Annotated in this window: 43 protein-coding genes and 2 tRNA genes; 21 read left to right on the top strand and 24 right to left on the bottom strand. The window is 39.5% G+C overall.

Annotation, left to right across the window (positions count from 1 at the left end):
• Nucleotides 1-143 precede the first annotated feature (143 nt).
• Nucleotides 144-854: a fatty acid metabolism transcriptional regulator FadR gene (fadR, locus tag QZ562_RS02595; RefSeq protein ID WP_293756518.1), complete on the bottom strand. Its 711-nt coding sequence runs from the start codon at nucleotides 852-854 to the stop codon at nucleotides 144-146.
• Nucleotides 855-1,079: 225 nt separating this feature from the next.
• On the opposite strand from fadR, the gene nhaB reads away from it, so the two are divergent.
• Nucleotides 1,080-2,663: a sodium/proton antiporter NhaB gene (gene nhaB / locus QZ562_RS02590; RefSeq protein WP_293756514.1), complete on the top strand. Its 1,584-nt coding sequence runs from the start codon at nucleotides 1,080-1,082 to the stop codon at nucleotides 2,661-2,663.
• A gap of 14 nt (nucleotides 2,664-2,677) precedes the next feature.
• A complete protein-coding gene (gene dsbB / locus QZ562_RS02585) occupies nucleotides 2,678-3,196 on the top strand; it encodes a disulfide bond formation protein DsbB (protein WP_293756511.1) in 519 nt (172 codons plus the stop codon).
• Nucleotides 3,197-3,648: 452 nt separating this feature from the next.
• On the opposite strand, the gene QZ562_RS02580 is transcribed toward dsbB, so the two are convergent.
• Nucleotides 3,649-4,545 (bottom strand): sulfite exporter TauE/SafE family protein, encoded by an 897-nt coding sequence (locus QZ562_RS02580; protein WP_293756508.1) that lies wholly within the window; start codon nucleotides 4,543-4,545, stop codon nucleotides 3,649-3,651.
• An 81-nt stretch (nucleotides 4,546-4,626) separates the two neighbouring features.
• Between QZ562_RS02580 and QZ562_RS02575 the strand changes: the two genes are divergently transcribed.
• A complete protein-coding gene (locus tag QZ562_RS02575; protein ID WP_293756506.1) occupies nucleotides 4,627-5,127 on the top strand; it encodes a DUF2244 domain-containing protein in 501 nt (166 codons plus the stop codon).
• A 275-nt stretch (nucleotides 5,128-5,402) separates the two neighbouring features.
• On the opposite strand, the gene QZ562_RS02570 is transcribed toward QZ562_RS02575, so the two are convergent.
• A complete protein-coding gene (locus tag QZ562_RS02570) occupies nucleotides 5,403-6,035 on the bottom strand; it encodes a hypothetical protein (protein ID WP_293756503.1) in 633 nt (210 codons plus the stop codon).
• A 305-nt stretch (nucleotides 6,036-6,340) separates the two neighbouring features.
• On the opposite strand from QZ562_RS02570, the gene QZ562_RS02565 reads away from it, so the two are divergent.
• Nucleotides 6,341-6,823 (top strand): DUF4920 domain-containing protein, encoded by a 483-nt coding sequence (locus tag QZ562_RS02565; RefSeq protein ID WP_293756501.1) that lies wholly within the window; start codon nucleotides 6,341-6,343, stop codon nucleotides 6,821-6,823.
• Nucleotides 6,824-6,919: 96 nt separating this feature from the next.
• On the opposite strand, the gene QZ562_RS02560 is transcribed toward QZ562_RS02565, so the two are convergent.
• The gene (locus tag QZ562_RS02560; RefSeq protein WP_293756499.1) at nucleotides 6,920-8,032 is read right to left on the bottom strand and encodes a DUF2855 family protein; all 1,113 of its coding nucleotides are present in this window, start codon (nucleotides 8,030-8,032) and stop codon (nucleotides 6,920-6,922) included.
• Between the two features lie 138 nt (nucleotides 8,033-8,170).
• Between QZ562_RS02560 and QZ562_RS02555 the strand changes: the two genes are divergently transcribed.
• Together QZ562_RS02555 and QZ562_RS02550 are read left to right on the top strand one after the other, a co-directional pair.
• A complete protein-coding gene (locus QZ562_RS02555; RefSeq protein WP_293756496.1) occupies nucleotides 8,171-9,409 on the top strand; it encodes a saccharopine dehydrogenase NADP-binding domain-containing protein in 1,239 nt (412 codons plus the stop codon).
• A gap of 1,089 nt (nucleotides 9,410-10,498) precedes the next feature.
• Nucleotides 10,499-10,642: a hypothetical protein gene (locus QZ562_RS02550; protein WP_293756493.1), complete on the top strand. Its 144-nt coding sequence runs from the start codon at nucleotides 10,499-10,501 to the stop codon at nucleotides 10,640-10,642.
• Nucleotides 10,643-11,051: 409 nt separating this feature from the next.
• Here QZ562_RS02550 and QZ562_RS02545 read toward each other — a convergent pair whose 3' ends face one another.
• Together QZ562_RS02545 and QZ562_RS02540 are read right to left on the bottom strand one after the other, a co-directional pair.
• Nucleotides 11,052-12,065, bottom strand: a complete 1,014-nt coding sequence (locus QZ562_RS02545; RefSeq protein WP_293756490.1) for a glycosyl hydrolase family 17 — start codon at nucleotides 12,063-12,065, stop codon at nucleotides 11,052-11,054.
• Between the two features lie 574 nt (nucleotides 12,066-12,639).
• Nucleotides 12,640-13,389 carry a GntR family transcriptional regulator gene (locus QZ562_RS02540; RefSeq protein ID WP_293756488.1) on the bottom strand — a complete coding sequence of 250 codons (750 nt, stop codon included), beginning with the start codon at nucleotides 13,387-13,389 and terminating at the stop codon, nucleotides 12,640-12,642.
• Nucleotides 13,390-13,721: 332 nt separating this feature from the next.
• Between QZ562_RS02540 and QZ562_RS02535 the strand changes: the two genes are divergently transcribed.
• From QZ562_RS02535 to QZ562_RS02515, 5 genes are all read left to right on the top strand, one after another.
• On the top strand, nucleotides 13,722-15,851 hold the full coding sequence (locus tag QZ562_RS02535) for an alpha-xylosidase (protein WP_293756486.1): 2,130 nt from the start codon (nucleotides 13,722-13,724) through the stop codon (nucleotides 15,849-15,851).
• Nucleotides 15,848-16,390, top strand: coding sequence for a TRAP transporter small permease (locus QZ562_RS02530; RefSeq protein WP_293756484.1), 543 nt, complete (start codon nucleotides 15,848-15,850; stop codon nucleotides 16,388-16,390). Before QZ562_RS02535 ends, QZ562_RS02530 begins: the two co-directional genes overlap by 4 nt.
• A gap of 1 nt (nucleotide 16,391) precedes the next feature.
• Nucleotides 16,392-17,678 (top strand): TRAP transporter large permease, encoded by a 1,287-nt coding sequence (locus QZ562_RS02525; RefSeq protein WP_293756482.1) that lies wholly within the window; start codon nucleotides 16,392-16,394, stop codon nucleotides 17,676-17,678.
• 1 nt (nucleotide 17,679) lies between these two features.
• Complete coding sequence (gene dctP, locus QZ562_RS02520) at nucleotides 17,680-18,720, top strand: TRAP transporter substrate-binding protein DctP (RefSeq protein WP_293756479.1); 1,041 nt, start codon at nucleotides 17,680-17,682, stop codon at nucleotides 18,718-18,720.
• Between the two features lie 275 nt (nucleotides 18,721-18,995).
• Nucleotides 18,996-21,386: a TonB-dependent receptor gene (locus tag QZ562_RS02515; RefSeq protein ID WP_293756477.1), complete on the top strand. Its 2,391-nt coding sequence runs from the start codon at nucleotides 18,996-18,998 to the stop codon at nucleotides 21,384-21,386.
• A 313-nt stretch (nucleotides 21,387-21,699) separates the two neighbouring features.
• Here the strand turns inward: QZ562_RS02515 and QZ562_RS02510 are convergent, their stop codons facing one another.
• From QZ562_RS02510 to QZ562_RS02465, 10 genes are all read right to left on the bottom strand, one after another.
• On the bottom strand, nucleotides 21,700-22,935 hold the full coding sequence (locus tag QZ562_RS02510; RefSeq protein WP_293756475.1) for an NAD-binding protein: 1,236 nt from the start codon (nucleotides 22,933-22,935) through the stop codon (nucleotides 21,700-21,702).
• A 280-nt stretch (nucleotides 22,936-23,215) separates the two neighbouring features.
• Nucleotides 23,216-23,581, bottom strand: a complete 366-nt coding sequence (locus QZ562_RS02505; protein WP_293756472.1) for a hypothetical protein — start codon at nucleotides 23,579-23,581, stop codon at nucleotides 23,216-23,218.
• 1 nt (nucleotide 23,582) lies between these two features.
• Nucleotides 23,583-24,890, bottom strand: coding sequence for a sulfite oxidase (locus QZ562_RS02500; protein WP_293756470.1), 1,308 nt, complete (start codon nucleotides 24,888-24,890; stop codon nucleotides 23,583-23,585).
• A 15-nt stretch (nucleotides 24,891-24,905) separates the two neighbouring features.
• Nucleotides 24,906-25,883 carry a putative sulfate exporter family transporter gene (locus QZ562_RS02495; protein WP_293756468.1) on the bottom strand — a complete coding sequence of 326 codons (978 nt, stop codon included), beginning with the start codon at nucleotides 25,881-25,883 and terminating at the stop codon, nucleotides 24,906-24,908.
• Between the two features lie 53 nt (nucleotides 25,884-25,936).
• Nucleotides 25,937-26,920, bottom strand: coding sequence for a TauD/TfdA family dioxygenase (locus tag QZ562_RS02490; protein ID WP_293756465.1), 984 nt, complete (start codon nucleotides 26,918-26,920; stop codon nucleotides 25,937-25,939).
• 14 nt (nucleotides 26,921-26,934) lie between these two features.
• Nucleotides 26,935-27,894: an aldo/keto reductase gene (locus QZ562_RS02485; RefSeq protein ID WP_293756463.1), complete on the bottom strand. Its 960-nt coding sequence runs from the start codon at nucleotides 27,892-27,894 to the stop codon at nucleotides 26,935-26,937.
• 452 nt (nucleotides 27,895-28,346) lie between these two features.
• Nucleotides 28,347-28,838, bottom strand: coding sequence for a DUF1456 family protein (locus QZ562_RS02480; protein ID WP_293756461.1), 492 nt, complete (start codon nucleotides 28,836-28,838; stop codon nucleotides 28,347-28,349).
• 305 nt (nucleotides 28,839-29,143) lie between these two features.
• Entirely contained in the window at nucleotides 29,144-29,437 is a 294-nt protein-coding gene (locus QZ562_RS02475) for a hypothetical protein (RefSeq protein WP_293756459.1), read from the bottom strand.
• 96 nt (nucleotides 29,438-29,533) lie between these two features.
• Nucleotides 29,534-31,321: a carboxyl transferase domain-containing protein gene (locus QZ562_RS02470; RefSeq protein WP_293756456.1), complete on the bottom strand. Its 1,788-nt coding sequence runs from the start codon at nucleotides 31,319-31,321 to the stop codon at nucleotides 29,534-29,536.
• Between the two features lie 3 nt (nucleotides 31,322-31,324).
• Nucleotides 31,325-33,298, bottom strand: a complete 1,974-nt coding sequence (locus QZ562_RS02465; RefSeq protein WP_293756452.1) for a cation:proton antiporter — start codon at nucleotides 33,296-33,298, stop codon at nucleotides 31,325-31,327.
• 108 nt (nucleotides 33,299-33,406) lie between these two features.
• Here QZ562_RS02465 and QZ562_RS02460 point away from each other — a divergent pair, with 108 nt between their 5' ends.
• Nucleotides 33,407-34,321: a GGDEF domain-containing protein gene (locus tag QZ562_RS02460; RefSeq protein ID WP_293756449.1), complete on the top strand. Its 915-nt coding sequence runs from the start codon at nucleotides 33,407-33,409 to the stop codon at nucleotides 34,319-34,321.
• A 152-nt stretch (nucleotides 34,322-34,473) separates the two neighbouring features.
• Here the strand turns inward: QZ562_RS02460 and QZ562_RS02455 are convergent, their stop codons facing one another.
• Complete coding sequence (locus QZ562_RS02455) at nucleotides 34,474-35,667, bottom strand: ABC transporter permease (RefSeq protein WP_293756446.1); 1,194 nt, start codon at nucleotides 35,665-35,667, stop codon at nucleotides 34,474-34,476.
• A 62-nt stretch (nucleotides 35,668-35,729) separates the two neighbouring features.
• Nucleotides 35,730-36,515 (bottom strand): ATP-binding cassette domain-containing protein, encoded by a 786-nt coding sequence (locus QZ562_RS02450; RefSeq protein ID WP_293756443.1) that lies wholly within the window; start codon nucleotides 36,513-36,515, stop codon nucleotides 35,730-35,732.
• A gap of 163 nt (nucleotides 36,516-36,678) precedes the next feature.
• Here QZ562_RS02450 and QZ562_RS02445 point away from each other — a divergent pair, with 163 nt between their 5' ends.
• Complete coding sequence (locus tag QZ562_RS02445; RefSeq protein WP_293756439.1) at nucleotides 36,679-37,386, top strand: YIP1 family protein; 708 nt, start codon at nucleotides 36,679-36,681, stop codon at nucleotides 37,384-37,386.
• Here the strand turns inward: QZ562_RS02445 and QZ562_RS02440 are convergent.
• Complete coding sequence (locus tag QZ562_RS02440; protein WP_293756437.1) at nucleotides 37,369-38,211, bottom strand: DUF3025 domain-containing protein; 843 nt, start codon at nucleotides 38,209-38,211, stop codon at nucleotides 37,369-37,371. The genes QZ562_RS02445 and QZ562_RS02440 overlap by 18 nt on opposite strands.
• 78 nt (nucleotides 38,212-38,289) lie before the next feature.
• Between QZ562_RS02440 and QZ562_RS02435 the strand changes: the two genes are divergently transcribed.
• Both QZ562_RS02435 and asnB read left to right on the top strand, forming a co-directional pair.
• On the top strand, nucleotides 38,290-39,939 hold the full coding sequence (locus tag QZ562_RS02435; protein WP_293756434.1) for a M28 family metallopeptidase: 1,650 nt from the start codon (nucleotides 38,290-38,292) through the stop codon (nucleotides 39,937-39,939).
• Between the two features lie 255 nt (nucleotides 39,940-40,194).
• Nucleotides 40,195-41,862, top strand: coding sequence for an asparagine synthase B (gene asnB, locus QZ562_RS02430; RefSeq protein WP_293756431.1), 1,668 nt, complete (start codon nucleotides 40,195-40,197; stop codon nucleotides 41,860-41,862).
• A gap of 68 nt (nucleotides 41,863-41,930) precedes the next feature.
• On the opposite strand, the gene QZ562_RS02425 is transcribed toward asnB, so the two are convergent.
• Entirely contained in the window at nucleotides 41,931-42,800 is an 870-nt protein-coding gene (locus QZ562_RS02425; RefSeq protein WP_293756428.1) for an amino acid ABC transporter substrate-binding protein, read from the bottom strand.
• Nucleotides 42,801-43,140: 340 nt separating this feature from the next.
• Entirely contained in the window at nucleotides 43,141-43,815 is a 675-nt protein-coding gene (gene queE / locus QZ562_RS02420; protein ID WP_293756425.1) for a 7-carboxy-7-deazaguanine synthase QueE, read from the bottom strand.
• 113 nt (nucleotides 43,816-43,928) lie between these two features.
• Between queE and queC the strand changes: the two genes are divergently transcribed.
• Entirely contained in the window at nucleotides 43,929-44,588 is a 660-nt protein-coding gene (gene queC / locus QZ562_RS02415) for a 7-cyano-7-deazaguanine synthase QueC (RefSeq protein ID WP_293756423.1), read from the top strand.
• A gap of 240 nt (nucleotides 44,589-44,828) precedes the next feature.
• Here the strand turns inward: queC and QZ562_RS02410 are convergent, their stop codons facing one another.
• The 3 genes from QZ562_RS02410 to QZ562_RS02400 all read right to left on the bottom strand — a co-directional run bounded on the left by QZ562_RS02410 (nucleotide 44,829) and on the right by QZ562_RS02400 (nucleotide 49,514).
• Nucleotides 44,829-45,749, bottom strand: coding sequence for a LysR family transcriptional regulator (locus QZ562_RS02410; RefSeq protein ID WP_293756420.1), 921 nt, complete (start codon nucleotides 45,747-45,749; stop codon nucleotides 44,829-44,831).
• A 445-nt stretch (nucleotides 45,750-46,194) separates the two neighbouring features.
• Nucleotides 46,195-48,204, bottom strand: coding sequence for an excinuclease ABC subunit UvrB (uvrB, locus tag QZ562_RS02405; RefSeq protein ID WP_293756418.1), 2,010 nt, complete (start codon nucleotides 48,202-48,204; stop codon nucleotides 46,195-46,197).
• A gap of 5 nt (nucleotides 48,205-48,209) precedes the next feature.
• Complete coding sequence (locus QZ562_RS02400; protein ID WP_293756516.1) at nucleotides 48,210-49,514, bottom strand: MATE family efflux transporter; 1,305 nt, start codon at nucleotides 49,512-49,514, stop codon at nucleotides 48,210-48,212.
• Nucleotides 49,515-50,565: 1,051 nt separating this feature from the next.
• On the opposite strand from QZ562_RS02400, the gene QZ562_RS02395 reads away from it, so the two are divergent.
• The 5 genes from QZ562_RS02395 to rsxC all read left to right on the top strand — a co-directional run.
• A tRNA-Asn gene (locus tag QZ562_RS02395) sits at nucleotides 50,566-50,642 on the top strand.
• Nucleotides 50,643-50,696: 54 nt separating this feature from the next.
• Nucleotides 50,697-50,773: transfer RNA gene (locus QZ562_RS02390), tRNA-Asn, on the top strand.
• Nucleotides 50,774-50,922: 149 nt separating this feature from the next.
• Entirely contained in the window at nucleotides 50,923-51,504 is a 582-nt protein-coding gene (rsxA, locus tag QZ562_RS02385; protein WP_293756416.1) for an electron transport complex subunit RsxA, read from the top strand.
• Entirely contained in the window at nucleotides 51,504-52,070 is a 567-nt protein-coding gene (gene rsxB, locus QZ562_RS02380; RefSeq protein ID WP_293756414.1) for an electron transport complex subunit RsxB, read from the top strand. Before rsxA ends, rsxB begins: the two co-directional genes overlap by 1 nt.
• A 9-nt stretch (nucleotides 52,071-52,079) precedes the next feature.
• The coding region (gene rsxC / locus QZ562_RS02375) for an electron transport complex subunit RsxC (protein WP_293756413.1) at nucleotides 52,080-54,204 on the top strand (2,125 nt) is incomplete at its 3' end.

Below are 54,204 nucleotides of genomic sequence, written 5' to 3'. Positions count from 1 at the left end.
TGTCTGAACACATATGTAATGAATATGTAGGATTTTTGATTTTTTGAATTTTTGAATTTTTGAATTTTTGAATTTTTGAATTTTTGAATTTTTGAATAAAATAAGCTGACAATGATGTCAGCCTTCATTTAACTATTTAAAAACTAATCTGCTAGCCCTTTAGGCATATCAGCACGCAACTCTTGCCAAATTTTGCCACTTTCAATGCCATAGGTTCTTATCACCAAAGGGACACTTTCGTAGTCACCTTTCTCAGCGAGTTCTAATAATTGCTTGTAATAACCGCGGGTTAAATCTCTGGATTTTTGATTCGAAAAATAATAGCCACCAATACGTGAATACATCCCTCTAAAACCGTTCATCATTAATACATAAACTGGATTGCCAGATGCGAATGCCAAATCATGGTTGAGCTGATAATCGCATTGCGCAAAGGTTTTGCCATCATCAGGTATATCATTATGGCTATTTAATATTTCAATAGTTTTATCTTGCTGATTTCTGATAGCTCCACGAATAAATACAGCGCTGAGGTTAGTCCTTGCGGCGAGTAAATGGTCAACAAGTTCAGGAATACCATCTTCGTCGAGTCTGGCTAAAGTTTCTAATATATTAAGACCCGAAGTTTCCCAAAAATTATTAACCTTAGTTGGTTTACCATGTTTAATAGTTAACCAACCATCGCGAGCTAACCGCTGCAATACTTCACGCAGAGTTGTCCGTGTTACACCAATAAGTTCGGATAATTCACGTTCTGCTGGAAGAATGGTGCCAGGGGGAAAGCGTCCACTCCAGATAGATTCAACTATATATTCTTCAGCGAATCCTGCTGGGCTTTGTGCCTTGTATATCATCAAAAACTCACTTCGTTACATTGTTTTTTTAATTTTTATTGACTGATTGTACCAGAGGAATTTTACTGGTTACATCGAAACTTTGAATTGTTAACAAAGTATTGCTAAAAAGTAGTTCGAATTTATCTGCATTTCTGCTAACTGTGGGATTTTCAGATTGTTTTTGGGTACACTGAGCATACTGGTTGGTTCAATAATTATAATACTCAGCAAGGAATTTTGCATATGCAAATGTCCGTAACTCAAGCAGTAGCAGCCAACTTTTTGGGAAAAGCCCCAACTTGGTATAAACAAGCCATTGCCGCTTTTCTTATTATTAACCCAATATTATTTGTCATTAATCCTTATGTTGCTGGTTGGGCACTAGTCCTAGAATTCATATTCACTTTAGCAATGGCTTTAAAATGCTACCCATTACAGCCAGGGGGTCTGTTGTTAATGGAAGCGATGTTTATCGGCATGACAACACCCGAACATATGAAACATGAAATGGTTGTCAATATTGAAGTTATTTTACTCTTGATATTTATGGTGGCTGGCATCTACTTTATGAAAGGGTTGTTACTTTACCTTTTCACTAAACTGCTTATCAAACTTAAAAACAAGATTGTTTTATCAATAGCATTTGCAGCGGCTTGTGCAGTATTGTCAGCATTCTTAGATGCGTTGACCGTTGTAGCAGTCATTATTACCGTAGGGTTAGGATTTTACTCCATCTATCACAAGGTGGCATCAGGTAAGGACTTTCATTCTGAGCATGATCATTCCCACGATGATGAAGTGCTCAGCTTTAATCGAAATGATCTAGAAGACTTCCGAGCATTTTTACGCAATTTAATGATGCATGCAGGTGTTGGTACTGCACTGGGCGGTGTAATGACGATGGTTGGTGAACCACAAAACCTAATCATTGCTGATAAAGCGGGCTGGGACTTTATTGAATTTTCCATTCGTATGTCTCCTACTACTATCCCAGTTTTTTTTGCAGGGTTAGCGACTACTCTTTTAGTTGAGAAATTTTCATTGTTTAATTATGGCGCGCAGCTGCCGCAGAAAGTCAGACAAATTTTGACTGACTACGACAAGGATGTTGAAGCAAACCTAACCACACAAGATAAGGTTAAATTAGCCATTCAAGGATTAATTGCTGTTTGGTTAGTTGTAGGGTTGGCCGGTCATTTAGCAGCAGTTGGTTTAATTGGTCTCTCCATTATTGTGCTAACAACATCCATGGGCGGTGTAATTGACGAACACTCTATAGGTAAGGCTTTTGAAGAAGCATTACCTTTTACTGCATTATTATGCGTCTTTTTTGGAATTGTAGCAGTGATTATTGACCAAGGACTATTTAGTCCAGTGATTAATTGGGTGTTAACCTTTGAAGGAAAAACACAATTAGTCATGTTTTATTTAGCCAATGGTTTGTTATCGATGTTCAGTGACAACGTGTTTGTTGGCTCGGTATACATTACCGAAGTAACATCTGCACTCAACAGTGGTGTTATCACTCGTGACCAATTTGATTTATTGGCGGTTGCGATTAATACTGGTACTAATTTACCTAGCGTTGCCACACCAAATGGTCAAGCAGCGTTTTTATTCCTGCTAACGTCAGCTATTGCGCCACTGCTTAGATTATCTTATGGCACTATGGTGTATATGGCGTTACCTTACACAGTGGTTCTAACACTTGTTGGCTTAGCTGCAACTTATTTTGGATTGTATGACTTAACACAATGGTTGTACGACATTCACCTTATTGAACATCACTCAGGGTCGATACCCGGAAGCGATGTTCTACCCCATTAAACTAGGACTCACTATTGTTAAGCAATCTAGCATCACTATCAACTGACAGGCGCGCGTGGGGACTATTGTTTGTCTCTGCGCTGTGCTTAGAAATATTCGCCTTGTACTACCAACATGTTATGGATTTACGTCCTTGTATCATGTGTATCTATCAACGCACTGCTGTGTTTGGTGTCATGTTTGCAGCAATACCAGCGATGTTAATTAATAACTTTTTTACCCGGTTAGTTAGTTATACTGGCTGGGGTGTATCGGCTATTTGGGGGTTATTTATTGCCATCGAACATGTTGATATTCAAACTGCCCTTAATCCATTTTTTGCTACTTGTGAGTTTGAACCTAACTTCCCATCTTGGGCCCCCTTACACGAATGGCTACCGAATATCTTCGGTGCGACAGGTGATTGCGCAGATATTAACTGGTCATTCATGGATATGAGTATGCCACAATGGATGATAGTCATTTTCGCAATTTATGCGACGATTTGGTCTGTGATGTTGCTTTGCCGATTATTCGTAAGTCGCAATTTATAACATTGACTCCATAGCATTTTTTAATTTTATCCAAGCTCACACATGCGTGTTTGAATAAAAAATCAAATTCGGATGAAGGATTCGAGTGAAAAACGGCTTGTTTTACAAAGCCAATAGTCTTTTGTAGCAATTTTGACTGAATTGATAACCAAACTGTACAGTGCGCTCACATTAACAACATTGAATGTCTATGCTGGTCGCATTTTAATCGTCAAGGCTTAAACTTGTTCTTGAACTCAACACCTAATCACAATTCAGATGAGTGGTTGTTAGCAGCAATCAAACACCTAATGTGTCTTGTGTCACAGCGACGTATTCGCAGTCAATACGTTCAAGGTTTTATCACAATATTTATAGTAATGAATTTAGTTCAGCTAACCTCGTTTTATGGGATTCAAAAAAGACAATATAGAGGAACATTGCCGCTTTATTTACCATGTTAAATAAGTCAACTAAAATGGCAAAGATGTAAACCCTAATATAAGTATCCAACCTGCAAAAAAAAGCTTTAAATTTTTTGCCGAAAAATACAACACTAATTGTTTAGCTAAAATACCACCCGCTATAGCACCCGCTCCAGCAAATAGCACTACCGGCCAGTAGATGGCTTTAGAGATCACTAAATGAAAAATAACCCCACCCCATACCGTCATTGCACTCAATATAACGGCGGCAGCGATGGCAAGAGTTACATTAAATCGTCTTATAATTAAATACACTGCTACCAACTCCCCCACCCCTATGGATAACCAAGCAGTGACTCCACCGCCAACTAAAGCGACAGCTGGTAAAGCAATATAATCATACACACATAATTTCGTATTAAAATTTCCATTGTCTGACAAAAATACTGTAAAAAAAATGGCTATTGCCAACATTATAGAAAAAACACCAAAACCTGTATGTAGACTAGTGGGGTCACTAAAATGCGCAAAAAATTGTGGATTAGTCTGCACCATCCACAACCCTAAAATAGAGGGGGGTACTGTTAACACCAAAATTCTAACCAAGTGTTGCCACTGCGAAAATTCAAGCTCTCGTTTAGCTTTTTGCTGCTTGTAAAACATCCACCACGTTACGGCACCTGCGGTCATACCGCAGCACTGGATTGCAAAGCTAGTTGCAACAGATGTAACAACAGAGAATTCCAATTGATTAAAAAAGGGCACAAAAACAATACCACCGCCCGCACCGGTAGCATTAGCAAATATAGCACCCAAAAAACCTAAAAAAATAAAACTGCCAAATTCTTGAATAAGGCTTAAAGTTTGCGTTTGCCAAAATAGAATGTTTAACCAGAAAAAAAACAAAAATATACGAATATGCTTGGCTGATATTTTTAAAGACATAAAATTTGAGTAACCTATACTGAATATCATAGATAGACCTTGATAAACTAAAACAACTGAGACAAAGAAAAAGATCAAATAATGGTAAAACTCAAACATAAACATGAATCGGTTATCATAACCCTTCAACCCAATCGCTCCGCTAATTGGCAGCAAAATAAAATCATTATCATGGTGATGGCTGCTTTTGTAATGATCATTGCCATCGCTTGGAGCCTGGTCGGCGTTTGGATAATCCTCCCCTTTGCAGGTTTTGAAGTAGGATTGTTGGCTTATTTAATGTATCGCGTGTCCTATTCAACTTATCAAAAGCAGATTATCACTATCAATAACCATACGGTGACATTTGAATCGGGTATCTATTATCGTAAGCAATGTTTACATTTTGAAAAAGACAAAATTTCAGTTGTAACAATACAAGCACAAACCGACTATGAACAAACTCATATCACCCTTAAAGATAATCAACAAAATGTAGTCATTGGGCAATTCCTAAACCAACAAGACCGTCAAACCATACTTTCACACTTTAAAAAAGCGCAGCTTTATGTACACAGTGACAAATGGTGGAAAGGTAATTAATACATAAGAATTATGTTTATAGGTAGGTATTTAAAATAGTTAACAATGTTTAATCTTAATAACGGCAATTATTACGTTAATAGCGTTTAGTAAACGACAGCAGACGACCCATAGCTATCATTGCAAAATTTTAAAATATTACTTGAAGTGTAAACAATTCTGCTCAAAAAATGCTGTTATTGAGACCTTAAGTCCCTTGATATACCAACGTTTAAGAGAAATAATTTACTTAAATAATCTCGGTAATTTGCGGTTTTGAAACATCACTGATTAAGTTACTCTGTTTCTTTAGACATTTTATCAATTAAGTATTGCGTGTGGCCCTGAGAATAAAAAGCTGAACCTTTATCAGACATAATAAACTGATTGCTCTGCGTCACCACCAATCTACCGTCCTGTAAACAATCCAACAACTTCGCTTCCGGCATATCATCAGATTTGTATTCGGCAGCCTGCTCTTTTGCCTGACCCCACTCAACAAACTGAGACAACTTAGCGGTTTGTTGCACTAAAACGCTAAGACCATTGTCTTTATCAAAGTATTTCTGCAGCGCTTTGGCGTTATCGGATTCACCTTCAACAAACAACTCCTCACCTTCTAATTTCACTGTTACTGCAGAACCAAGTTCAAAATTTCCCGCCAACTGAGCAACGTCTCTGTTGAGCTTTTGTTGATTGAACTGATAATAATTTTCAACAAGCTTCAAATCAATATCGATTTCGCCTTTATTCATTAATTGTAGTGTCTCCTCAAACGCACCCTTATTCAAACCACTTTCAAGCACGTCGATCCCGCCGCCAACATCTTTATTATTGTCTTTAGCTATCCCTCGAAGCACATCATTAGATTTAATATTGTTTTCACCAATGTAACTAAGCAAAGATGGAGAGTTGCTGGTAATTTGCATGTCTGTGGCCAGTTGATAAATTTACTAAAAACACAGCAATTAACACGCCAGTATTACGAAAACTAAAAAAAACATTAAAATTCAGGATGTTATAGGTTTTAAATAATATATATTCTGATATTAAACAATAAACTTACTCTTTTTTAATCTTAGTAAGGCAACAACTTGCCAGTCATTTGTACTGTTATTGTCCTTCAACTGTTAAAATTATAAGTCACTAGGATTATTCACAAAGCCTCCAACACTTGTAGATTTTAGTCGCAACTACCCTTATGATTTAAAAAACTCATTGTAATAGGTCGAACATGAAACGCATTCTCAGTACGCTGGTATGTTTTGCTCTCACCTTTACCTCAATCGCAGATACCTTGAGGTTATCGGAACCCGCCACACAAGATGCCCAAACCGAAACATTTGGTATAAAAATCGATCATTCGCTTCCAAAATTAACAATGGAAAACTTAGTAGTTGACTCCTCCCTACACCTAGCTAAGCCGTTTCAAGTAGAGGCTAGGATAGCCAAGGTATGCCAAAAGAAGGGATGTTTTTTTATCGCACAACAAGGCCAACATATTTTGCGCGTCTCGTTTCGAGACTATAGTTTTTTTATACCCACAGACAGCAGCGGCAAGACAGTCACCCTCGCAGGTGAACTGGTGGAAAAGAAATTAAGTCCAGAGCAGGTGGCACATTTTAAAACCGACTTAGAAAGCGCATCTGACGTGCTAAAGCCCGGTTTGGTTTATGAAATTGTGGCTGATAGTGTGAAAATTCCGCGAAGCTGGTAAAACGGATGTCTGAAATATGTTAATTTTGTGCGCTAAAAATGAGTGTTATCGAGCACTGATATTTTTTAGCAGCGCCCGCGTGACAATACTAAGTTGTTAAAATTTCAACACATTAATTTCTAAATTATTTAACTTATTTTTAAGACCTGTGTGATAAAGCGCTTCGACCGCTTTGGCACCTGAGTATTCAGCCACTGAGATCTTATCATTCATGTGAATGGCAAAACTATGCCAAGCCTTTGCATAACGTTCAGAAAAACCGGCGTGTCCCCACTCACCTGAGCGCTTTTTGACTTGGCTTGGTGCAAAGAAGAACTCACTTTCTAAGTGACCGTGCGGTTTATCTTGCTGTGCATCAACATCGGTGGAGCCAATCAAGATTAACTTATCAATATTGTTAACAAACTGATTTTGTAAATTCAATAACAAGCTCTTATTACCTGCAAAATCTAATATCCAGTTAACTTTATCTTCGCCAAGTTCGGCAATCTCGTCATAACTGAGTACTTGGTCATAACAGTTTAAGTCTTGGGTAAAGCTTTTATTATTGGCAGAAGTAAGGCCAATCACCTGATAGTCTAATTTTCTCTCATTTTTGTGCTTCATCAACAAATGAGCAGCACCATATGCAGTTTTACTAGAGGCACTGGTGAGTATCACTTGTTTAACAGGTAGCTCAGAGGCCACTAAACCTTCACCAACATAATCATCCAACACAAAAGAAGTCATAAACAGCGGCCGATAATTTAGCTGCCATGCTTCTCTTCCGACTTGATAACCGGGGTCGGTAGCACAGCGCACATAATTGTCATAAACAGGTGAAATACTTTTACGTTTTTCGCTAATATCAAAAAAATGAGTAGGTGAAACTTTACCTGCTGTGATTACTAAGTGTGAAGCCATAGGCAAATAACCATAGATCTTTTCACCAACATTGACTTCAGCGTGATTTGACTCAAGCACAGTAGCAAAGCCCCACATAGGCACAATACCCCACGTATCGTCTGCTGGAAAGAAACCCCAGTAGCCCATTTTATCGCCAAAAACTGAGTAAGTGACATTGTTAGCTGAAAAACCAAAAGAGTTAATTTTAAGCAGCACCTCATCAGTACTTAATTGTGTGCTATTTAACTGCTTTTCAACAATTTTGGTATTAGCCACATTTGATTTTTCAATCCAAATTTCAGTTGTATTATATGTTTCGCTCATTATGTTTCCCCCTAAAGTGAATTTATTCTGATAGATTAGATCACAATACAAGTATAAGTTTTTAAATCGTTGTTATGGCATCACAAATTTGAATGCTATGAAATAAACTAAGATGATTACCTCAGAGGCAAAACGACTATGCAAGACACTTCCCCTAAGTTTGACATTATAATCTTTGGTGCCACCAGCTTTGTAGGGCAAATTCTAACACGATACATGCTTAATCAGTTTGCCGTTGGAGGTGAACTTAAATGGGCAATTGCTGGGCGTTCACAAAACAAACTAAGCGAATTAAAACTATCTTTAGGCACTGCAGGAGAAGCCCTTGATACTTTAGTCGCTGATGCTGCAGATGAAGACAGCTTGCACTCAATGTGTTTATCTACCCGAGTTATTATTTCAACAGTTGGGCCTTATGCACTTTATGGTGAACCATTAGTAAAGGTTTGCGTGGCACTAGGCACAGACTACTGCGATCTTACCGGAGAAGTGCAATGGATAGCTAAAATGTTAGAACGTTATGAAGACGAGGCTAAAAAAAGTGGTGCACGTATTGTCAACAGTTGTGGTTTTGACTCGGTTCCCTCAGATTTAGGCGTTTACTTTTTACAACATCATGCGAATCAAAAATTTGGACAAACATGCAGTAGTATTAAAATGCGAGTCAAAAAAATGAAGGGTGCGGCATCAGGCGGAACTGTGGCGAGTATGACTAATATATTTAAAGAAGTTGCCAGTAATCCAGCTCTACGCAAAGTGTTAGCTAACCCATACGCAATTTGTCCATCTGATCATGGTAATACTGTGCGCCAAGACAATATGAACCGACCTCAGTATGATGATGATTTTAACAGTTGGGTAGCACCTTTTGTAATGGCTGTAATCAATACCCGAATTGTACATAGGAGCAATACTTTGGTAGAAGGTGGCTACAGCCAGCACTTTGATTACAACGAAGCCATGTTAACCGGTAAAGGCCTGATGGGTAGTGGTATAGCAGCTGGTGTGGGTGTCGGATTAGGCGGTTTTGCTATGGCAGCGGTCATACCACCAACTCGCTGGGTAATGGAAAAATTCATATTACCTAAACCCGGTGAAGGCCCAAGTATAGATGCCCAAGAAAAAGGTTTTTACGATTTACGTTTTTATGGAAAAACAGATGATGGCCAAGAAATTCGTTGCAAAGTGACAGGCGATCAAGACCCAGGTTATGGCTCAACCGCTAAGATGTTAGGACAGGCTGCAGCGTGCTTAGCTCAAGATATCAGCAAAGATGATGTTCAAGGTGGCTTTTGGACACCAGCAAGTGTTTTTGGTACACAATTGATCACACGTTTAGAGAAACATGCTGGTTTAACATTCGAAATTATTGATTAATTATTGCACCGACAAGCATCTGACAATGTTTCTTAACAAAGCTAATTAATGATACTTTAGTCGTAAAACCGATACGGAAAGCTAACTCAATAATGATGTAACTGAGTGTTTTAAAATTGTTTTAATTTAATATCTACGGACAACATATAATTTCATACAGGATAAAAAGATTGATTTCAAAGCAACCTAATGTGTAAAGTTTTGGAAATTCACACATTAGGTTGAAAATGAATCTTTGGCTGCCTAGGTACCCATCTCTACTAGCACTTATCCCTGTTACTTTTTCATCAATATTACATTGTGCATATACTTTTCGAGCCAAAAAGACTCTAAACCAAGCAAAAAAATATTTAGTGTGGCGAATGTGCTGAATTTGGTTGCTGTAACGAGCCAACTAGTTAACGAATTTCGAAAAGAACGAGGTATATCAGCTGAATTTATTAGTACAAATAATGCTGATTTTACCCTTGAAATAAATAACCAAAGAGAAGTCACTACAAGCACATAAAAAACCAAAAAATTTATGGTTGATAGCAGTTAAAACGAGCAGACAACAAGTACGAGCACACTACTTTTAAGGGACTTAAAAATAGTGTGATACAGTCCGCGGACAAATAGGTTACTTGAACATACCTTAGGAAAAGCACTTAATTAATACTCCAGAAATAATCTAATCGTCTTAAATTTAAATAGGCAGCTAGGGTCTGGACTAGAAGAAACTGGTTCATCTGAACGGTTTCTCACCTTTTACAGTATCGCTGATGCTAAGCATCGAACTTGCCATGCTGTATAATGTGTTCGCAAGCGGCCCATTCACTTCTTTATTTGTCACTAAATACATCGGGCTAGTCTTAATACAGGATACCTATATAAAATCAGCTTTCACCGTCGCCCACTAGAGTGTAAACGTTCATGAAATCAGTCTGTTGAAACCAAAAAAAGTCGTGAAGTAAATACATATCAAGGCATCATAGGAAACAGCAACTGCGTTTATGATGTCAATGAAAAAAGAGTGGTTTAGGGCCATAACGGTTCGAACAGACAAGCTAAATAAAACCGAACAAACACTCTTTTAAGAGACACTGTGATATGCCAATTTTAATAACAGCACTAGCTTATGAAGTATTTAGTATAATTGAGATAAGAACCTCAGAATCTTTTGCAATCGGCCGCTCCACAAACAAAGTAGATGTAAATGAAGATTTTACTGACACAGTCAAAATATTTCTTTAGCTGCAGAACGACAGATAAAATAACAGAGCTCATCAATAAAGCCTTTGGCAATGTACGAACCTATTTCATTAGTTTTCAAGAAAATACTTATTAGGTAGGTGTCGCGACAGAAGAAATGAGCGTCAATATAAGATCTGTTAAGGAAAACAGGCTTATTACATCAGGTAGAGCAGAAAAGTAGCGAAAGATAATTTTGGCACAAACGCTCAACAAGCAGCTAAACATGAAGCATAACGCAAAAAAACAAGCTCTTAGGTAAACGCCTCTTATTTCAAATCGAAAAAAGTTGAAAAACAGATATTTTAAATAAATCTGATACTGAGTACCTAAACTGATAACTACTCAATATTAAGTTGATTTAGATTGAGCGCCTGAGTTTGCTCAATCTAACATCTACTTGTAGTGACGATTATTCCTCTACGGCCATTTTAGGAGTGCGATCGGAGCGAAAGACTCCCCAGTTTTTCTCAGCAATACCGTCTGGTTTGTCTTCGCCGCCTTTCCACTTTTCGTCGAAAGCTTCAAAGTAGTAAGATACAACACGATTGTCTACTAACCACTGCCTGTAAGCGTCAAAGAACACTTTTTGAGCTTTTTCGCTGGCTTCACCAATAATCAAACTTTCGTCACCATTGCTAGTGATTGCGCTAGTTGCCCAACCTGACTCGCCTAACACAATCTGCTTGGTTGGGTGCAATGCTTGAATATCATGAAAGGTTTTCTCAGTCCAAGGCAACGCATTTTGGAGAGTTTGTGAATTCCACATCGCATAAGCATGCAAAACAATATAGTCGACTGCTTGAGCTATTTCTTGGCTCCACGGTTTATTCCAAAAATTATAATCGTCGGCCAGGGTTACCGGCACTTCAGTCTCTGTTTGAACCCTCTTAACCCATGCCAAATATTTAGGATAGTCAGAGATGGCCAATTTATGTGCTGACCAATCAACAAAAATTTCATTACCGAGGTTTACTGTCACCACAATGTCTTTGTATTCATTGGCTAAACGAATGACTTCTGAAATTTGTTGTTCATTTTTTTCATTAGTTTGGGTAGAGGATAGCCAAGCCCCTTGCATTACCTTGACCGGTAAGTTGTGTTTTTTGATAGTCTTCAACACTTGTTCACTAGCGGGGTCTGCGGCATACATCCGAATAAGGTTCCACGATACATCGCTATCGGTGGTCAATAACATCATGTCTTGAAGAATATCTTCCTCTGTCGATACACTGTTTTTGCCAGGACTTTCACCGTCGCGGTAAGAACCATAAGAAATACCTATCCCAATCCACTTATCATCTATTGTGGGTTTAAACACTGTTTTTATGTTTGAAGGATCATGGATTTTTTTTGTCATACTGCTCACCTGAAAGTTAAAACTGGTTAATACTAATATCATGGTGATAAAAGGTAATAATTTCATATTGTATTCCCTACAATCCGGATAATGTATAGTTCACCTATTCAGTTAATCGAAATGGGGACACAACAATCAAGTTATTTACGCTGTAACGGACTTTTATCCAGTTTATAGGGGTGAATAATGGTTACTGCCATTTTATTTGGTCAAAAATGCGACAGGTAGTCAGGTTATCAACAACTTAATCTAAAAGAACAAAGTGCTTCTCAAATAAAATCAGCAAACCTGATATATATAAATTTGTGACATATTAAAATTGCTTATCAATAGCTTAACCCCAAAGTAGCGACAAAAACTAAGTGTAATGAATGCTACTGATGAGCCTTTTTTTTGCACTACAGTCAATCTATAATGTTCAAAAGTAACGTTATCGGCTAAACCCTTAACGCTAAGTTAATAGTTTCAGCTGATAAAAAAAATATCGAACCAAATAAAAAAAATGCTGGTTTGAAGTGTCATCTAATAAAAATGTTAGTGATAAGTTTTGAGTAAAAAAGCTTGTTCGCAATTAGCAAATAGTTGACGCTTTAATTTTTTATTGAAGTGCATGTTTGACAACAATGTTAGCGACGAAAACTTACCCCAGCTCCACTAAATAATGGTATTTATCACTACGGCAGCGGCTTAGCCTAAATTCAATCGCTTTATTGTCCAGTGAATGAGTCACTCTTGTGACTTCGAGTAAAGGGTCACCTTCTACAATATTTAACATCTGTGCATCTTTTTTTGTAGCAAGCACGGCCTTGATGCTATCGCGTGTGTTTCGTACAGTTAGGTTAAATTGAGTTTGATAGAAATGGTAAAGCGTGTGGGGTACTTGAGGCTCTTTTTCTAAAATAGCAAAATACTTGTATGGTAAATATATGGTTTCAGCAATACAAAACTCTTCATTCAGAATTCGCCTTCTAGTCAGCACTATGACTTTTGATTGTGGCTCTAATTCTAGCGCTTGTGAGACCTGCTCAGTTGCTATTTGTGTTTCTACTAGCAGTAGTTCGGCTTTTGGTAACTCAGGGGTTCTTCCATCGGCAATCAATGGAAAAAACCGATACAAGCTGTGATGACCAGTATGCTCAGATACAAATGTGCCAATACCTTGCCTACGATTCAGTATCTTATCATCGGTTAAACTGTTTAAAGCTTTCCGCACAGTGCCTTGACTCACATTTAACTCGCTTGCTAATTGAAATTCGTTAGGCAACATTTCACCGGGCTTCCAACGTTGTTCAACAATCAGTTGTGTGACGTGTTCTTCAACTTGTTTGTACAAAGGTTGAAAAGCTAGCCCAGGACGGCTTAATTTATTATCAAAGCGATTTTTATTCATTTATGTGAACAGTAAATTAACATTTACCTAGAGTAATATTAACTATCACTCTTATACAAGATATTAAATAAATATTGTTACTAGTGAGTATTGTTTGGGTGTTTGATACCACATATAAATATCTAAAAAAATTGATTAATAACTTTCATTTCAGTCAATTATTCTCATCGATTGACAAAAATTTAACACTACTATAACTTATGTCTTATATAAGATTAATAACGCACTTTTTTCATACTTAATTTGCTCACTGAGCAGATATCCTCAGAAACGAATAAAATTGGTTTCTGTTGAGTAAAACGTAGCGTTTAGCAAATTTTTAGAGGTTACTTTTGCCCGTATTTTCACCATCACTTTTACCTGAACTCAATCTATCAGCACCCAATTGGAATAAGGTATCCCAAGTTTCTATTGTAGGTGATGCTTATCTAGTCGACGACACCTCTGTAATTTTGCCAACTTCAGATGGCTTGTTACAGGTCAGCTTTCACCCATCAGGATTGCGCCTAAGAATAGCTGGCCAGTCTAGTGCCGATTATGAAATGTTATTGCAAGAGCCCAAAAAATTACCGTGTCTAATAGCTCATTCAGCGCAAAGTACCGTCATCACATCAGATAATAATGAGCTAATCATTCAACATAATCCTTTTTCATTTGCGCTGAATTGTGGTGGAAGAAATATACAAAAAACACCAAACGATGGACATTTTGTGCGCCAGTATCGCATGCCGCCTCTGGCAAAAACTACTCAAGGTTGGTTATTCAGTTTGGACTTAAGTGCTGAAGAAGCCGTGTATGGATTGGGTGAAAAATGGTCGAGCTTAAATAAGCGAGGCCAATTTATTCGCTCATACAATCATGACGCCCTTGGGGTTAATGCCGAAGTTTCTTATAAGAACACACCTTTTGCCTGGAGCCCATCTGGATGGGGTGTATTTGTGCATACGCCAGCACCAGTGACTCACGCAGTTGGCTACGCACCTTGGTCGCAAAGGGCTTATGGGTTGTTAGTGGAAGATGACACGTTAGATATATTTATACTCAAAGGTAAAAATGGTGCTGAGATAATCCATCAATACACTGAACTAACCGGTAAAGCACCCGTTCCGCCAGTATGGAGTTTAGGTGTGATTTTATCCAAAGCTTATTACAAAGACGTGCCCGAACTGATGGCTACTGCAAAAGCCGTGCGTGAACATAATATGCCTTGCGATGTGATCACCTTAGATGGACGCGCATGGCAAGATACCGATACACGTTTTGCCTTTGAATGGGATCCCAAACGATTTGCAGACTTCCCACCCAACAAGGTTATTAGTGACTTAAAAGCCATGCACTTTAAAGTGTGTATTTGGGAATATCCTTTGGTATCAGTACAAAACCCATTGTTTGAAAAAATGGCAGATAAAGGCTGGTTACTTACAGATAAACGTACTGGCGGAGCCTACCGTTATCAATGGGACATGAGTGCGTTTGCCGAAGTACTCACCCCCTTACCTGAGTCAGGCATAGTTGATTTCACTCACCCTGATGCATTTAATTTTTGGCTTGAGTCACATAAACCATTATTCGACCTTGGCATAGACATGATTAAGGCCGACTTTGGCGAGCAAGTAGAGGATGACAATATGCTTGCCTACAATGGTGATTCTGGGCATCGATTACACAATGTATACAGCCTTTTATATAACCGCTGTGTGTATCAAGCAGCTGAAAAGTACAGCAAAACAGGCCCATTTTTATTTAGCCGAAGCGCATGGACCGGCTCGCAACGTTATCCCAGTCAATGGGGCGGGGATCCTCAGGCAGATTGGGGGGGATTAGTTGGTAGCATTCGTGGTGCTTTGTCTTGGGGCATGTCTGGTGCGCCTTATTTTGCCACAGACGTGGGCGGTTTTTATAAAGACACCCGCGACTCAGAATTATTTGTACGTTGGTCACAAACTGCAGTATTTTCTGCGCACATACGTCTCCATGGTATAGGGCAAAGAGAGCCTTGGAGTTATAGTTCAGAGGCAGAAAATGCCGTTAATCAGGCCTTAAAACTACGCTATCAGCTTATACCTTATATTCAAACTGCTATGCAACAGGCCAGCGAATCAGGTTTACCCGTGATGCGCGCTATGGCTTTAGCCTTTCCCGATGATAGGTTGGCTAGGGGGTTTGAGATACAGTTTATGTTTGGTGATAATTTATTAGTGGTGCCTTGCACCCAAGCTGGCGGAGAGGTGGAGTTTTACCTTCCTCAAGGTCAATGGCTGAGATTTCCTGAACAACAAATTTTTACTGGGGGGAGTGTTTATAAATTAACGCTACTGTTGGATGAAATGGCGGTGTTCGTTCCTGCTGGACATCAGATACCTATTGGACCTGATGTGTTACATACAGAACAATTAGAGCATCCCAAAATCGGTCAACAAATCAGTCATTACTGGCCAACTAGAGATACAAAATCACAATGACTAAACTGCAGCGAACATTATTCACAATTAATACGCCATTGGGTAAGTTCAACTACTTGATAGCCAATGTAGCCAAAAATTTAGCCGGAGGATTGCTTGCACTGATGTTAGGCATGATACTGGCGCAAGTCTTTTTTCGCTATGTGCTTAACGATTCATTGGCATGGACTGAAGAATTAGCAAAATTTGCTATGGTCTGGGTAGCGTGTTTAGTTGCTCCTTGGGCATACCTTGCACATTTAAATGTATCTATTCAGATGTTTGCCGATGCGCTACCAGCACTTTTACGCAGAATAACCGAACTACTGATTACCATGTTAGTAATGGTTATTTGCGGCATCTTTTTTATACAAAGTTTAGAATTTTGGCAAACAGGGCTAAGTATTAATGCTTCGTCTGTGCCCGTTAAATTAGCTTACTTCTATAGCTGTGCCCCCTTTGCTTTTGGCTCAATTTGTTTGGTTGGCTTAGAAAAACTTATCGAGCAGTTGTGCTTGCCCTTAGAGCATTGTTTCGTCCCACATCAGGATGCCACCTAATATGTCGTTAAGTTACTTCTGGGTTTTTATTTTATTACTTACCGCTGGTGCTCCGGTCATTTTTGCACTATTAATTGGCCCCGGTGTCAGCCTAATTTTAGACGGTAAGGAAGTGTTTTTTTCTGCCCTGTTAAATCGGCTTTACTCAGGCATAAACTCTTTTCCTTTGATGGCGGTACCGTTTTTTATACTCGCTGGCGAGCTGATGAATCAAGGGGGTATCACCCAGTCAATTGTGCGCTTTAGCCAAACTTTGATAGGTCACTATCGGGGCGGATTAGCACAGGTAAATATTTTATCTTCTGTATTATTTGCAGGTTTGTCAGGCTCAGCGGTAGCGGATACTTCGGCACTGGGTAAAATGCTTATTCCTGCTATGGAGCAAAATGGCTACAGCAGACGTTTTGCTGCAGCAGTGACGGCTGCATCCTCAGTGATTGGCCCAATTATTCCCCCTTCTGGTATTATGATCTTGTACGCATTTATTATGAATGTGTCTGTTGCAGGCATGTTCCTGGCCGGAATAGTTCCAGGTATATTGATTTGTGCGGGTTTGATGTTGATGACAAACTATATTTCTAAAAAACGTAATTATCCAGTAGCGAATGCAAAAGCTACGTGGCACGAACGTGGTAGCGCATTAAAAAGTTCTTTTTTACCGTTATTAACACCTGTCATATTATTAGGCGGAATAGTGCTTGGTGTGTTTACCCCAACCGAAGCAGCTGCTGTAGCAGCAGGTTATGCGCTAATTATCACCTTATTTGTGACTCACACGCTAAAATTTAATAAGTTACCCACTATACTAGTTGATGCAGCAGTGCAGTCTGGCACCATTTTGTTATTGGTCGGCTCGGCAGTCACTTTTGCTTGGATCATTACGGTATCGGGTATGGCCGATACGCTCGCATCAGAGATTACGGGTATAACTGATAACGTATTATTACTGTTACTGATCATCAACTTATTCTTATTTGCCATAGGCATGTTTTTAGATGCAGGACCCGCTATCTTAATTTTAGGCCCAGTACTTGCTCCCATCTTTATCTCTTTAGGCATAGACCCGTTACACTTTGCAGTCATAATGTGCGTGAACTTGACCGTTGGACTCGCCACACCACCTATGGGGTTAGTGTTATTTGTTGCAGCAGCGGTGTCAGGTGAAAAGACTGAAAATATTGCTTTAGAAATGCTGCCCTTTTTAGCAGTGGAAGCAACAGTCATATTTTTGATCACTTACTTCCCTGCTCTCACTATGACCTTACCTACGTTTTTTGGATTCGCTTAACATGTCAACTAAACGCTCAACATTGCTGATTATTTACGGATTAATTATAGTTGGCTGCTTAACAGGTATTTTTCGAGCTAACGTAACCCAAGCAGAATTTACTGTTAAAGCTTCTATTCAAGCCTCTATTCAAGATGAAGACTATGTTGGCCTATTAGCATTCAAAGAATACGTCGAAAAAAATAGTAAAGGACGAGTACAAGTACAATTGTATGCCTCGGGACAGTTTTGCGGCAGCGTACCCGAATGTATAGGAAGTTTGCAATCCGGCGTATTAGAGATGTTTCCCAGTACGGCAGGCGGTACAGGTAACTTTTTCGCACCAGCGCAGGTGTTAGACTTACCTTATGTGTTTACCAGTGACGCACAAGCTGAGTGCGTTTTAGATGGTCCTATATTACAAAAAATGCGAGATACGGTTCTGGGTAATGGCTTAAATATTCGTTTAATTGGCGTATCAAATACTGGAGGATGGCGAAACTTTGCGACTACTAAAAAACCTATTCGTAACCCAGAAGATTTGAAAGGTCAGAAAATTCGTACAACTCCCGCTGATATTCAACAAGAATTAGTCAGGCAATTAGGTGCAAATCCTACTCCTATTTCTTGGGCTGAGCTATATACCGCTTTAGCTACGGGCGTGGTTGAAGGCAGCAAAAACGGCATTCAAGATATAATCGGCGCTAAGTTACAAGAACATCTCAAATATATCATCCTTGATGGGCATTCTTACATGGCTACTTTATGGTGGTTTTCGGAGCCCGTGTGGAAAACACTACCAAAAGATATTCAGCAAATTGTACTTGAAGGATTTGCTAAACAAAAAGCAGCAGCTAATGAATTTGTCGCTACTCAGGAAAGCGATTCTTATAAAATTTTTGAGGAAGCTGGCGGTATTATTTACCGCCCTTCAGTTGCAGAAAAGCAAGCTTTCAAGGATGCGTCCGTCAACATGCGTCAATGGTTTATCAATAATTTTGGACTAGAATGGCTAGATTTGTTGGAAAAATCTGTTGAGCAATGTAACGCTAGTATCGGTTAATACTGCTTTTAATGGACATAATTCTTCGTGCATTTCTTCACATACAGACAAACAATTAACTTCTAAGCAACAAATTGATTGCATATTTTTTACTTAAAGGTTAAATTTTCTATATCTTCTGTCTTATATAAGACAGCTTAATAATAATAAATAAACAACAATAATAATTGGTGCAGCCATCCAATAACACATAAGTCGTTACTCCAGCAGTTGAGACACTCTTCATTGGAGCGCGGTTACATAACTAGATCAAGAATGAATCTTGGGAGAACACTATGCAGCTTAAACCTAGTAACTTACACACCAGCATTACCAAAGCTCTTGCACTGACTGCTTGTATGACGATTGGTTTAACCGCCAACGCTCAGGAAGCCGAAACTGAAAAGAGTCAGGGTTTTGAAACAATCACAGTGACCGCACAAAAACGTGTTGAAAATTTAAATGAAGTACCTGTTGCAGTCTCGGTGCTAAGAGAAGATCAAATCAACTCAGCATTTTCAGCCAACATTGAAGGCCTTCAAGCGTTAGTGCCTTCGGTAAGTTTTAGAAAAGGTAACACCACTCGTAATTCAGCGATCACTATTCGTGGTGTAGGCACAATTTCATTTAGTGTTGCTGCTGAACCTAGTGTATCGACGGTCGTTGATGGTGTGGTACTAGGGCGCTCTGGACAGGCGTTTGTAGACCTATACGACCTTGACCGTATTGAAGTATTACGAGGACCACAAGGCACACTTTTTGGTAAAAATGCTTCAGCAGGTGTGGTTAACATCACCACTAAACGCCCGTCAGACGATTTTGAAGGCAGTTTTGAAGCAACCTTATTTCAAGATAACGAATACCGTTTAAAAACCAGTGTCACAGGTCCGTTAAATGATAATGTCAGTGGTAGCTTAACGATTATGAAATCGCAGTTTGATGGTTACATCAACAACGTTTACAACAATCAAACAGTTAGTGGTTACGATAAGGAAGGTGTGCGTGCCATGCTTGATATTGATGCTGCAGGTGACACTGATATTTTGTTTATCTTCGAAAATGTAAATTCAAATGATAGTTGTTGTGCAGATTTAGAGCTAACTCCTAGTGGTCGTCATAATTCAGAAGCATCCCCTACTAATCCAGATGGTCTAGATTTAGAGCAAAGACAAGTCGATCATGACTTTGAGACGCGTACCTTAGATGAAACCACTGCTTTTTCAGTTCAGGTAGACAAAGAGTTGGGTGATCATCAATTAACCTCTATCACCGCCTATCGGGGTTGGAATAATACTGAATTTAGAGAAGGTGATTTCACATCAACGACTGGCTCCATCCCTTTCCCTGTTAATTTTGGTAACGTTAATAATGGTGGCGTAGCATTTCAACTACACGATATAGGTCCCCAAGAATGGGATCAGGCGTCACAAGAGTTACGTATAGCCTCTCCAACTGGTGGAGCCTTAGATTACCAGGCGGGATTTTTCTGGTGGAACCAAAAGTCAGAACGTAACTTCACCCGCGACGCGAGTTGTCAAAATAACGGTGGTCAATTCCAAGCGGCTATTGGCAATTATTTAACCAACATATTAGGCGTTACCAGTCCATCTGATAACGACATAGAACAGTTTATCAGCGATGAAAGCTTATCTTGTAATGCCAATGACATTGTCAGCGCTACAGCCTATATGAAAACCGAATTTGATAACTGGGCGGTATTTGCGGATGGTAAATACCATATCAGTGATGATTTTAGATTGTTGTTTGGTTTGCGTTATACCGATGATGAAGTGAGCTTTTCCCACAATAGAAACAGCAATGATCAATACGGACGCAAAGGTGTGGGTGTCCGTGAGTCTAGCTTGGACACTGATTACCAAGGTTCTACAGACCAATCAAATGTATCAGGAAAATTGGGTGCACAGTTTAATATCAATGACGACAGCATGGTCTATGCGACTTACTCTCAAGGTTACAAGGGACCAGCTTTTAACGTGTTTTACAACATGTCTGATAACGATACCCTTCCCATTGGTAAAGAAACGTCAGATGCTTACGAACTAGGTTATAAATATGCGAGTCGTAACTTAATCTTTAATGCCGCAATATTTCGCACTGAAATTGATGGGTTTCAAGCTAATAATCCAGAATTGTTAGATGGTGTGTTTATCACGCGTTTAACTAATGCTGGCTCTGTTATTACCCAAGGAATTGAATTTGACTTTATGTGGCAAGCAACAGACGCACTTACACTAACAGGTGGTTTATCCAGTGTTGATGCTGAAGTAGACGAATTCCTTTGCCCTGTAGGTTTACTGACGTGTGACGGCAACTCTGGTGCTGACTTACCTTTTTCACCTGACCTAAAGTACTCAGTAACGGGGGAATATGTGTGGGAATTAGATGATATGGCCATTTATTTGAATAGCTCATATGTTTATACGGATGAGATTTTTGCTGGTGCCCCAGGCGCTGACGCTACTGCTGTTACTCTTCTACCTGACTACGCAATTTTAAACGCTAGCTTAGCTTTCTCTTTCGATGATGATAATTATAGGATTTCTATAATCGGTAAAAATCTCACCGACGAAAGTTATGTTACCACTTATAGTGGCGACAACTTCCGTTACCAGATCCCACGGGATGCGGATCGTTACTTTGGAGTTCAGTTAAGAGCGAAATTCTAAGACGCTTTTGTGTGTGTTGGCGCTCTGCTTCATATGAAGTTTGAGCGCTTTTTTTATGTAAGTTTACAATCTTCTGTGATGATCACTGTCAATAAAGAGATGGAAATGAAGTTAAAATTGATACTCATTTTTCTCGATTTACCGCTAATATAGATGTTCAATTATTACACCCACCTTGTCTTAAATGACAGAATAAAATCGCTCAGCAAACAATCAAGCTGTTGCACAGCTAACAGTTATAGAAGCAGCATCTTTCCGATAGCGTGTATGTCATCATTGAAGATCATTATTAAATTTGAATTAGGTAAACTATCTAGGGAGTCATCCACTCGATGGGAAAGTTATCTTTAACTAATTGATTAATACTCACATTTAAAATGTTGTATTGTTTACCTACATTTTCGGCAAATCTTGATGGTAAATAACTACGGGCTATTATCATTGAATTGGGATACTTATTTTTTAGCCACAAGGAAGTTCTAAAGTTATCTTCTACTGAATCTGTACATAAGATGATAATGGGTTGAGTGTTAATCAAATCCACCGTGGCACGTAATTGTTGCCATACTTCTGGATGGGAAATATTACCTTCAAATATTTTCCTATTACAAAAATTAGCTGACTGATGCTGTTCGTCCACTACTTGAATACGTCGTTTGGCATCAATACCAATAATCGCAATAGTATCAATCTCTTTTTGTGCATAATGCTGTAATTCTTCGAGTATAGTTTGACCAAACAAACCAAAGCCAGCAATCACAACTACGTCCTTAGGTACTGTTTCCACGAAGTGCGAAAGCAAGTGCTGTTGCACTAAAGCAGACGCTGCTAGTTGGTATGCATTAAAATTGATACACTGTCTGGCGACTTCAGAATCAGCCATGGAACGCATAAAACGGATGCTATTGCAGTGTATAACAATCTTGCCTTTGAGTGAGGGTTGTAACTGCAAAATTTTATGCGCGGCTTCATAATTTTGAAAATTATCTTTGCCAAGCAGTAACACTTTTTTAGCTTTATGCAGAAATAGTTTAGATAAAAAATAACTACGGGTAATATCTCCAGTGATCACTATAGCGTGATAACGGCGCTTTAATTCTTCTTCTCGTATTGGAGAGATTTCATCACATATAAACAGCAATGGGACCTTGGGCTGGACCAGCCTAAGCTGTTTCAAATAGGTAAATGTTAACTCGTCTGAGCCTGAGACCACAATATGATTGCTGATCCGCTGAAAATGCCATTTGTAAGGAGAGATTGTTTTGATTACCGCTTCGATAATGGTGGATGCGGCCAACATAGGTGAACCAAAATAACTTAGCCAAAGCATTAAACGGGCAAATAAAGGGCCATCAATGGGTGTACCTAAATCCAATCCACCCATGACAAATAAACCTAAACTGTAATAGGCTTTGGTCAACATATCTGCGCTTTGAACATCTGGGCGCTCAGATAATGACACTCCCATCATCAAAGCCAAAAAAGCACATAGAAAAAATACAACAGCGGCAGACCATCGCCAGCTGTAATTAAATGTGAATAAAGACATAGTGCTCACCTTTGCGTGTTAAATAATTAACTAATTGGGTCCAGTTCACAGCTATCGTAAAGTTATAGAATAAACCACAAAACATAAATGTTAGTTTTCTAGATTATCATCATAAACGAACAGCGTCTCTCACAATGCAAGCTATCATAGGCTACTGAAGCTAAGGTGGATAAAAATGATATGGCTGACTTAAAATGTTTAATACAGCGAAGCAATATTGATACACGAATCCCAGATCTCAGGTTCAGCTGTGGGAAAAATGTTATAAATGAGGAATTAACTATTTTAGTACAGGCATCAAGTGGCTTGGAATTGGAGAGCGGCGACTGACTGCTATGGGGCTGTAATGGGACTCAAGATAATCAAGTATCTTTTGCTCTTGAACACCAAGCGGCCACAATCCTTGAGATTTTTGCATCCAGCGAATGGTTTCCAACCAATTGTCTCGTGTCATACGATTTTGTGTTACCAGTTTTGCAGAATGGCAGGCAGTACAATGAGCACGTACAATTTCGTAGTTTTCACTTACAACAAAACCTGTAATGGGGTCATAAATTGTTTGCTGTTGTGCCTGTAACGATAAGGCTGTTGTACTCAGCCCAAGCACTAACAGAACTAACATGCGCTGGGTGTTAATTGATAACACTCTAAACGACCTGCACGGCGATACGATGACAGGCATTATTTAAGTACCCCTTTGGATTCCATCCAGGTAGGACCATAGGCTGACTCACTCCGTCGCTGTCTGTGGCTTTAGCCCATACTTCGTAATAACCTTTTTGCGGAAACAACAATGTGCTGTGCCAATGTTGCCAGGCATTTCGGTTTAGTGCTTTAGATAATTTGACCCGTTGCCAAGTTTGACCAAAATCCATGGACACCTCAACCTTATCAACTTGTTTATCACCTGCCCATGCGTGACCATTGACACCTAATTTGTTAGCCAGTAGGTGTAACTCACCTGATTTTGGGAAAGTAATCAACGACTTTACTGGCATAGCATGGATAATACACATATCTTCGTCTGCTACTTTAGCGCCAGGAGCGACAGCGTTACAAGGCACACGATAAGCAGTTCCGGTCATCTTAGCACCATCATGTACTTGGTTTCGGATAACAATTTTTTCTACCCACTTGCCTGAGGTAGAGGCCGGCCAGCCTCCAAACACTAAGCGTAATGGATAACCATTCATCACAGGTAAATCGTCGTCATTCATCGCCCAGGCGATCAACGATTCGTTTTCTAACGCTTTATGTATCGGTACGCCACGAGAAATGGGATCTTTGTTCGGATCGCCAGTTAAGTGTGAGTCTTTTCCATAATAACCAATATAAACGGCATCATCTTTCACACCGACGTCTTTTAATACATCAGCTAATCGCACACCTGTCCACTTAGGGCAACCTACTGCTCCATTTGTCCATTGATTACCTTTAGCGGGCGGGCTAAATTCAGCACGTCCATTGCCACCGCATTCAAGAGTTAGCTGATAGGTGTAATGAGTAAAGCGCTGTTTAAGGTCTTCTAATGTATAGGTTTTGCTTCGTTCGGCCGACTCTCCTTCAATAGTCAGTGTCCAACTTTTAACATCAATTCTTTGCGGGGGAATGCCGTTGTTGCGCACAAACAATTTGTCTGCTGGCGTCACATCATCATTGAGTAAGTGAGCCGGTGTTTCAGCATTAATAGGTCTGTCGTTTAAGACCACAAGTTCTGAGTCTTTGCCTGGGATGAAGAAAGGAGTTAATGTCTGTGCAAAGGCCACTGGGATAGATCCTAGAGGCATAAAACGCGCAAACACTATCTCACTACCAATAAGTGTTGTCATGGTCGCTATCCCAGATAAAAAGCGACGTCTATTAATAGGAGTTTGGTGATGTGACTGATACTTATCAGCTGATACATTTGTTTGTTGCTTGACACTTATATTGGTTTGGCCTTCGGTATCACTCATATTAGACCTTGATGGTTAAATGTAAGGTAAGCTTAAAAGTATTAAGCCAGCTATCCAGAGTGTTTCTAACACTAAAAGTAAAATGGGTTTCAGTCCTACTTTTAACAATTGCCCCAAATCTGATTTCATACCAATAGCAGCAATTGAAATGACTAAAGCAAAACGTGAAACATCTGTGGCACCTTGCGTCACAGCTTCAGGTAAGTCGACTAAGCTATTCAGTGTCATCAACAACACAAAAGCAATCAAAAAGGCAGGGATACCAGGAGGTTTGGCATCTGAAGTTTTATCTAAATTCAATCTCAGCACTAACAATATACACACCACTACCGGCATTAAAAACGCGACTCTAACTAATTTAGTTAATGTGGCTAGATCACCCGTTTCTTCTGATACCGAATACCCAGCACCTACTACTTGAGCCACATCGTGAATGGTGCCACCTAAAAAAATACTAGTATGAGTAGGATTCAGATTAAGTAGGTCTGCCACTATTGGGTACATCACCATAGCCACTGTAGATAATGCTGTGACAATAACAATTGTTAGTAAAGTATCACGGTCTTTATCTTTACTATCGGGTAATACTGCGGCAATCGCCATAGCTGCAGAAGCTCCGCATATACCAACGGAGCCACCAGTTAGAACGCCAAAACGTTTTTGCAAGCCAAACACTTTAGCTAAAACAATGCCAAGGCCAATAGTGCTGGCAATGGCCACTATTAACAACAGCGCAGTTTTCCACCCCAGTGCGGCTAAATCACCAAATGCAATACGCAAACCTAATAACCCCACACCTATACGCAAGATATGACACGCAGTAAACTCAATGCCCTCTTTGCATGTGGTGCCTTCGTACAAGAACGACATAGCGATGCCTAGCAATAAGGCAAATAGCATAGCAGGTGCGCCGTAATGTTCACTTAAGAACAATGCGGCTAAACCAACAATGACAGAAATTAAAACACCCGGCAGCTTAGTTTTTATATACAATTTATTGGCTCGTATGGTGGTAAATATTTTCGGAAGTAACCGTTACAATATGTCTAGTCGATGGCTAAAGAAACCAACACTTGCCGTTTACGCTCACCCAAAAATGGGCGTCTACCGTGCATAGTCATATAATTGTCGACCAATGCAACATCTCCGTCTTGCCAAGGTAAGTCAAATGTATACTTTTCAGACAATTTAACGGCCAATTGCAATCCTTCCAAAGGAATATCAGCACCATCACCAAAGGTAATCGCACTGGACGGATTTTCACGTACACCTTTCCAGCCCATGTATGCAGCAATCAATTGATTGTAAAATACTTTTTTATCGTTACCCATATCGATCACAGCAGGTAATATTGGAGTCGTAGCACGTAAGCTACCATCCGCTAGCCATTCCCAGCTGTATCCCAGCAGAGTCAATTTTTGTTCAGCTTCGACGTCATCTTGCACACTTAATGTGCTTTTCCAACTGCGCCCCTGTCCAGAGTTAGGATCATCTTCTGCCGGCATCTGAGTAGTATATTTGAGGCCTTTGCTCACAAAATCTGCCGCAAGTGCTGGCATTTGTTTGGCTAAATCTTCAAACAACATATCAGAGCGACATAAAGGTGTTTCGCCCCCTTCTTCTGCAGCACTTTTACAGAAGAAAAACAATTTGCTTGGTGAAATAGGTGTTTGTGCCATTTCATGATGTAGAAATATTTCTACATCTTTAGGCGCTTCGTTTGCGGTAAATACCCTTTCGGTAAAGTTTATTCTAACGGCGTTCGACAATGATTCTTTGTAAGTGAAATTTGGATAACCAAAAGAATTTGAGAATTCATCAAATGTTTCAGCCGAGCTAACAGGAAACCCTCTGAATAAAATAGCACCAGACGCGCGTAACTTAGCCTCAAGTTCACTAGAGTTAAATTTAATCCAATCGGCACATTCTTGCTGTGTTGTCAGCGAACCATCATTAACTACAACACTGGGGAAAACTGAATCTCCGCAGTTCAATTGATGTGGCACTTCTACATAATTAATCGGTTGCATAACCTGTCCCCTCTCTAATCGTAAATGGGGTGAAAAGTATTAAAGGCAGCTTCGCAGAAGTTACCCGGATCATTAAATCGCCTATTACTGTTGAGCGCTGAAATCCCACTCATTTCCTGTGAAGTCAGTTCAAAATCAAAAATATCTAAATTTTCTTTTAAACGTTCCGGACGAGAAGTTTTTGGAATAATAGCGTTACCACGTTGTATGCCCCAGCGTAACACTACTTGTGCAGCAGTCTTTCCTAATCTTTGCGCTGCTTGTTTAACCACCATTTGTTCCAACACAGATTCTGCCGCACCAGCCATATCTAACTCTAAGTAGGATAAAGCGCCAAGAGGTGAGAAGGCAGTAACCTGAAGCTCGTATTGCGTGGCTAGGCGCATCAATCTCTCTTGAGTTAAATAAGGATGCGATTCCACTTGTAGTACCGAGGGTTTAACTCGAGCATAAGACATCAAGTCATGTAATAGGCCTGTGTTGTAATTACATATACCAATCTGTTTCGTCAGGCCTTGTTCATAAATAGCCTCCATTGCTTGCCATGTTTCAAACAAAGGCACAGCTGCTAATTCCATTTTACCGACAGCGAGGTCTGTGATCCACTCTGGTGGATAACGATCGTTAAAATCTACAAAAGGTTGAGCGATAGGGAAATGAATCATATACAAATCAAGATAATCCAACTGTAAATCAGCTAATGTTTTCTCCAAAGCAGGCTTCACATGTTCTTTGGCATGATAAGTATTCCACAGCTTTGATGTCACCCACAAATCTGCACGGGTGCATAGTCCATCGTCAATAGCGCGCTTGATGCCCTCACCTACCTGAACTTCGTTACCGTAATCACTAGCACTGTCCAAATGGCGATACCCCGCTTTAATGGCGTTATACACCGCATCAGCACAGATATCCTGAGGTATTTTCCAAAGACCAAAGCCGACCTTGGGTATCTTTTCATAACTATTTGGCATCTATTGTTTCCATTTTATAAAGCGTGAATTTCATTTTATGTCTTATATAAGACATAAGTTAAGTGAATGCTTAAACTTTGTCAAATTTGGTGTAGAGGCAAAAAGAGTATTTAGGGGAAGCTGAAATCTTTAGACCGACAGCCTAGAGCAGTTAAAATCGCAAAAATGACATCTTTTATGAATAGTGATAAGCAAAAATTGTTTAGGAGTCGGGGGACGGCTGCGTAGTTCAGGAGATACGCTTATCGTGAAAATAATGATTATTTACTTTGAAGTTATTGCTTCTTAAATAAAAATTGTACGGTCCAGCTTTAATTACCTACTCCTTTGGCTGTAGAAAAGAAGTAGGTCGTTCAGCAGGCAAGACCTACGCTCAATACGGTTTAAGAAGCATCATGCTGCAGTCGAGTAAAAACAATTCAGATTCAGCGCCTGCACTCAACTATTCATATTCAAACAGCGTCTTCTTCAGCGTCATTGTCACTTTCGCCACGTGTCTTAATCTGCAAACCCTTTAAAAAGTTACGCATTATTTGATCATTACAGGCCCGATATTGGCGATTTTCTGGTTTTCTAAAAAAGGCACTTAATTCGTGTTTACTGATTTTAAAGCCACTCAAATCCATTGTTTCTAACACGGCTTCAGCTTGCATATTGAGGGCTATTTTTAATTTCATAAAAATAATGTTGTTGGTGAGTTTCCGCTCAACTGGTGCTTCAACACCTTCGCGTTTACCACGATTCATATTAATCAGACCATTCAAAAACAGTGAAAACTGAAGATCGGTAAGCTCAATAAAAGCTGGGTCATCATCTTTGCGTAGCCAAGTGTGCAGTTGCGCAACAGTAGCGGGATAATCGGCTTGGGCAAAAATTTCAACCATTTTTGCGTCGTTAAAATCGAAGATATAGCGCACACGGCGCATGACATCGTTATTGATCATAATATTCCTAAAAACGAGGTTGGTTTATCCAACCTTAAACATACTATCAGTTTAAAGCTTTTTATAATGATTGCGTCATTTTATTGGAAGATTAATATTTATGCTCATACTTATTCAATTATATTTAGGCAAAAGCCATAGAATTACTCAGACAAAAAGGACAACTGAAGCTTTTATAAATTGGTATCAACTCGTAATAATTCAGATGTTTGACTAGCCATGTATACAAATCCAGCTCCATTAAAATAATATTGAAGTGCCACTTTTTTTTAATGACCGTTACTCAGTTACTCATCTTCTCAAATTTAAAAAATAAAACTGATTTGTTGCCGCTGAGACTTCATTCTTTTGATTTGTTGCTCTCTTGCGAGGACTCTGAGCCTGTCCATCCGACTCAGAATATTGTCTGCATCTTCAGACATTTGAGCCTGACTGCACAGATCCATAGTGCAGTAATGCTCAGTGTGAAGGGTCTGATTGAAGTAAATGCGATTTCCCACATTATTTGTTTTATTACTTGTTTTATTACTTGTTTTATTATTTACCCTGTTGTTTGCGCTATCACTTCCACCACTGATTAGATTTGAATAACTGTTCATGTTGGCTCCAATAAACAACTGTCTATACGTACAGTATATTATCGATTGTTAATTGCGCAACTAATTTTTTAAAGCCAAGTTCTTCACCATTAGTTATTAAATTATGTTTAAAGCTAAAAGTAGTGTTCGTCTAGTATCAGCCGGTTCAATAACAGCATCAATTTCCAGAACACTGGCCACTTCTTGGGCTTGGCCTTTTTGGTACTGCTGTGCTAAGAGTTTCTCATATAATATTTTTTTTGCCGATGAGTCCTGTACTGCTGCTAATTCTTTTTTAAAACCGAGCTTTACCGCGCCTTCAAGCCCCATTGCGCCAAACTCACCTGTGGGCCAAGCCAGAGTATAACTAGGTTGACTGGTATTTCCGCCCAACAATGCCTGTGCACCTAAGCCATAACATTTCCTCAAAACAACAGCGACTAATGGCACGGTAAGTTGGCTACCTGCAACAAACAATTGAGACAGCCTGCGCACTGCGCCTTTATTTTCGTGTTCTGGCCCCACCATAAACCCGGGCGTGTCACACAGTACAACAATAGGTATAGAAAACTGCTGGCAAAGATGCATAAATTGACTGGCTTTTTCTCCCGCATCAACATCAATGGCTCCACCTAATACTTTACAATTACTGGCTAAGACTCCTACTGGGTTACCTTGTAAATGCATAAAACCAGTAATAATAGCGGCTCCAAATAGTGCTTTAATTTCAGTAAAAGAGTCGGTATCTGCGAGAACATGAATGATCTCTTTTACATCATATACAAAACGCCTGTCTTGAGGTAAAACTTGATTAAGAGGTTGTTGGTCTGCAAATGTCCATTTTTGTTCATCAACTAAAGGTCCTTGAAAATACAGTAGACATTTCTGCGCCATTTCAGCTGCTTGTTGCTCGTTTTCTACTAAAATATCTATGACACCATTTTTGACTTGTTTAGCGCTGGGACCAATATCAGTCGGTTTAACCAGACCTAAACCACCACCTTCTATCATAGCGGGTCCTGCCATCCCTATCCATGAAGACTGAGTGGCAATAGTAATATCTGCAGCGCCGAATAAAGCGGCGTTACCTGCAAAACAATAGCCATTGGCTACTGATATACGTGGTACTTTTCCTTGTAAACTTGCCCATGTGGCAAAGGATTGGCATTGCAAACCTGAATTAACGGTGGTGATATCTGTATCACCGGGACGACCACCACCTCCTTCGGTAAACATAACCACTGGATATTTTTTGTCTGCTGCGACAGCTAATATGCGATCTAGTTTTAAGTGGTGAAAATATCCTTGTGTACCTGCTAGTACGCTGTAATCATTGATTATTATGGCGGTCTGGGTGTTTTTTTTTGGGACTAGACCTAGGTTAATGTGTCCTATGCCAGTAATAACACCATCAGCGGCAGTAGCAGATTTTAAATCATCATAGTCTCGACGTAACCGCTGTGCCGCGACTGCCATTTGTCCATATTCCATAAAACTTTCTATAGGACATAAATTTTGTAGGTTTTGTCTGGCTGTTAGATAACCTTTTTGCTGGCGTTTCTGTTGTTGTTCATTTCTTTGTTTATCAAGTGTAAGCGCTTCTCTGAACCGCAGCTCATCTAATAACCTTTGATTGGTATTATCAGTGATGTGTATTGCTTCAGTCTTCACTTTGTTAACGCCATCTGCAAACATATCCACCAGCGGCATGCCTACGAAGCACTCGTCCTCGATTTTAACAAAAACTTTGCCTATTTTTCCTGAAACCTCGGCGCACACTGTGGTTTGCATTTTCATTGCTTCAATAATAATCAAAGGTTGGTTGATATTTACCTGTTCGTTTTGGCCCACTAAAACGGCTACAACAAATCCTATATTGGGTGCACAATATGTATGAGTAGGCACGTCCTAACTTCCCTCTAGTAAAAATCGTTCAGCACGTTCAACTTTGCGCGGTTTTGCTGTAATCACGATGATATCTCCGACGAGTAAAAGCATATTCTGGTCTGGCTCTGACAGTTCATGGTTGTCCCTTCTGAGGCCTTTGACGCTAACACGCCATTGTTGTAAATTTAGATAACGAAGTGATTTACCTACTGCATAGGCGTTTTCTGTCAAAATAACTGCATGCATAAATTCCATTTTATCTTGTCTAACGAAGTCAAGTTCGGTGGTTTCACCGGGAAAAAAGCCATGCATGTTGGCATAATGGCCCTTTCGTTCTTTGCGCACGCGTTTGAGTATTCGAGACATTGGTACACCAGATAACTGCAAAACCTGAGTCACTAACATAAGACTACCCTCGAGAATTTCCGGAACCACTTGTGATGCACCTGCTGCAAGCAATTCTTCCATACGATGATCTTTTCTGGTTCTAACCACAACAGGTAAGTCTGGATACAAACTTTTTACTAAGTGAATGACACTCATCGCTTTTTCATGTTGGTCAAAGGTAATAAGTACTAGTTTGGCTCGTTCAATACCAACTGAACGTAATATATCTTTTTGTTTGACATCACCAAAATATACAGGCTCGCCTGCACTTTGACTTTCTTGCACGCGGATAGGATCAGCATCAACCACCATATAGGGGATAGCTTCAATTTTTAACAACCGACTAACTGATTGGCCCACTCGGCCAAATCCAAAAATCAGTACGTGGTCAGTCAATTGTTGATCTTGGGCTGAAAGTTGTCCTAAACCTTTAATATTAGGGGTTGCTTCAGGACTAATTGCTCTAGCAATATTAGGACTCTTATCAACTAACCAGGGGGTAATAGCCATACTCATCACGCCAATAGTTAATAATAACGAACCTTGCTCTGAGCTTAAAATAGCATGGTCTACAGCCAGTGCTGCCAGCACAAAACTAAACTCGCCTAATTGACAAAGCTTAAGTCCAGCTGCCCAAGCATCTTGTTTACCTAATTTAAAAATCTCAGCAGAGATCCGTATAAGTACCACCTTTAGCAATACAATAATCATCAAGCCGAGTAGCGCCCAGTGTATCTGGTTTGGTAAATTATGAAGTTCTAAACGCATCCCGATAGTGATGAAGAATAAGCCCATCAAGATATCTCTAAAAGGTCGAATATCGGCTTCTAATTGATACTTATATTGGCTCTCACCTAACATCATGCCAGCCAAAAAAGCGCCTAATGCCATGGAAAGACCGAAAGAAAAAGCTAAACCAGCGGCCATTAAGGCCACCATAATGGTAGTTAATACGAAGAGTTCATCGGTGCGAGTGCGGGCCACTTCACTGAACACTTTGGGTAACACCCATTTACCGATAGACAATAAAATGCCAACGACTAGTAACCCTTTCAAAAAGGCCATTGAAATGGCAATACCTAAGCTTTGTTCGGAATCATTAGCCAACAAAGGTACTAATATTAGCAAAGGCACAACAGCAAGATCTTGAAGTAATAATATGCTTACCGCAATTTGTGCACGAGGAGTATTCAGAATACCTAAATCACTGGTTTGTTTAATCACAATAGCAGTAGAAGATAACGCTATAATTCCACCTATCACTAAGGATGCTTTTCCATCAAAACCAAGTAAATAGGCTAAGCCCATAAATACTGATGTGGTCAACAGCATCTGTGCCAATCCCACGCCAAATACTAGATGACGCATTGCTAACATTTTCGGAAGTGAAAATTCTAATCCCAATGAAAATAACAAAAAAACAATACCTAGTTCAGCAAAATTTTCCATATCTTCGGGATGTTCAAATAAGGCAAGTAAATCAGGACCCGCCAAAATACCACAGAATAAATAAGCCAAAATAGGTGGCAAATTAATACGTTTAAATAGCCAAACAGTTACCACTGCTACGGCCATTAAAATAGTAATATTACCTAAATTCCCGTGCATATTTTATGTCTATCCTTTTATGTTATTTGCTAGGCACAATACTTGCTAAACAATAATTATTAGATGTATTTGCAAAGTAAATCGTCATTTTATTGTCAGGAGAAACTGTTGGAACAACTTAACCCGTTTTACGACTCAAACGTCAATGAACCTTATTTCAGCCTAGAAGAGCCTGAGCAGGGACTCGACCATGCTCAGAATCAAGGGTTAACACAAACTCAGCTTAATAAATTCATTCTGAAATTACTAACAACCATAGACTTACCCAAGCTGACCAAGTTATATTTCCAACAATTACAAAATACCCTACCGATGTCTGAACTAAAAATCCAGTTCGAAGACAATAGACTTAAATTCGGTCGTCCAGTGAAAAATGCACACTTAAAAACCCTTAATTGCATACAAAACAATAGCCCGTTAGCTGTAATGGATTATTCATTTACACAACCTTTGTCGCTCAGAGACTGGCAAATATTACAACAGATGCATATGAATTTTTGTTTTCCTTTTAGGAACGCATTAGAACATCATAAAATCAAACAATTTGCCATGAAGGATTTTTTGACATCATTAGGTAACAGAGCCAGTTACAATGATACTATTGTTAGAATGGCAAATCATTCACGTCGACGTCAACAACCATTTGGCCTGATAATACTAGACATAGATAACTTCAAACAAGTTAACGATGCTTATGGGCATCAAGAAGGCGATAAGGTGCTAGTAGCCTTCGCCAATACCATTTTACAAAGTCTTAGAGAGTCTGACTTTGCCTTTAGATTTGGCGGTGATGAATTTTGCTGTTTACTACCAGAAGCTAATAATCAAACCAATAACTTGATTTCAGAGCGTGTCCATCATGCTATTGGCTCAAACTTAATACTTCAACAACATAAAATATCTTGTAGTATTGGCAGCACGACCTATAGACAGAATGATTCACACATTGGCCTTTTTTCACGTGCTGACGAAGCACTTTATGCTGCAAAGCAAGCGGGTAAGAACTGTATCAGAACCGCATAGGAATTAACGGCAGTAAATTGAATTATCACGGCAAAATGTTGCCGCGAAATCCATAAAACTTAAATGTAATTTGCTCCAACTAGCGTTGAAAATTATGACAAGCATACAAACAATCAAATGATGTAAGTAAACGACGGAGCAATATAAACAATTTATCGAAACAACACTTTTTCTTGGTTAAACCAATACACACAGAAAGCAAACAACGCGCCGGCAATCAGTACAGTGGAACCGAAGATAGCGAACAACTGGTAGTAGTCCATTGTACCTTTGATTAGTTCTTTCATGGCTAACGACACGTTCGTCAATGGCACCCAAGCCCAGCCTCCTTTTAACTCCACGCCAGGCAACATCGAGAACATAACAGGTACAACAACCAAAATAGTCATAGGTCCCATATAACTTTGCGCCTCTTTAAAACTTTTAGCATAGATGGAGATACTCAATAATACCGATGCAAAAATCGCTACCACAGGCATCAGCATCAAAAAAATCAGTAGAAAATCAAGCATCGCAATTTGCGCCATAAAATCTGCCACAAATTTAATTGCCATACCTTGGCTTAAAACCAAGCCCCAAATCACCATACTGGCCACCGTAATAAGCGCGGTCATGGTACCAGCGAAACTTACGATTAAGAATTTTCCCATTACAATTTTATTTCTATCTATGGGTGAAATCAATAAAGTCTCAAGTGTACCACGCTCTTTTTCACCCGCACCAATGTCGGTTGCGGGCGCCATGGCCCCAGTGAGACAGATTATAAATAAAAAGTAAGGCAACATCTTTCCAATTTTTTCGCCCCAGTTTTCTCGATCATCTGCAGTATTAACTTTCTCCAGAACTATCGGCTCTATCAGAGCACTTTGTTGTGCAACATCTAACCCTAAGCTAGAAAAAGCCGTTTCTTGAAATAACTCTGACTGACTTTTAACAATTTCATTTACCCGTCTGTAAACGAGATTTAGTCCTGCATCGTTGAAATGTAGCTTAATGTTAGCCTGACCATTTATTAGTACATCGTTAGAATAATTTTCTGGAATTTCCAAGACAAAATCGACGGTGTCATTGCGAATAATCGAGGTGTAATCGGCGTCTGCCTCTATTTCTACAAGGCTAAACTTTTCTGGTTGTTGTAGTTCAGTAACAATATCAGGTGCATATTGTCCACCTACCAAAGCATAATTGAGTACTTGAGTTTCAGCTTTATCTATAGCTTGTTTACTCACAAAACCAATAATCCCAATCATCAAAGGGAAGATTAATAACGGCAGGGCAATCATAAAAAATAATGTTTTACGGTCGCGAAGTAATTCTTTTAACTCTTTTTTAAATACTAACCACATATTTTAGTCTCTTAATTTATAAGCCGTTGAAGACTCTTAATTTATAAGCCGTTGAAGACTCTCTATTCGCTAGTAGTGGATTGAATGGCGGCCATAAAGGACTGGTGCAATGAGCCTTGTGCAAGCGCCTTAAAGCTGGCGATATCCCCATCAAACATAGTGCGGCCTAGATCAATAACGGTGACTTTGTCACATAACTCTTCCACCTCATCCAAATGATGGGTGGAGAAAATCACTGGTGTACCCTGCTCTTTTAAACCACGAATAAATTCGAGTACCGTTTGTGTGGCCATAATATCTAGGCCCGTTGTGGGTTCATCTAAAATAACGAACTCTGGTGAATGCACCACCGCACGAGCAATAGCGGTTTTTTGTTTCATACCAGTTGAAAAATTTTCAGAACGTCGGTCTAAAAAATCATGCATATCTAACAAGTCAGCTAGCTCATTTATACGCTTGACGATAGACTCTTCGCTCATTCCGTGTAGTTGACCAAAATAATGGATATTTTCGCGACCTGTTAAACGACCGTACAAACCAGTAGAACCTGATAAAAACCCTATCTTCTTACGGGCAATAATAGGATTGGCTAACACATTATCACCGCTTATTTCTACACTGCCACTATCGGGTTTCAGTGCAGTAGACAACATACGTAAGGTCGTCGTTTTACCTGCACCATTGGGGCCAAGCAATCCTAACACTTCACCTTTGTGACAGGTAAAAGACACATCTTGGACCGAGTGGAAAAAGCGCCCTTTTAACCTTGGGTCTTTTTTCTCTTGTTCACTGAGTTTTTTAGGATTTTCCACGGCAAATTTCTTAGCCAGTTGTTTTATTTCTATCATTCCGTTTTCCTAGTTTGTGACAAGTCAGTACTATAGTCCTTCAATTTTATGTTTTATTACATGCGATTAAGAAAAAAAATATGTAACAATATTAGATTCGTTCAGATTAATGAAAAAATCTTGGGCGTATATCGCTGTAGAATAATTTAATAGGGAGAGTTGTATGCAACAGGTTAGTAATCCATTTCAGGCCATGAAGGATATTTTTGTTAAGCCTAATCAGGTCTTTGCCACCATAAGCGAGACCCATAACTGGTCTTGGATACCTTTTATATGTATCGCTGTTATCGGTGCATTACCCATTTACATGTATTTTAATTTTGTCGACTTTTCTTGGTATACCGAATTAATGGTGCAAGCCATGGCGGGCGATTTAAGCCCCGCTGAGCAGAATGTATTTCGTAACGTGATGGCAGATCAATCACAATCCATGTGGACAGGGGTGTTTGGCTCTGTATTTATGCTTCTTGTCAGTAATGCGATCTTAGCTCTTTATCTCAATATTGTGACGAAAGCAGATGAAGAGTGTGTGCAAGGTTATACCGACTGGTATGGCTTTAGTTGGTGGGTCAGCATACCCGTCATTGTTTCTAGCCTATTGGGCATATTGGTGGTGTTAGTGTCGCAGGATAGTCAATTATCCCCAGTAAGTATGGCTCCTACTTCATTTGCCTTTATTTTTTCTGTGGAAATGAATTCGTCATGGGCATCTTTGATGCAGGCAATCCGCTTGGAATCTATATGGGTGATGTACCTAACCGCAGTAGGATTAAGTCAATGGACCCAACTCCCTGTAAAGAAGACCTATGTGATTGCTATTGCTCCCTACGTACTAATTTGGGCCAGTTGGGCTTTATTTATCGCTATTTGATGATGACTTTGGCGAAGACTTTGGCGAAGACTTAGGTCTGAAATAACCTGTATTCCCATAAAATGCAGGATCATTGTTGGCATCCCATACACCAGGGATGCCCAATATTGGTATTGGGCTAAGTGGCTTTTTTGATGAAAACAAGTCCGTTTCTAGAATATGCTTAACTAATAAGTGATCGAGTTGAGCCAACTGCTCGGTGTAGGGTAATGTTGAAAATTGACGATCTACCTCTATCGCCAAACACTTACCTGTTAAACCAATAAAGGGCTGTAACAACATTTCAAGATTAGCATGACCAAATATAAAACTATTTATCTCGTTACCCCAACAATGTCTATTTTCAACAAATACAGATTGCCATTGATGCTGCTTTAAATTGTCAACAATCTGGGTAAAAAAATCAGCACGCTGATAAGTAACAATCACTCCGCACTCATCAAAATGGGTTAAGTTATTTCTTCTAGGAGTGCGCGGAGATAACCCATATCGCTCAATATCCTCAACGTGCTGCTTGTTTAACAACTGTTTTGTTTGTGGAAACTGTAGCCAAATCAATCCATTAAACAAGTCATGCCAGCTGTTTGGCCGGGTCGGAATAGTATGTTGTTGGTGGATAATTTGCTCGTAATAATGATCAGATTCAGCTAGCTGGCTTTGACAAACAAAATCAGGAATATCCACATTCTCTTTGAGGTTTTTTAAATTATTGAGTCCATAAGCATTTGGCCAGTCAGAAAAACCGGACAAGTCAAAATGCGTTTCAAGTTGTTGCATTGGCAACATTGGTAATTGACTAATAAATTCGTGATTCCAAGCGGTCACAATTGCCCTTAATATTGATCTGATGTAAAAAGGATGCGTTTTATAATCTTTAACCTTTGTAACTACAAGAGCAACTATATGAAAACTTGCCACAAACTCCTAATGTTATGCCTGCCAATGACATTAGCTTTATCAGCCTGCCAAGACAAGCAAGTCAAAGATCCTGCGCCGGTAGTCAATAACTTTATCGATGTTTATCACAGTATTAACACCGATGATTTAAAAAAACATATCAAAGTTTTAGCCTCGGATGAATTTGAAGGGCGCTTACCCACCACAATAGGTGAGCAAAAAACATTGGATTATTTGGTTAACGAATTCAAACAACTAGGTTACCAACCCGGTAATGGTGACAGTTATTTACAACCAGTAGAATTAATTGAAATGACCGCTGATTCAGATATGACGATGACCATAGGCGAAAATAACTTCACTTATAAAGAAGGCATGATGGCCTCTACCAGCAGAGAGCAGGCTAAAGTTGAATTAAAAAATTCAGAAGTGGTCTTTGTTGGTTATGGTGTCAACGCACCTGAATACGATTGGAATGATTACCAAGGCCTAGATGTAAAAGGTAAAACAGTGGTTATTTTAGTCAATGACCCCGGCTTTGAAAACCCCCAAGGTGATAAGTTTCAAGGTAAAACCATGACTTATTATGGCCGCTGGACTTACAAATATGAAGAAGCCAGTCGTCAAGGTGCAGAAGCCGCCATTATTGTCCATGAAACCCAACCCGCATCCTACGGATGGACAGTGGTTGCCAATAGTTGGAGTGGCCCACAGTATGGTCTGGTAAGTAAAAATGGAAACGCTGACAAAGTAGCAGTAGAAGGTTGGTTAACCACTGAGTCAGCGCAACAAGTATTTGCTAATGCAGGACTTAATTTTGCAGAAGAGAAAGCCAAGGCAGTATCAGGCCCTTATAACAAAAGCTTAGGACTGAATGCCTCGGTGACGGTTAACAACAGCTTTAAAAAGTCAACAAGTTACAACGTTATTGCTACTTTACCCGGTTCTGAAAAACCTGACGAACACCTCATATTTTCTGCTCATTGGGATCACTTAGGCAAAGATGAAGGTAAAGTTGGTGATCAAATATATAATGGAGCGCATGATAATGCGACGGGTATAGCTGCAAGCTTAGTTATGGCCAAAGCTTACTCAGAATTAACTGTGAAATCTAAACGTTCGAGCACCTTTTTGATGGTCACCGCTGAAGAACAAGGCTTGTTAGGTTCAAAGTATTATTCAGAGCATCCGATCATTCCTTTAGCCAAGACAGTTGCCAATATCAATATGGATGCCATGAGTGTTTTGGGTAAAACCAAAGATGTGGCGGTTATTGGTATGGGTAAGTCTGAGTTAGAAACTTATCTTGAAAAAGCAGCCAAGCGCCAAGGCCGTTATTTAGTGCAAGAAGGTCGACCAGAAGCCGGTTATTATTATCGTTCTGACCATTTCAGTTTTGCCAAACAAGGTGTGCCAGCACTTTATGCTAAAGGTGGTGAAGAGCCTATCGATGAAGCGACGGCTGAGTACCGAAAGCGAACTAATGTGATTGTCACAGGTTGCTACCATCAAGTGTGTGATAGATACCGCGAAAACTGGGACTTATCTGGTATTCAGCAAGATGCGCAATTATTATTTGAAGTCGGTTATGACATAGTGTCATCTGATGATTGGCCGAAATGGGCAACCACCAGTGAGTTTCAAAGAACTAAATAATAACTCTTATATTTAAAGGCCATAGATGAGGAACCTTGTTCTATGGCCTCTACTTAACTGCATAAAACACCCTTTAGTCTTACTAATAGCCAACAAATGTAAGAAAATAACACTTTCCCCTTGCATTCTCCGCTCAGGCTGGCAAATTCAATTGCGTGATTGAACCAACAAAAATAACAAAATTCGTCGCGATATCAGACTTGGCTCAATAGAATAGCCAAGCCCCTATAACTAGCAATTCAGAGAATTATTTTTATGTGTGGTATTTTCGGTATTCTGGGTATCAAAAGTGATGCAGCAGAACTTAGAACGCAAGCCTTAGAGCTTTCCAAATTACTCCGTCATCGGGGTCCTGATTGGTCAGGCATTTGGAATAATGATAATGCAATTTTATGTCATGAACGTTTGGCGATAGTCGACGTCGACACAGGCGCTCAACCGCTGATAAGCCGCGATAATAATCAAGTGTTAGCTGTGAATGGCGAGATTTATAATCACAAAGCATTAGAATCGACACTTGAAACACCTTACGACTTTAGAACAAAGTCTGATTGTGAAGTGATTTTACCTTTGTATCAGCAAAAAGGGCTAAGTTTTATAGATGAGTTGCAAGGCATGTTTGCATTTGTCTTATATGATCAAGAAAAAGATGCCTACCTTATCGCTCGTGACCATATGGGTATTATTCCGCTTTACACAGGTTATGATGAACACGGTAACTTGTATGTGGCATCTGAGATGAAGGCGTTAGTGCCCGTGTGTAAAACCGTACAAGAGTTTCCTCCTGGACATTACATGTGGAGCCAAACTGGCGAGCTGACTAAATACTATCAGCGCGACTGGATGGACTTTGAGAATGTTAAGAACAACGAAACTAATTTAGAAGACTTAAAAGTTGCCTTCGAAAAAGCAGTCAAATCACACCTTATGTCTGACGTGCCTTACGCAGTATTATTGTCAGGCGGCTTAGACTCATCTTTAGTTTCTGCTATTGCGGCTAAATATGTTGCTAAGCGTGTTGAGGATGACGACCAGTCTGACGCATGGTGGCCACGTCTGCATTCATTTGCCGTAGGCCTAGAAGGTGCACCGGATCTTATTGCAGCAAGAAAAGTCGCTGATATGATAGGTACCGTGCATCACGAAATTCACTTTACTATTCAAGAAGGTTTGGATGCTATACGTGACGTGATTTATCATCTTGAAACTTACGACACCACTACTATCCGCGCCGCAACCCCAATGTATTTGATGACCCGTAAAATAAAAGCGATGGGTATTAAAATGGTATTATCGGGTGAAGGTGCCGATGAAATATTCGGTGGTTATTTGTATTTTCACAAAGCACCTAACGCCAAAGAATTTCATGAAGAAACAGTACGTAAATTAGATCGTTTGCATCTTTTCGATTGTGCTCGAGCAAATAAATCTACTTCTGCTTGGGGTGTGGAAGCGCGCGTGCCATTTTTAGACAAAGAATTTTTGGATGTAGCCATGCGTCTTAACCCACAAGATAAGATGTGTCTTGACGGTAAGATGGAAAAATGGATTTTACGTAAAGCATTCGACAATAACGAATATTTACCTGCCGAAGTTCTATGGCGTCAAAAAGAACAATTTGGCGACGGCGTCGGTTACTCTTGGATCGATTCTATTAAAGAGTTCGTTGAAACAAAAGTAGACGACCAACAACTTGCCTCTGCACAGTTTAGGTTTCCAACCAATACTCCAGACACCAAAGAAGGTTACTTCTACCGCACTATTTTTGAAGGTTACTTTCCACAAGAAACAGCAGCAAAGTGTGTGCCAGGAGGCAAGTCAATCGCTTGTAGTACTGTTGAAGCGTTGGAATGGGATGAAAGCTTTAAAAACAATGCTGACCCATCTGGGCGTTCAATGAAGAGCATACATGGTAAAGGCTAGGTTACGATTAAACTAAGTTAGCGATAAATCGATGAAAACAAAAAACCAGGGTTTATGGCTCTGGTTTTTTATTGCTCAGTAAGGCCGTGCATTTTCGCGTCAAACCATAACTCCTTTCTATCTAGGGGCGTTTTTTCTGGTAAAAAAGTATTTTCTAGTTGATAGAAATTTCTTTTTTCAATCTGTGATTTATCAATATAAGCCTTATAATGCTCTAAAAATAGCGCTTCAAATTTGCCATTTTTAATCGCTTTCTCTAGCCCTTTTTCAATCAGATTGGCTAAGGGCACACTTCTCTTATTTACAAAAAAATAAATAGCGGAAGGATAATGTATCCCAAGAGTCGGCTGAACCTGAATTCGATTGACTGAATCGTTTTCAGCCAACTCTTCCCATACTTCAATAATAGAGCGTGGGAAAAAATCTCCTTGTGCATTGCTAAGCATTTTCATTAGTGCGCTGCTGGTTCTCTCCGTGATGACATCGAAACCGTTGTATTGCAGTACTTTGGTATCAGGCCAATCTCGCCCCTGTAAGGGAGAAAGTTTAATAAAATGCTCAAGTTGCTGGATGTATTTAAAACGCCCAGCCATGTCTTGCCTAATTAACAATAAACGCCATCCAATCAATCCTTTAAATATTGGAATACGTATGGGCAATAATTCTTTTTCACGTTGAGAATTAGTCATACCCCAAACAATATTTATCTCTCTATTGTCTTGCAGTCTATCTAAGGCCTTGCCCTTAGTTAGGCTATTTTCTGAATGTTTGAGTTGATAATTAACCCCTGTCTGATCTAACGCCAATGACAATAGTTGGATCGGGTACTCATCAATTGTTGACGTTGATTCGGCCGGACGAGGAAAAGTTATTTGCCATGATGCACTCTTAGCGTTAACGCTAAAGAGTAGAATAAAACCAACTAATATTTTGTTCATAAATCACCCAGCACAGTTAAAAGGTTTTTAAGTTTGTTTGCCATCAATTATCATCATCATTATCACTTCAAGTTGATTATTAGGCAACTTTGTAAGATATGTGACGTTGCACAGCCAAAACATGGTTGTTTATTCTCATTGTAAAACGCAGGCTGACAGCTCTTTCTAAATTTTCGATACTGCTGATCACTTTTTAAGTTTTATCATCCCTGATTATGGTTGGAAGTAAACAAAAGCTAGCAATAGTTTTAGTGCCAAAGAGACTTTAAGCTTTTGCGTACAGATCCAAAAAGTCTAATGCGTTGATGGGCATGAATGGCATATGCCTTTCATAAAACGGTTACTCGATCCCAATAAATTTATGCGTTTGCAGCGACAGGCGCCAATTACGCGCTATGCAGGTTTTGATTGCGAGGTCGGTCGCCCGTTTTTGTTGACTAATAGGTTGTAAATAAATATTGGGTGCATGCTGGTCACCCAAAAGTGCTAACACCTCGTCTAACTCTTCGATATGTTTTTGCATGGCTATTGGATGTTTGATTTCATTTGCACGGCGCATTGCACTTTTTAATACAGTCCTGCCTCCTGGCATATTAACTTTAGGTGAAACAGTTACCCATGTATCGCAATGGACCATGATTTCATAGGTACCGCTGGTTTCAATTTGAACCGAATAACCTTTTTCTATTAAGCTAGTAGTGATCTCAGTCAAATCATACAAGCAAGGTTCACCTCCCGTGATCACGATATGCTTAGCCACATAACCATGTTGATTAAAAAGGTCTAGTAACTGCTGCGTTGTGTGTTCAAACCAACTACCAGACTCGGCAGTCTCGGCCATTACCACATCGCTTGTGGTGTTTAATTCAGGTGACACCACCCAAGTATGTTTAGTATCACACCATGGACACCCTACTGGGCAGCCTTGCAAACGCACAAAAATGGATGGTAAACCGGTATAACTGCCCTCGCCTTGCAAAGACTCAAACACTTCATTAATTTTATATAAATTCAATGACTTTCCTATTTGTTTAATGGATGTCGCTAAGAGAGCACCCTGTTGTGGGAATTTACCCTTAAATCACTTAAAATCTCAATTCATTAATTGATTATAAAGAAGCAAAGCCCATGTCACAAAAGGTAGTGGTAATTTTTTCTGGTGGAATGGACTCGTTTACTGTCCTAAACCTAGCAGCCAAGCAAGGCTTAGAGGTGTTTGCCTTGTCTTTTGACTATGGTCAAAAACATAAAAAAGAGCTAGATTATGCTGCTCGTGCATGCAAAGTTCTAAATGTAAAACATAAAGTGGTTGATATTTCAGCGATCAATCAACTCATCGGTGGTTCATCACTCACGTCAGACATTGAAGTAGCAGAGGGACATTACGAAGAAGAAAGCATGAAAAGTACAGTAGTACCAAATCGTAATATGATTCTGTTATCGATGGCAGTAGGTTATGCCGTTTCAATCAGCGCCAATAAAGTTTACTACGGTGCACACTCCGGCGATCATGCCATCTACCCGGACTGCCGTCCTGAATTTGTCCATAGAATGAATGATGTATGTGCCATAGCGAACTACGAAGTAGTTGAAATTGTCACGCCTTATTTAGATGTCAGTAAAACCGCTATTTTAACAGCTGGCTTAGAAATGGGTTTGGATTACAACCAAACTTGGACTTGTTACAACGGCCGTGAAAAAGCATGTGGTAAATGTGGAGCTTGTCAGGAAAGATTAGAAGCGTTTACTGAAAATGGAATAAGTGATCCCTTGGAGTATGAGGGATAACGTTACTGCAAAACGTCGTGCAACTTAAATAAAAATTATAATCATAACGATACAAGGTATTGAGAGCACAAAACAATGAACATATTATAGATAAGAATATTACTATGTCTGGTGCTGGTGCTTGTGTTTTTCTTTACCTTTTTTATTAATGGCGTCTTGCGACGGTTGTCCTGGAGCCGCCTCCGAATCAAAACTTACTTCACCTAGCATGGCTACAAGAATTTGATCTTAACACTTAGTTTACTTTTCAACTTGCTGAATAAAGTAACTAAGCTCTTTTATTAGATGTCTTAAAACAGGGTTTAAGCGAGTGTTTTTACCGTTCATCACGAACAGCTCATGACTAAATTCAAATAAATTGTTTCCAACCGGCACCAGTCCTAAGCCTGCCGCTTGATTGCTGAGTACATAATCTGGTAAAAGCCCCACATATTCGCCAGTCATTATAGCTGATAAACACGCATCGTAAGAGTCGGAGAAGGTTTGAATAGCCATTCGCGTGTCACCAGAAATATAATTTGCTGAGGACAAACCAGAAATACCGATTGCTGGGTAATCTCCAATTTTAACATTGTCAGGTAGACCATCTCGGTATTTTGCTAAGGCATGAGAAGCGGCGCAATATAATCTGCCTTTACATTCCACATCTACAGGATGAAAAGTAACAGATTCAGGTTTAACCATATCGTAAGTCGATAACACTAAATGACACTCCCCAGATAATGCAGCGTGCTCGACTTCGTTATACAAACGAGTTTGAATATTTACATGAATATCACTGAATTTTTTCATAGTACTTTTAACAGATTTACTAACTGCTAAGTGATATGAAAGCGGTAAACCCGCCATCATCACTAAGGTGATATGCCCTGAGTAATCGTCATGTAGACTTTTTAAATTAAATACAAAGTTATCGAAAGAATTGAAAATACGTTTAGTTTCCTGAAAAACCACTTCACCTTCTTTGGTCATCTGAAAACCACCACGGCCACGGTGGCATAGAACTAAATCTAGGCGTTCTTCAAGCTTTTTGATGGCAGCACTGATATTTGGGCGTTGCATGCGTAAAACAGGCTCAGCTGCAGTAAAACCATTGCATGAAGCTACAGCGAAAAATACTCGAAGTAATTTGATATCAGATTCTTGAAGACGGTTCAACATTACAGTACCACTTATAGATATAGTTGTGATTATAGGTATAGAAATTTATACTAAGGTGTATATTAGGAAAGCCGCAGCCGGATTACAATGGAAATTTATCAGAACAACTAAAACAGCAGTGTTGAGGAAAAACAAACATTATATTTATAACACAAATGGTTGAAGAAACTTGACCAGAAATAACAAGGGAATTGCGCTGGTTATTGTCTTGAAAGAAAAGCCATATAATTATTAAACATTAATATTGTTATTCCACTTCATAAGACTAGTTAATTCGATACTCCTTTTTCCTCAATCCTAATTCTCCTATTCTTCATTGTGCTAAAGGGTTTGTTATTTAATCTTCGAGCAGCCTAACCGTTGTTCTAAACAGCATATGGCATCAGCAAGATACTAAAATAATATTATATTGCCGATGCCATGTAGATTAAACGTTTTAAATATATTAGGAATTTTTTACTATTTGAGCCCGATAAGCTTCTATGTCATCACGCAGATTCGCCGCTTTTTCAAACTCTAGGTCTTTTGCAGCTTTAAACATCACTTTTTCAAGCTCAGTGATTTTTTGCAAGAGTTGCGGTGTACTAAGTGAATTATATTTTTTGCTCGACTCACCCACTAATCTAAGTTTAACTTTACTATCAGAATCGCCATCTCCCACGTCCATGATATCGGTAATGGGTTTATTCATCTGCGTAGGAATAATTCCATGTTTAAGATTATAGGCACGTTGTATTTCTCGTCGTCTGTCAGTTTCTTCAATAGCTCGCTGCATCGAACCGGTGATCCTGTCTCCATACAATATTGCCCGACCGTTAAGATGTCGCGCTGCTCGGCCCATCGTCTGAATTAAAGACTTATCAGAACGCAAAAATCCCTCTTTATCCGCATCAAGAATTGCCACTAACGCCACCTCTGGCATGTCGAGCCCTTCTCTAAGCAAGTTGATCCCAACCAACACATCAAATTTACCTATACGCAGATCTCGAATAATCTCAATACGTTCTACCGTGTCTATATCTGAGTGTAAATAACGGGCCTTCACACCGTGTTCATCAAGGTAATCACTTAAGTCTTCAGACATACGTTTAGTTAACGTAGTTACTAGCACTCTTTCATTGGCCGCTACACACTTATGAATCTCAGAAAGTAGATCATCAACTTGAGTACCTACTGGTCTTATTTCTATTTCTGGATCAAGTAACCCTGTAGGGCGAACTAGTTGCTCAATTATATCGTCCGGTACGGTCGCTAGTTCGAATTTACCAGGCGTAGCAGACACGTAGACCGTTTGTGGCGCAATTTGCTCAAACTCTTCAAATTTTAAAGGCCTGTTATCTAATGCTGAAGGTAATCTGAATCCATATTCTACTAATGTTTCTTTACGAGACCTGTCACCTTTATACATAGCCCCAATTTGTGACACAGTGACATGGGATTCATCAATAAACATTAATCCGTCAGATGGGAAATAGTCAATTAAAGTAGGTGGTGGATCGCCAGGATTTCGGCCTGATAAATATCGAGAATAATTTTCAATACCTGAGCAATACCCAAGCTCTTGCATCATTTCCATGTCAAATTGACAGCGCTGAGACACACGTTGCTCTTCTACTAATTTATTAGCTGATTTAAGTTGCTCACGCCTTTCTTTCAACTCAACTTTGATATGTTCAATTGCATCAATTATTTTTTGTCTGGGCGTAACATAATGAGTTTTTGGAAAAACAGTGGCTCGGGTTACCGTTTTTTCCACAGCGCCCGTAAGGGGATCAAAAATGCTGATACGCTCGACTTCTTCGTCGAACAACTCCACTCGGATAGCATGACGCTCAGAGTCAGCAGGGAATACATCAATTACGTCACCGCGAACTCTAAACGTACCTCGGTCAAACGCAACATCATTGCGAGTATATTGAATTTCAACTAAACGTCGCAAAATGTCTCGTTGATTCATAATATCGCCTTGACGAAAATGTACCAACATTTTCATGTAAGAATCAGGATCGCCCAAACCATAAATAGCAGACACACTAGAAACAATAATTACGTCGCGTCTTTCCATAAGAGATTTAGTCGCTGATAAACGCATTTGTTCGATGTGTGCGTTTATCGATGAATCTTTTTCAATAAAAGTGTCGCTCGAGGGCACATAAGCCTCAGGTTGGTAATAGTCGTAATAAGATACAAAATATTCCACTGCGTTATTTGGGAAAAACTCTTTCATCTCACCGTAAAGTTGAGCCGCTAAGGTTTTGTTATGCGCCAATATCAATGTTGGCCGCTGCACCTTTTCAATTACGTTAGCCATAGTAAAGGTTTTTCCTGAACCAGTGACACCCAATAATATTTGTCGTGCTAAGCCATTCTCTAGGCCCTCAACTAACGCTTTTATTGCTTTGGGTTGATCGCCAGCTGGTGAATAACTGGATGATAATTCAAATGCTCTACTCATAAATCTTATTTACTCAATACATTTTGTTTAAATCGAGAGGCGAGGATGGTTTTACACCATATAAAGGCAATACAACCGACAGCTAAATTTGCCACTACTCCCGCCCAAAAAAGTCCAGGTAACTCAAACCAATGACTACCTAAAAGAGAAAAAGGCACAAAAAATACAAATAAACGCATTGCATTCAATGATAAAGCTGACATCGGCATATGCATGGCATTAAACGATGAATTAGTCAAAATAGTCACTCCTTGCGTACCGTATCCCAAAGGTACAACCACTAAAAACAGTACTATGATCGAAATGACTTCTGGCTCATTACTAAATATATTGGCAATGACGTCTGATAAAAGAACCAATATGCCAAATATAATTAGCTGCCATACAATCACAAATTTGACACATAAACTGTAAGCTTGTTTTACTCGGTCAATATTATTTGCGCCAAAATTCTGACTAATAAAAGGGGGTAGTGACATCGATAATGACAGTACTACTATACTGGCAATAGATTCTAATCGACCACCCACTCCCCAAGCAGCGACTGCTTGAGGGCCATAACCTGCGACAAATGCGGTAACTATTCCAGCAGAAATAGGTGTTAACATATTTGCACCGGCGGCAGGTAAACCAATTTTTAATATACCACCTGTGCTACGTTTTAATTCTTGCCAGTTGAGTAGTCTAGGCTCAATTAATTTTCGCTTGACGGCCAACACATACAAAATATAGAACAAGCCAACAGCCCAAGCGACAAGAGTAGCGATGGCTGCGCCTTGGATCCCAAAGGCAGGTACTGGTCCCCAACCAAATATAAGAATAGGATCGAGGACCACATTGATAAGGCCTCCAAAAGCCATCACATAACTCGGCGTCTTGGTGTCACCATAAGCACGTAACACACTATTACCCACCATAGGCATTGCCAAAAACACCCCTGCGCCGTACCACACCAACATATATTTTGTAATCAAACTCAACTGATTTTCATCTGCGCCCATCAGCCGAAAGATTGGTTCCAAAGTTACAACGCCAAAAACAGCAAAAACAATCGCTAACACCATAGTCAACATTAACGCACCTGTTGCCGTCTCCTTTGCTTGGCTGTGTTGCTTTGCTCCAAGTAATTTAGCAATAACAGCTGAAGTACCTATTCCCAAACCAATATTTAAACTGATAACAGTGAAGGTAACCGGAAATGTAAAACTAATGGCAGCAAGTTCTTGGGTACCTAACATACCAATAAAAAAGGTATCTACCAGTCCGAATGTCATTAAAACAACCATACCCACTATTGTAGGCAAGGTCATTTTACGTAGCGTGATGGTAATATCATTGTTAAGCAAATCTGGAGGAGATGTTTTTTTAATATTTAAAGTCAATATTACACTCTCACAATTGAAGGTATTGATGGATAAGGTGGCCGACTAAATCGAAACAACATGATGATAAAATTTTAAATATAAAATCTTATCATCATGTTGTTTTTTTAACATAACCGTAAAGATATACATAATACGCGATTTTTTCTTCATATCTCTTATATTTGAGTGCATTAAAATTACTCATTTGTTAGAAAAGTAGGTTGTCGTAGTGTGTATCTTTTTAAATACACATAAACGTAGATTTATTGACGGTTTATATTTTATCCAAGTGTTACAACACAAAATAAATTTTATTGTATTGGTAACAATTAATTCAAATTGAAAAAATAATCTATCAATCACGTATAATTTTGCTTTTCTGTTTAAAAACAACACACAACAAAATTACCACACAATTCGCGATATCTTTTTTTAAAAAAAGCCAAGTGTAATAAAAACATATCCATATGTTTTTATTACACTTTTTAAAATAACATCATATTTTTTACTTCAACTCTTGACTTTGAATTGATGGGTATTTTTTTATTACCAACAATTTAATCCACAAAGTTATCCACAAGATTCGTGGATAACTGCCCTCGCCCTTTAATTGGCGTACATTGGAACCTGCATGTGGTTTCATTTCGGTTAGTACTTACTAACCTTTTGCATAGCCAACAAACGTTACACTTTTGTTAAATACTGTTTTTATATACAGTAATCAATAATTCATTAATAACAATTAGTTATAACGAAATCAAAAAACAGTCTTTGATTAAATGACAAATTGGCAGACTAAAACCGAATGATTTTAGAGCAATAAAACGATGTATTTTTTTATGTGTTGGTAATACGTACAGATTGTGTGAAAGTTTAAAATATATAGATAAAAACTCACTTTGAGTATTGACAGCAGGCGCTATGCTCATTATTATTCCGCCCCGTTGAAAAGCACTAAGATTTATAATTAGACTGCTTCGATACGTTAGTATAAAGTTCCCCCTTAGCTCAGCTGGTTAGAGCGACGGACTGTTAATCCGCAGGTCCCCTGTTCGAGTCGGGGAGGGTGAGCCAAATATACTTGTAGTTAATTAAATATTTAAACAAATATTTAATATTGAATTGAATTCCCCCTTAGCTCAGCTGGTTAGAGCGACGGACTGTTAATCCGCAGGTCCCCTGTTCGAGTCGGGGAGGGGGAGCCAATTCAACACACATCTATCACTCCTTTATTCTATTTATTTCATCAATATTCTCTTTTATATAGCAAACTTTCGAATATCGAGTTGTTAATGGATGCTTAAACAAAGATAATGGTCCTGCATTAATAACTCCTGGCTTATATCTACTCTTCATGACCGAATTCCTATTACTACTAATCGGCACTGTGCTGGTAAACAACTTTGTGTTGGTTCAATTCTTAGGCCTATGTCCATTTATGGGGGTATCTGGAAAATTAGAAACCGCTATTGGAATGTCTATGGCCACGACGTTTGTATTAACACTCGCCTCACTTTCAAGCTACTTAGTTGAACACTACATACTGCTTCCACTCGGCATAGGTTACTTGAGAACGCTGAGCTTTATTTTGGTGATTGCCGTCGTTGTGCAGTTTACTGAAATGGTGGTTCACAAAACCAGCCCAACCTTATACCGCTTGTTAGGCATATTTTTACCACTCATCACCACCAACTGTGCAGTGTTAGGCGTTGCATTACTAAATATCAACCAACAACACAATTTTGTTGAATCAGTCATTTACGGTTTTGGTGCAGCAGTGGGGTTTTCTTTAGTACTTATATTATTCTCTGCAATGCGTGAACGTTTAGCGGTAGCTGACGTACCTAAACCGTTTAAAGGGGCTTCTATAGGTATGATCACTGCAGGTTTGATGTCTTTAGCCTTCATGGGCTTCACTGGTTTGGTGAAATTTTAATGTCACTAGGTTTCGCTATTTTAACAGCTCTATTAGCCATTGGTTTGTTAGCACTGGTTTTTGGGTTGATACTTGGTTTTGCGGCGGTAAAATTTAAAGTTGAAAGTGATCCATTAGTCGAACAAATTGATCAAATACTTCCCCAAACCCAATGTGGACAATGTGGATATCCAGGATGCAAACCCTATGCGCAAGCGATTGCTGATGGTGACGAAATAAATAAATGCCCTCCGGGTGGCGATGTCACCATAAAAAAATTAGCTGACCTGATGGGTGTAGAAGCCAAGTCTTTGGACGCTGCACATGGTGAAGAAGATATTAAGAAGGTTGCATACATTCGTGAAGACGAATGTATTGGTTGCACAAAATGTATTCAGGCCTGCCCTGTTGACGCCATATTAGGTGCGGCTAAACAAATGCATACCGTAATTGTAGACGAGTGCACCGGGTGTGACCTATGTGTAGACCCCTGCCCTGTTGATTGCATCGATATGTTGCCCATGGCAAGTAGTGCCGCATCTTGGCGTTGGGATATCGCTGCCATTCCTATTAAGCAAATAGGTTAGACGAGAATTATGCTAAATAACTTTGACCACATTATTGAAAAATTAGACAACCATGAATTATGGGACTTCCCTGGTGGTGTATTTCCTGCCGAGCGTAAAACGCTTTCTAATCAGACCCCAATACAGAGATTGTCTATCCCAGAGCGTTTGTATGTAACAGTAAAACAACATATCGGTGTCGAAGGTCACCTAATTGTTGAAGTAGGTCAAAAAGTGCTCAAAGGCCAAGCATTGACTAAAAGCATGAACCCGTTTGCAGTACCTATTCATGCCCCCACTTCTGGCGAAGTTACAGCAATCGACAAACACGTATCAGCCCATCCGTCTGGTTTACCGGAATTGACGGTGCAAATAAGCAGCGACCAACAAGACAAATGGACTCAGCTTATCCCTTTGTTCGATTATCAAAACCAACCGAAAATGCAAGTGTTATCAGCGATTTGTGATGCTGGTATCAGCGGTATGGGTGGAGCTGGATTTCCTACGCATATTAAGTCTTCGCCAAAAAAAGACGTCGATTTTTTAATCATTAACGGCATTGAATGTGAACCTTACATTACCTCTGATGATCGTTTAATGCGTGAACATGCTTGGCAAATAAGACAGGGTATAGATGTGCTGTGTCATCTTATTAAACCCAAACATGTACTTATTGGCATAGAAAACAACAAACCTGAAGCCATCGAAGCGATGCAAGTGGCGTGTCGAGAAAATCCTAATTACCGTATCTGTAATGTGCCAACTAAGTATCCTGCTGGTGGCGAGAAACAGCTGATACAAGTGTTAACCAATAGAGAAGTGCCTGCCAAAGGGTTACCTGTTGATGTGGGTGTCATTATGCATAATGTGGGCACGTGTTTCGCCATAGCTGATGCCATTTTTTCGGGTAAACCACTTATTGAACGTGTGGTCACTATTACAGGTGAAGCCACAGAAAAACCTGGTAATGTTTGGGCACTTATTGGCAGCCCTGTTGCCCACCTTTTAGCACATTGTGATTACAAGCAGGCAGTTCAGAATCAACCTAACATTATTATGGGCGGTCCCATGATGGGCTTTAGTATGATAAATGATTTGGTGCCTGTAGTAAAAACCACCAACTGTATCTTGGCGCCGACTGACAATGAAATGGCAGGTAACAACGAACAAGCCTGTATTCGCTGCAGTGCATGCGCAGATGTTTGTCCTGCAAGCTTGTTACCACAACAATTGTTTTGGCATTCAAAAGCCAACGAACTAGAAAAGGCTCAAGAGTATAATTTATTCGATTGTATCGAGTGTGGTGCCTGTGCCTATGTATGTCCCAGCGAAATACCTTTGGTTCACTATTACCGCATAGCAAAATCTGAAATAAGAGTAGAACAAGAAGACAAACAAAAATCAGACAAAGCACGAGGCCGCTTCGAAAAACGTGAGGCGAGATTGATTGCAGAGCAGCAAGCCAGAGACGAAAAACATCGTTTAGCCGCGGAGTCTAGAAAACAAGCCATGGCCGGAAGCGGCAACAATGCTAAAGACAAGATTGCAGCAGCCCTAGCCAGGGCAAAAGCCAAGAAACAGGTTTCCAGCGCCGCAGATGACAAACTAACAGAACCAACCAAAGTCGCCCCTGCTAGTGATGCCCAAGAGACAATTCGAGCTAAAGAAACCGAACCATCAACAAAATCAGTCAGTTCGAATCAACGCGTTCAAGCAGCCATCGAGCGGGCAAAAGCAAAAAAAGCGGCGTCTGAAGTTCCAGTTACTACTGCTAAGCCTGAACCTGTTCTAAAAGATAATAAAAACGTGACTGAATTAAATAAAAAAATCATTCAGAAACAACACAACGACTTAGATGATGAACGAGTAGATGAAGGGGCGACTGAACAACTTGCCAAAGTCAATAATCAAGTGCAAGTTGAAGTCAAAAATACTGTTATTCCGGAAGATGTGATACCACATCAACAAGCGCAAGATAAATCCTACAGCAAACAAACTAGAATTACTGCTGCAGTTGCCAAGTCCAGAGCTAAACTTGACGCACAAAAAATCACAAACAACCATGGTACGTCCGATAAATCATCACCAGCCCAAAACATAAATAACTCAACAATCACTAATCATATAACAAACATAACACAAAAACAAACACACA

The sequence above is a fragment of the uncultured Paraglaciecola sp. genome (genome assembly GCF_913058035.1).
Classification (GTDB): Bacteria; Pseudomonadota; Gammaproteobacteria; order Enterobacterales; family Alteromonadaceae; genus Paraglaciecola.
The sequence above is the reverse complement of the archived record's forward strand: the minus strand, read 5'-3'. Positions and strand labels throughout refer to the sequence as shown.

Excerpts from the sequence above, each read along its gene's own strand:
- fadR (WP_293756518.1), bottom strand. The coding sequence starts at position 854 with ATGATATACAAGGCACAAAGCCCAGCAGGATTCGCTGAAGAATATATA.
- nhaB (WP_293756514.1), top strand. The coding sequence starts at position 1,080 with ATGCAAATGTCCGTAACTCAAGCAGTAGCAGCCAACTTTTTGGGAAAA.
- QZ562_RS02580 (WP_293756508.1), bottom strand. The coding sequence starts at position 4,545 with ATGTCTTTAAAAATATCAGCCAAGCATATTCGTATATTTTTGTTTTTT.
- QZ562_RS02575 (WP_293756506.1), top strand. The coding sequence starts at position 4,627 with ATGGTAAAACTCAAACATAAACATGAATCGGTTATCATAACCCTTCAA.
- QZ562_RS02570 (WP_293756503.1), bottom strand. The coding sequence starts at position 6,035 with ATGCAAATTACCAGCAACTCTCCATCTTTGCTTAGTTACATTGGTGAA.
- QZ562_RS02565 (WP_293756501.1), top strand. The coding sequence starts at position 6,341 with ATGAAACGCATTCTCAGTACGCTGGTATGTTTTGCTCTCACCTTTACC.
- QZ562_RS02560 (WP_293756499.1), bottom strand. The coding sequence starts at position 8,032 with ATGAGCGAAACATATAATACAACTGAAATTTGGATTGAAAAATCAAAT.
- QZ562_RS02555 (WP_293756496.1), top strand. The coding sequence starts at position 8,171 with ATGCAAGACACTTCCCCTAAGTTTGACATTATAATCTTTGGTGCCACC.
- QZ562_RS02550 (WP_293756493.1), top strand. The coding sequence starts at position 10,499 with ATGCCAATTTTAATAACAGCACTAGCTTATGAAGTATTTAGTATAATT.
- QZ562_RS02545 (WP_293756490.1), bottom strand. The coding sequence starts at position 12,065 with ATGAAATTATTACCTTTTATCACCATGATATTAGTATTAACCAGTTTT.
- QZ562_RS02540 (WP_293756488.1), bottom strand. The coding sequence starts at position 13,389 with ATGAATAAAAATCGCTTTGATAATAAATTAAGCCGTCCTGGGCTAGCT.
- QZ562_RS02530 (WP_293756484.1), top strand. The coding sequence starts at position 15,848 with ATGACTAAACTGCAGCGAACATTATTCACAATTAATACGCCATTGGGT.
- QZ562_RS02525 (WP_293756482.1), top strand. The coding sequence starts at position 16,392 with ATGTCGTTAAGTTACTTCTGGGTTTTTATTTTATTACTTACCGCTGGT.
- dctP (WP_293756479.1), top strand. The coding sequence starts at position 17,680 with ATGTCAACTAAACGCTCAACATTGCTGATTATTTACGGATTAATTATA.
- QZ562_RS02515 (WP_293756477.1), top strand. The coding sequence starts at position 18,996 with ATGCAGCTTAAACCTAGTAACTTACACACCAGCATTACCAAAGCTCTT.
- QZ562_RS02510 (WP_293756475.1), bottom strand. The coding sequence starts at position 22,935 with ATGTCTTTATTCACATTTAATTACAGCTGGCGATGGTCTGCCGCTGTT.
- QZ562_RS02500 (WP_293756470.1), bottom strand. The coding sequence starts at position 24,890 with ATGAGTGATACCGAAGGCCAAACCAATATAAGTGTCAAGCAACAAACA.
- QZ562_RS02490 (WP_293756465.1), bottom strand. The coding sequence starts at position 26,920 with ATGCAACCGATTAATTATGTAGAAGTGCCACATCAATTGAACTGCGGA.
- QZ562_RS02485 (WP_293756463.1), bottom strand. The coding sequence starts at position 27,894 with ATGCCAAATAGTTATGAAAAGATACCCAAGGTCGGCTTTGGTCTTTGG.
- QZ562_RS02480 (WP_293756461.1), bottom strand. The coding sequence starts at position 28,838 with ATGATCAATAACGATGTCATGCGCCGTGTGCGCTATATCTTCGATTTT.
- QZ562_RS02475 (WP_293756459.1), bottom strand. The coding sequence starts at position 29,437 with ATGAACAGTTATTCAAATCTAATCAGTGGTGGAAGTGATAGCGCAAAC.
- QZ562_RS02465 (WP_293756452.1), bottom strand. The coding sequence starts at position 33,298 with ATGCACGGGAATTTAGGTAATATTACTATTTTAATGGCCGTAGCAGTG.
- QZ562_RS02455 (WP_293756446.1), bottom strand. The coding sequence starts at position 35,667 with ATGTGGTTAGTATTTAAAAAAGAGTTAAAAGAATTACTTCGCGACCGT.
- QZ562_RS02450 (WP_293756443.1), bottom strand. The coding sequence starts at position 36,515 with ATGATAGAAATAAAACAACTGGCTAAGAAATTTGCCGTGGAAAATCCT.
- QZ562_RS02445 (WP_293756439.1), top strand. The coding sequence starts at position 36,679 with ATGCAACAGGTTAGTAATCCATTTCAGGCCATGAAGGATATTTTTGTT.
- QZ562_RS02435 (WP_293756434.1), top strand. The coding sequence starts at position 38,290 with ATGAAAACTTGCCACAAACTCCTAATGTTATGCCTGCCAATGACATTA.
- asnB (WP_293756431.1), top strand. The coding sequence starts at position 40,195 with ATGTGTGGTATTTTCGGTATTCTGGGTATCAAAAGTGATGCAGCAGAA.
- QZ562_RS02425 (WP_293756428.1), bottom strand. The coding sequence starts at position 42,800 with ATGAACAAAATATTAGTTGGTTTTATTCTACTCTTTAGCGTTAACGCT.
- queC (WP_293756423.1), top strand. The coding sequence starts at position 43,929 with ATGTCACAAAAGGTAGTGGTAATTTTTTCTGGTGGAATGGACTCGTTT.
- QZ562_RS02410 (WP_293756420.1), bottom strand. The coding sequence starts at position 45,749 with ATGTTGAACCGTCTTCAAGAATCTGATATCAAATTACTTCGAGTATTT.
- uvrB (WP_293756418.1), bottom strand. The coding sequence starts at position 48,204 with ATGAGTAGAGCATTTGAATTATCATCCAGTTATTCACCAGCTGGCGAT.
- QZ562_RS02400 (WP_293756516.1), bottom strand. The coding sequence starts at position 49,514 with ATGACCTTGCCTACAATAGTGGGTATGGTTGTTTTAATGACATTCGGA.
- rsxA (WP_293756416.1), top strand. The coding sequence starts at position 50,923 with ATGACCGAATTCCTATTACTACTAATCGGCACTGTGCTGGTAAACAAC.
- rsxB (WP_293756414.1), top strand. The coding sequence starts at position 51,504 with ATGTCACTAGGTTTCGCTATTTTAACAGCTCTATTAGCCATTGGTTTG.